At 73.0% G+C, this 56,750-nt stretch carries 51 protein-coding genes and 1 tRNA gene (1 of these 52 only partly in view); 23 read left to right on the top strand and 29 right to left on the bottom strand.

Annotated elements, in window-relative coordinates:
- From ACZ6N8_RS10500 to ACZ6N8_RS10490, 3 genes are all read right to left on the bottom strand, one after another.
- Positions 1-832: the 5' portion of a branched-chain amino acid ABC transporter substrate-binding protein gene (locus ACZ6N8_RS10500; RefSeq protein WP_364362683.1), read on the bottom strand. It extends 335 nt beyond the left edge of the window; 832 of the gene's 1,167 nt are visible here — the first part of the coding sequence; its start codon is at positions 830-832; its stop codon lies off the left edge, out of view.
- 208 nt (positions 833-1,040) lie between these two features.
- On the bottom strand, positions 1,041-2,225 hold the full coding sequence (locus tag ACZ6N8_RS10495; protein WP_466009069.1) for a hypothetical protein: 1,185 nt from the start codon (positions 2,223-2,225) through the stop codon (positions 1,041-1,043).
- Positions 2,226-2,276: 51 nt separating this feature from the next.
- Entirely contained in the window at positions 2,277-2,900 is a 624-nt protein-coding gene (locus ACZ6N8_RS10490) for an ANTAR domain-containing response regulator (RefSeq protein ID WP_466009182.1), read from the bottom strand.
- A 97-nt stretch (positions 2,901-2,997) separates the two neighbouring features.
- On the opposite strand from ACZ6N8_RS10490, the gene ACZ6N8_RS10485 reads away from it, so the two are divergent.
- From ACZ6N8_RS10485 to ACZ6N8_RS10475, 3 genes are all read left to right on the top strand, one after another.
- Positions 2,998-3,075, top strand: a tRNA-Leu gene (locus ACZ6N8_RS10485).
- 15 nt (positions 3,076-3,090) lie between these two features.
- Entirely contained in the window at positions 3,091-3,858 is a 768-nt protein-coding gene (locus tag ACZ6N8_RS10480; RefSeq protein WP_466009067.1) for a transcriptional regulator, read from the top strand.
- Positions 3,859-3,950: 92 nt separating this feature from the next.
- Positions 3,951-4,601, top strand: coding sequence for an NAD-dependent epimerase/dehydratase family protein (locus tag ACZ6N8_RS10475; RefSeq protein WP_400313159.1), 651 nt, complete (start codon positions 3,951-3,953; stop codon positions 4,599-4,601).
- On the opposite strand, the gene ACZ6N8_RS10470 is transcribed toward ACZ6N8_RS10475, so the two are convergent.
- Entirely contained in the window at positions 4,602-5,783 is a 1,182-nt protein-coding gene (locus tag ACZ6N8_RS10470) for a trans-sulfuration enzyme family protein (RefSeq protein WP_466009065.1), read from the bottom strand. It abuts the gene before it with no gap.
- Between the two features lie 83 nt (positions 5,784-5,866).
- On the opposite strand from ACZ6N8_RS10470, the gene ACZ6N8_RS10465 reads away from it, so the two are divergent.
- Positions 5,867-6,346, top strand: coding sequence for an Lrp/AsnC family transcriptional regulator (locus ACZ6N8_RS10465; protein ID WP_088949299.1), 480 nt, complete (start codon positions 5,867-5,869; stop codon positions 6,344-6,346).
- 14 nt (positions 6,347-6,360) lie between these two features.
- Positions 6,361-7,404, top strand: coding sequence for an LLM class flavin-dependent oxidoreductase (locus ACZ6N8_RS10460; protein ID WP_466009062.1), 1,044 nt, complete (start codon positions 6,361-6,363; stop codon positions 7,402-7,404).
- 200 nt (positions 7,405-7,604) lie between these two features.
- Here the strand turns inward: ACZ6N8_RS10460 and ACZ6N8_RS10455 are convergent, their stop codons facing one another.
- Entirely contained in the window at positions 7,605-9,869 is a 2,265-nt protein-coding gene (locus ACZ6N8_RS10455) for a rhamnogalacturonan lyase family protein (protein ID WP_466009060.1), read from the bottom strand.
- Between the two features lie 241 nt (positions 9,870-10,110).
- Here ACZ6N8_RS10455 and ACZ6N8_RS10450 point away from each other — a divergent pair, with 241 nt between their 5' ends.
- Entirely contained in the window at positions 10,111-11,550 is a 1,440-nt protein-coding gene (locus ACZ6N8_RS10450) for a pyridoxal-dependent decarboxylase (RefSeq protein WP_466009058.1), read from the top strand.
- A 207-nt stretch (positions 11,551-11,757) separates the two neighbouring features.
- Here the strand turns inward: ACZ6N8_RS10450 and ACZ6N8_RS10445 are convergent, their stop codons facing one another.
- Entirely contained in the window at positions 11,758-12,744 is a 987-nt protein-coding gene (locus tag ACZ6N8_RS10445; protein WP_466009057.1) for a sulfite exporter TauE/SafE family protein, read from the bottom strand.
- A gap of 195 nt (positions 12,745-12,939) precedes the next feature.
- Positions 12,940-13,404: an RrF2 family transcriptional regulator gene (locus tag ACZ6N8_RS10440; RefSeq protein ID WP_007462839.1), complete on the bottom strand. Its 465-nt coding sequence runs from the start codon at positions 13,402-13,404 to the stop codon at positions 12,940-12,942.
- 221 nt (positions 13,405-13,625) lie between these two features.
- Between ACZ6N8_RS10440 and ACZ6N8_RS10435 the strand changes: the two genes are divergently transcribed.
- The gene (locus ACZ6N8_RS10435; RefSeq protein ID WP_466009055.1) at positions 13,626-14,294 is read left to right on the top strand and encodes a YceI family protein; all 669 of its coding nucleotides are present in this window, start codon (positions 13,626-13,628) and stop codon (positions 14,292-14,294) included.
- A 55-nt stretch (positions 14,295-14,349) separates the two neighbouring features.
- Here ACZ6N8_RS10435 and ACZ6N8_RS10430 read toward each other — a convergent pair whose 3' ends face one another.
- The 4 genes from ACZ6N8_RS10430 to ACZ6N8_RS10415 form a co-directional block, all read right to left on the bottom strand.
- On the bottom strand, positions 14,350-15,234 hold the full coding sequence (locus ACZ6N8_RS10430; RefSeq protein WP_364362672.1) for an acyl-CoA thioesterase: 885 nt from the start codon (positions 15,232-15,234) through the stop codon (positions 14,350-14,352).
- The gene (gene pyk / locus ACZ6N8_RS10425; protein ID WP_466009054.1) at positions 15,231-16,679 is read right to left on the bottom strand and encodes a pyruvate kinase; all 1,449 of its coding nucleotides are present in this window, start codon (positions 16,677-16,679) and stop codon (positions 15,231-15,233) included. Before pyk ends, ACZ6N8_RS10430 begins: the two co-directional genes overlap by 4 nt.
- Positions 16,680-16,878: 199 nt before the next feature.
- Positions 16,879-18,258: an FAD-binding oxidoreductase gene (locus ACZ6N8_RS10420; RefSeq protein WP_466009052.1), complete on the bottom strand. Its 1,380-nt coding sequence runs from the start codon at positions 18,256-18,258 to the stop codon at positions 16,879-16,881.
- A gap of 129 nt (positions 18,259-18,387) precedes the next feature.
- A complete protein-coding gene (locus ACZ6N8_RS10415; protein WP_364362669.1) occupies positions 18,388-18,753 on the bottom strand; it encodes a YciI family protein in 366 nt (121 codons plus the stop codon).
- A gap of 209 nt (positions 18,754-18,962) precedes the next feature.
- Here ACZ6N8_RS10415 and ACZ6N8_RS10410 point away from each other — a divergent pair, with 209 nt between their 5' ends.
- Positions 18,963-19,283 (top strand): hypothetical protein, encoded by a 321-nt coding sequence (locus tag ACZ6N8_RS10410; protein ID WP_466009050.1) that lies wholly within the window; start codon positions 18,963-18,965, stop codon positions 19,281-19,283.
- Positions 19,280-19,738 (top strand): hypothetical protein, encoded by a 459-nt coding sequence (locus tag ACZ6N8_RS10405; RefSeq protein ID WP_466009048.1) that lies wholly within the window; start codon positions 19,280-19,282, stop codon positions 19,736-19,738. Before ACZ6N8_RS10410 ends, ACZ6N8_RS10405 begins: the two co-directional genes overlap by 4 nt.
- Before the next feature lie 9 nt (positions 19,739-19,747).
- Here the strand turns inward: ACZ6N8_RS10405 and ACZ6N8_RS10400 are convergent, their stop codons facing one another.
- Positions 19,748-23,668: a CHAT domain-containing protein gene (locus tag ACZ6N8_RS10400; RefSeq protein ID WP_466009046.1), complete on the bottom strand. Its 3,921-nt coding sequence runs from the start codon at positions 23,666-23,668 to the stop codon at positions 19,748-19,750.
- A 201-nt stretch (positions 23,669-23,869) separates the two neighbouring features.
- Here ACZ6N8_RS10400 and ACZ6N8_RS10395 point away from each other — a divergent pair, with 201 nt between their 5' ends.
- On the top strand, positions 23,870-24,742 hold the full coding sequence (locus ACZ6N8_RS10395) for an aldo/keto reductase (RefSeq protein WP_466009044.1): 873 nt from the start codon (positions 23,870-23,872) through the stop codon (positions 24,740-24,742).
- A 223-nt stretch (positions 24,743-24,965) separates the two neighbouring features.
- Here the strand turns inward: ACZ6N8_RS10395 and ACZ6N8_RS10390 are convergent, their stop codons facing one another.
- Entirely contained in the window at positions 24,966-25,739 is a 774-nt protein-coding gene (locus ACZ6N8_RS10390) for a lipase family alpha/beta hydrolase (protein ID WP_466009042.1), read from the bottom strand.
- Positions 25,740-25,944: 205 nt separating this feature from the next.
- Here ACZ6N8_RS10390 and ACZ6N8_RS10385 point away from each other — a divergent pair, with 205 nt between their 5' ends.
- The gene (locus ACZ6N8_RS10385) at positions 25,945-27,300 is read left to right on the top strand and encodes a pentapeptide repeat-containing protein (RefSeq protein WP_466009040.1); all 1,356 of its coding nucleotides are present in this window, start codon (positions 25,945-25,947) and stop codon (positions 27,298-27,300) included.
- Positions 27,301-27,304: 4 nt separating this feature from the next.
- Here ACZ6N8_RS10385 and ACZ6N8_RS10380 read toward each other — a convergent pair whose 3' ends face one another.
- Positions 27,305-27,886, bottom strand: a complete 582-nt coding sequence (locus ACZ6N8_RS10380; RefSeq protein ID WP_364362662.1) for a TetR/AcrR family transcriptional regulator — start codon at positions 27,884-27,886, stop codon at positions 27,305-27,307.
- A 218-nt stretch (positions 27,887-28,104) separates the two neighbouring features.
- On the opposite strand from ACZ6N8_RS10380, the gene ACZ6N8_RS10375 reads away from it, so the two are divergent.
- The 4 genes from ACZ6N8_RS10375 (at position 28,105) to ACZ6N8_RS10360 (ending at position 31,655) form a co-directional block, all read left to right on the top strand.
- Positions 28,105-29,571 carry an MFS transporter gene (locus ACZ6N8_RS10375; protein WP_466009038.1) on the top strand — a complete coding sequence of 489 codons (1,467 nt, stop codon included), beginning with the start codon at positions 28,105-28,107 and terminating at the stop codon, positions 29,569-29,571.
- A gap of 104 nt (positions 29,572-29,675) precedes the next feature.
- Positions 29,676-30,653, top strand: coding sequence for an SEC-C domain-containing protein (locus tag ACZ6N8_RS10370; protein ID WP_466009036.1), 978 nt, complete (start codon positions 29,676-29,678; stop codon positions 30,651-30,653).
- Between the two features lie 51 nt (positions 30,654-30,704).
- The gene (locus tag ACZ6N8_RS10365; RefSeq protein ID WP_466009034.1) at positions 30,705-31,172 is read left to right on the top strand and encodes a nitroreductase family deazaflavin-dependent oxidoreductase; all 468 of its coding nucleotides are present in this window, start codon (positions 30,705-30,707) and stop codon (positions 31,170-31,172) included.
- A 75-nt stretch (positions 31,173-31,247) separates the two neighbouring features.
- Positions 31,248-31,655, top strand: coding sequence for a hypothetical protein (locus ACZ6N8_RS10360; RefSeq protein ID WP_466009032.1), 408 nt, complete (start codon positions 31,248-31,250; stop codon positions 31,653-31,655).
- A gap of 18 nt (positions 31,656-31,673) precedes the next feature.
- Here the strand turns inward: ACZ6N8_RS10360 and ACZ6N8_RS10355 are convergent, their stop codons facing one another.
- Positions 31,674-31,937 carry a DUF6244 family protein gene (locus tag ACZ6N8_RS10355; RefSeq protein ID WP_203175910.1) on the bottom strand — a complete coding sequence of 88 codons (264 nt, stop codon included), beginning with the start codon at positions 31,935-31,937 and terminating at the stop codon, positions 31,674-31,676.
- Positions 31,938-32,137: 200 nt separating this feature from the next.
- Positions 32,138-32,383, bottom strand: a complete 246-nt coding sequence (locus ACZ6N8_RS10350; protein WP_088949319.1) for a winged helix-turn-helix domain-containing protein — start codon at positions 32,381-32,383, stop codon at positions 32,138-32,140.
- Between the two features lie 241 nt (positions 32,384-32,624).
- Here ACZ6N8_RS10350 and ACZ6N8_RS10345 point away from each other — a divergent pair, with 241 nt between their 5' ends.
- The 4 genes from ACZ6N8_RS10345 (at position 32,625) to ACZ6N8_RS10330 (ending at position 34,524) form a co-directional block, all read left to right on the top strand.
- A complete protein-coding gene (locus ACZ6N8_RS10345) occupies positions 32,625-32,840 on the top strand; it encodes a hypothetical protein (RefSeq protein WP_400313100.1) in 216 nt (71 codons plus the stop codon).
- Entirely contained in the window at positions 32,837-33,295 is a 459-nt protein-coding gene (locus ACZ6N8_RS10340) for a hypothetical protein (RefSeq protein ID WP_466009031.1), read from the top strand. The genes ACZ6N8_RS10345 and ACZ6N8_RS10340 overlap by 4 nt, the downstream gene beginning before the upstream one ends.
- 157 nt (positions 33,296-33,452) lie before the next feature.
- Positions 33,453-33,887 (top strand): hypothetical protein, encoded by a 435-nt coding sequence (locus ACZ6N8_RS10335; protein ID WP_466009030.1) that lies wholly within the window; start codon positions 33,453-33,455, stop codon positions 33,885-33,887.
- Between the two features lie 124 nt (positions 33,888-34,011).
- Positions 34,012-34,524, top strand: coding sequence for a hypothetical protein (locus ACZ6N8_RS10330; RefSeq protein WP_466009028.1), 513 nt, complete (start codon positions 34,012-34,014; stop codon positions 34,522-34,524).
- A gap of 25 nt (positions 34,525-34,549) precedes the next feature.
- Here the strand turns inward: ACZ6N8_RS10330 and ACZ6N8_RS10325 are convergent, their stop codons facing one another.
- From ACZ6N8_RS10325 to ACZ6N8_RS10310, 4 genes are all read right to left on the bottom strand, one after another.
- Complete coding sequence (locus tag ACZ6N8_RS10325; protein WP_466009026.1) at positions 34,550-35,107, bottom strand: RDD family protein; 558 nt, start codon at positions 35,105-35,107, stop codon at positions 34,550-34,552.
- A 76-nt stretch (positions 35,108-35,183) separates the two neighbouring features.
- On the bottom strand, positions 35,184-36,029 hold the full coding sequence (locus ACZ6N8_RS10320) for a hypothetical protein (protein ID WP_466009024.1): 846 nt from the start codon (positions 36,027-36,029) through the stop codon (positions 35,184-35,186).
- Positions 36,030-36,031: 2 nt separating this feature from the next.
- Complete coding sequence (locus ACZ6N8_RS10315) at positions 36,032-38,563, bottom strand: FtsK/SpoIIIE domain-containing protein (RefSeq protein ID WP_466009022.1); 2,532 nt, start codon at positions 38,561-38,563, stop codon at positions 36,032-36,034.
- Between the two features lie 146 nt (positions 38,564-38,709).
- Positions 38,710-39,507, bottom strand: coding sequence for an SGNH/GDSL hydrolase family protein (locus ACZ6N8_RS10310; RefSeq protein WP_466009020.1), 798 nt, complete (start codon positions 39,505-39,507; stop codon positions 38,710-38,712).
- A 194-nt stretch (positions 39,508-39,701) separates the two neighbouring features.
- On the opposite strand from ACZ6N8_RS10310, the gene ACZ6N8_RS10305 reads away from it, so the two are divergent.
- Positions 39,702-41,234: a M1 family metallopeptidase gene (locus tag ACZ6N8_RS10305; protein WP_466009018.1), complete on the top strand. Its 1,533-nt coding sequence runs from the start codon at positions 39,702-39,704 to the stop codon at positions 41,232-41,234.
- Between the two features lie 264 nt (positions 41,235-41,498).
- On the opposite strand, the gene ACZ6N8_RS10300 is transcribed toward ACZ6N8_RS10305, so the two are convergent.
- The 3 genes from ACZ6N8_RS10300 to gltB all read right to left on the bottom strand — a co-directional run bounded on the left by ACZ6N8_RS10300 (position 41,499) and on the right by gltB (position 48,373).
- On the bottom strand, positions 41,499-42,014 hold the full coding sequence (locus ACZ6N8_RS10300; protein ID WP_466009016.1) for a hypothetical protein: 516 nt from the start codon (positions 42,012-42,014) through the stop codon (positions 41,499-41,501).
- Between the two features lie 127 nt (positions 42,015-42,141).
- Positions 42,142-43,677, bottom strand: coding sequence for a glutamate synthase subunit beta (locus ACZ6N8_RS10295; RefSeq protein ID WP_466009014.1), 1,536 nt, complete (start codon positions 43,675-43,677; stop codon positions 42,142-42,144).
- The gene (gene gltB, locus ACZ6N8_RS10290; RefSeq protein ID WP_466009012.1) at positions 43,670-48,373 is read right to left on the bottom strand and encodes a glutamate synthase large subunit; all 4,704 of its coding nucleotides are present in this window, start codon (positions 48,371-48,373) and stop codon (positions 43,670-43,672) included. Before gltB ends, ACZ6N8_RS10295 begins: the two co-directional genes overlap by 8 nt.
- A 153-nt stretch (positions 48,374-48,526) precedes the next feature.
- Between gltB and ACZ6N8_RS10285 the strand changes: the two genes are divergently transcribed.
- On the top strand, positions 48,527-49,363 hold the full coding sequence (locus ACZ6N8_RS10285; protein ID WP_466009180.1) for a GNAT family N-acetyltransferase: 837 nt from the start codon (positions 48,527-48,529) through the stop codon (positions 49,361-49,363).
- A gap of 13 nt (positions 49,364-49,376) precedes the next feature.
- Here ACZ6N8_RS10285 and ACZ6N8_RS10280 read toward each other — a convergent pair whose 3' ends face one another.
- Both ACZ6N8_RS10280 and lgt read right to left on the bottom strand, forming a co-directional pair.
- Entirely contained in the window at positions 49,377-50,564 is a 1,188-nt protein-coding gene (locus ACZ6N8_RS10280; protein WP_466009011.1) for an FAD-dependent oxidoreductase, read from the bottom strand.
- Between the two features lie 15 nt (positions 50,565-50,579).
- Positions 50,580-51,755: a prolipoprotein diacylglyceryl transferase gene (gene lgt, locus ACZ6N8_RS10275; protein WP_466009009.1), complete on the bottom strand. Its 1,176-nt coding sequence runs from the start codon at positions 51,753-51,755 to the stop codon at positions 50,580-50,582.
- Positions 51,756-51,856: 101 nt separating this feature from the next.
- Here lgt and ACZ6N8_RS10270 point away from each other — a divergent pair, with 101 nt between their 5' ends.
- Positions 51,857-52,426 (top strand): NUDIX hydrolase, encoded by a 570-nt coding sequence (locus tag ACZ6N8_RS10270; protein ID WP_466009008.1) that lies wholly within the window; start codon positions 51,857-51,859, stop codon positions 52,424-52,426.
- A 26-nt stretch (positions 52,427-52,452) separates the two neighbouring features.
- Here ACZ6N8_RS10270 and trpA read toward each other — a convergent pair whose 3' ends face one another.
- From trpA to trpC, 3 genes are read right to left on the bottom strand one after another with little or no spacing between them, the layout of a single operon-like run.
- The gene (trpA, locus tag ACZ6N8_RS10265) at positions 52,453-53,256 is read right to left on the bottom strand and encodes a tryptophan synthase subunit alpha (protein WP_466009006.1); all 804 of its coding nucleotides are present in this window, start codon (positions 53,254-53,256) and stop codon (positions 52,453-52,455) included.
- A 1-nt stretch (position 53,257) separates the two neighbouring features.
- A complete protein-coding gene (gene trpB / locus ACZ6N8_RS10260; protein ID WP_139585700.1) occupies positions 53,258-54,496 on the bottom strand; it encodes a tryptophan synthase subunit beta in 1,239 nt (412 codons plus the stop codon).
- 37 nt (positions 54,497-54,533) lie between these two features.
- Positions 54,534-55,337, bottom strand: coding sequence for an indole-3-glycerol phosphate synthase TrpC (gene trpC, locus ACZ6N8_RS10255; RefSeq protein WP_334631255.1), 804 nt, complete (start codon positions 55,335-55,337; stop codon positions 54,534-54,536).
- 485 nt (positions 55,338-55,822) lie between these two features.
- Between trpC and ACZ6N8_RS10250 the strand changes: the two genes are divergently transcribed.
- Complete coding sequence (locus ACZ6N8_RS10250; RefSeq protein WP_364365977.1) at positions 55,823-56,092, top strand: hypothetical protein; 270 nt, start codon at positions 55,823-55,825, stop codon at positions 56,090-56,092.
- Between the two features lie 19 nt (positions 56,093-56,111).
- Here the strand turns inward: ACZ6N8_RS10250 and ACZ6N8_RS10245 are convergent, their stop codons facing one another.
- A complete protein-coding gene (locus ACZ6N8_RS10245; protein WP_466009178.1) occupies positions 56,112-56,720 on the bottom strand; it encodes a Trp biosynthesis-associated membrane protein in 609 nt (202 codons plus the stop codon).
- Positions 56,721-56,750 lie beyond the last annotated feature (30 nt).

Raw genomic sequence — 56,750 nt, 5'->3', positions numbered from 1 at the left:
CGACGTCCTTCTGACCAGCCACCGACAGCATGTTGGCGTCGTTGATGCCGTCGCCACCGATGAACGTGCCGGTCCAGCCAGCGGCGCGCAGCTGCTTGAGGAACGGCGCCGCCTCCTCGGTGTAGCCCGCGTAGAACAGCACGGTCGCGCCGCTGGTCTTCACCTTGGAGATCTGCGCGCCGAACTCCTGCGCGTTGTCGACGACCTTGTCGGTGCCGATGACCAGCGGGCCGAGGCCCTTCTTGGCCTCGTCGGCCAGACCCGCGCCGTACGCCGACTGGTCGTCGATGACGAACGCCTTCTGCGCCTTGAGCACGTTCTTGATGTAGCTGGCGATCGCCGGGCCCTGGGAGAAGTCGTTGCCGACGCCCCGGTGGAAGACCTTCCAGCCCTTCTCGGACAGGCTCGGCCGCGTGGCCGACGGGCTGATGCTCGGCAGGGTCGCGGTGTCGAAGATCGGCAGCGCGACCTCGCTCTCACCGGAGAACGCCGGGCCAACCATGCCGACGATCTTCGTGTCCGCCACGGCGCTGGTCGCCAGACCACCGGCCAGGTCGGCCTTGCCCTGCGAGTCGAACGCCTGAACGGTGACCTTGCAGTCCGCGTTCGCCGCGTTGTACTTCTCCACGGCCAGGTCGGCACCCTGCTTCATCGGGGTGACCAGGCCGGCGTCGGCGCCCGAGAGCGCCCCGAAGAAACCGATCTTGAGGTCGCACGCCTTGCTGGCGGAACCACCCGACGTGCCCTCGTCCTTCTTACATGCGCTGGCGCCGCCGGCAACGAGCGCCACGATGGCGACGCTGCCGAGGACGCGCACGAAGTTTTGCCTCAAGGCTGGAACCCTCCTCCGTCCAGAAGCCCGATGTCGTCTGGCAGAGCGCCTCGACGCCAACGGACCGGACCGTTCACCCGGTCTGGGGCGGGACGTTATCCCAGAAGCACTACTCACCGTAAGGTGTCGTAGGCGGCATTGACTCAACCGTTACCAGACGCGGAGAACCTCGCGTTTAGATGTCACATCGGCGGCTGTCGACAACCCGTCAGACGGCCCCGGAAGGCGCGAACCACACCCTCGCCGCGACTCCGTCATCGACTGTGACCACCACCCGGCCAGCCAGCACCGCGACCGCCGCCGCCGTGTCCCCACCAGCGGAAACGTCACTCGGAAGCACCACCGGCAGCCACGACTCGGCACCCGCCGCGGACCGCCACAGCCGATGCCCACCGGCCGCCACCGTCATCGCCACAAGCCCGTCCGCACCGCCGGCCGCCGACTCCACACCGGCCACCGCACCCGTGCCCGTGGCACCGAAACGACCCGCCGCCCGCCAGGTGGCGGCACCCGTGGCCCCACCCGCGGGCTCGCTCACCCACGCCTGGAACGCGCCGCCGCGCACCCCCACCGCGTACATGGTCGACCCGATCCGCACGAGACGCTGCACGATCTCGTCGTCCCCGGTCGCCGGCAACGCCACACGTGTCCACGACCGGCCGTCGCCGGAGAACCAGACGAACGGATCACGATCGGCCCGACCCGCGGGCCGCCCCCCACCGCCGACCAGCCAGCCGTCCGGCACCGCCACCGCGTCCGTGGCGAGCGTCGTCAGACCCGCGTCGCTGGCCAGCGCCGCGGCGCGGTCGACCAGTTGGAAGTCGGCAGCGTCCGGGGAGAGCCACACCGCGGCGCCACCCGTGCGCGCGCCCGCGATCAACCAACCGCCGGCACCACCGGCGATACGGCTCGCGCTCACCGCCTCCGGCCCGCCGTACACCTCGAACTCGGCAGGCACCTCGGTCAGACCGCCGTCCGGGTCCTGCCGCCACGTCCGCACCCGCGGATTGCCGTGCGCGCCGCCCGCCCGGGCCCCGATGACCGCGACCCGGCCCTCATGACAGCCGGCGGCATAGAGGATCGCCCGCTCACCGTAGTAACTGATCGGACGCAACGGCAGCGGCGTCCACGTGCGACCGTCCGGACTGCCCCACGCGGCCGGGCGGGTCGCGCCGTCGGGCCCACCCACCGCGCCGACCACGTACCACCGACCCGCGCAGGCCGTCACGTCGCGGACGATGAGCCGACCCGCGGAACCCGGCGGAACCGGCAGATCGGTGGCCTCCCACCGCGGCCGGACCGGCTCCGGCAGACCCTCGTCCCGGCCGGCCCGACAGCCGGCGAGCAGCGCGGCCACCACCCCGAACACCGCGATCACACGCCGGACCGACACGCATGTGATGCTATCGATCCGGCCGGCCGGACGCGGCCCCCGCCGCGACGGTCAGACCGTCGGCTGCTGCGCCATCTCGCCACCGGCGGTCTCGGCCAGGATCCGCTCGGCGACCTCCTTCATGGTCATCCGGTGGTCCATCGCCGTGCGCTGGATCCACTTGAACGCCTGCGGCTCGGTCATCCCGTACGTCGTCATCAGCGCGCCCTTGGCGCGCTCCACCGTCTTGCGGATCTCCAGCCGGTCGGTCAGGCTCGCGACCTCGGCCTCCAGGGCCGCGACCTCCGAGTAGCGCGACAACGCGATCTCCACAGCCGGGACCAGGTCACTCTTCTGGAAGGGCTTCACCAGGTACGCCATCGCGCCCGCGGCACGCGCCCGCTCCACCAGGTCACGCTGGCTGAACGCGGTCAGGATGATCACCGGTGCGATCCGCGCGCCGGCGATCCGCTCGGCGGCGGCCAGCCCGTCCATGATCGGCATCTTGATGTCGAGGATGACCAGGTCGGGCTTCAGTTCCTCGGCGAGGCGGACTGCGGTCTCGCCGTCGCCGGCCTCCCCCACCACCTCGTAACCCTCTTCGACGAGCATCTCGGCGAGGTCCAGCCGGATCAGCGCCTCGTCCTCGGCGATCAGCACGCGCCTGCGCTCGGCATCCGTCGGCATCTCAGCCACCAGCCCAACCCCCACCAGTTCGAACGCGTCACCCGCCCAGCCGGGTGTCACCGCCCTCAGCGTAGTGGGTATCCTGTCAGTGCTGAATCAGGGAAGCGCCCTCGTAGCCCAACTGGCAGCAGGCAATGGTCTCAAACTCCATACAGTGTGGGTTCGAATCCCACCGAGGGCACCAAAAATTGTCGTACGGGTGTTCGAGAATTTTCTCGTGCACCCACCCGAGATACGTGCCCGTGCGCGACAGCTCTTCCTCGCTGGTGGCACGGTTGCCGACACCGCTCGTGCGGTCAGCCTGCCCTATCGGACTGTCTGGCACTGGTGCAACGACCGACCAGAGACGAAGTTCCAGGGCACGCAACACCGGTGTTTTCGCTGCCGTGACGGTGTCGACAGTCCGACAGACCCGAAGGCCTACGCCTATCTGCTCGGCCTTTACCTGGGCGATGGCCACCTGGTGACGACTGCGCGCGTGCCGGTGTTGCGCATCTACTGCTCCAACGCATGGCCAGGGCTGATCGAGGCGTGCGACATGGCCATGCGGGCCGTACTCGCGTCGAAGGTGCAACGGGTCCAAAAACAGGGTTGCGTCGGGGTGCAGAGCTACGGCATGCACTGGCCGTGCCTGTTCCCGCAGCACGGCCCCGGCAAGAAGCACGATCGGCCCATCGTCCTGACCGACTGGCAGCGACCGATTCTCCAGAGCCACCCCGGCGACTTCCTGCGCGGCCTGTTCCACTCCGACGGCTGCCGGGTCGCCAACCGCGTGACCGTGCGCGGCAAGGCGTACGTCTATCCGCGATACATGTTCGTCAACGAGTCGACCGACATCATGGGGCTGTGCCAGTGGGGCCTCGACCTGCTGGGTATCGCCTGGCGGATGAACCGGCGCAACTCGCTCTCGGTGGCGCGGCGAGGCGCGGTCGCCGCGCTGGACCGGCACGTCGGCCCGAAGTCCTGACCGTCGCCGCCACGCGTCGTGCCGGTCGTGGGAGCCTGGCTGACGCGCGGGCGGATGGCCGGTGGCGGGGTCGACAACAGGGGTGGTAACTGATGCGGGTGGTCATCTTCGGTGCGACCGGCATGGTCGGCCAGGGAGTGTTGCGGGAGTGCCTGCTCGCCGAGGACGTGCGGGAGGTGCTGACGGTCGGTCGCCGGCCGACCGGTCGGCAGGACCCGAAGCTGCGCGAGCTAACGGTCGCCGACGTCGGTGAGTTGGATGCGGTGCGCGCCGAGTTGACAGGCGTGGACGCGTGCTTCTACTGCCTGGGTGCGTCCTCGTTGGGTCTGGACGAGGCCGCGTACACCCGGATCAGCTACGACTACCCGCTCGCCGCCGCGCGGTTGTTGGCGGAGGTGAGTCCGCAGGTCACGTTCATCTACGTCTCGGGCCAGGGGACCGATTCGTCGGGGCAGGGCCGCGTGATGTGGGCGCGGGTCAAGGGTCGTGCCGAGAACGCGATCATCGACCTGCTGCCCAACGGGTACGCGGCGCGGCCGGGATTCATCCAGCCGACGTACGGGGCGGTGTCGAAGACCCGGTGGTATCGCACCGGCTACGCGGTCACGCGTCCGTTGTTCCCGGTGCTGAGGCGACTCTTCCCCAACCAGGTCACCACCACCGACGGGATCGGTCGGGCGATGCTGCGGGTGGCCCGGGAGGGCTCACCGACCCGGGTGCTGGGAAACCGCGAGCTGCGCTGATCAGGCGATCGTGTCGAGGGCGTGGGCGAGGTCGGCGCGCAGGTCCTCGGGGTCTTCGAGGCCGACCGAGAGGCGCAGCAGGGCGGCGGCGGGTTTCGCGTCGCCGTCGACCGGCCGGTGGGTGAGTGACGCCGGGTGCTGGATGAGGGTGTCGACGCCGCCGAGGGACACCGCGTGGGTGATCAGGCGGCAGGCGCCGGCGACGGCGGCCGCGGCGGGTGCGCCGCCGCGTACCTCGAAGGCGAGCAGGCTGCCGGGGCCGGCCATCTGCCGGCCGACGAGCGCCGCCGGGTCGTGCACCGAGGGGTGGTGCACCCGGTGTACGGCCGGATGGTCGGCGAGCCAGCCGGCCAGCTTCTCGGCGCTGGCCTGCTGGGCGCGGACCCGCAGCGGCAGGGTCTGCAGGCCGCGGTGCAGGAGGTACCCGCCGAGGGGGTGCAGGATCGCGCCGGTGACCGCGCGGACCTGGCGCAGTCGGGTGGCCCAGTCGGCGCCGCAGGCGACGGCGCCGGCGAGGACGTCGCCGTGACCGCCGATGCTCTTGGTGGCGCTGTGCAGGACGAGGGCGGCGCCGTGCCTGGCGGGTTGTTGCAGGACGGGGGTGGCGACGGTGTTGTCGACGAGCAGCGGGACGTCGCCGGCGGCGGTGGCGAGGGCGGCGATGTCGACGAGGTCGAGGGTCGGGTTGGCGGGTGTCTCGACGATGACCAGCGCGGTGTCGGGGCGGATGGCGTCGGCGACCTGGTCGGGGTTGGCCCAGGTGACTGTGGTGCCGAGCAGGCCGGTCGCGAGGACGTGGTCGGTGCCGCCGTACAGGGGTCGGACGGCGACGATGTGACGGTGGCCGTCGCGGGTGGCCGCCAGCAGGGTGGCGGTGAGGGCGGCCATGCCGCTGGCGAAGGCGACGGCCTGCTCGGTGCCCTCCAGGTCGGCCAGCGCGGTTTCGAAGCGGGCGACCGTCGGGTTCCAGAGCCGTTGGTAGACGGCGCTGCCGTCGGCGGGGAGGGTGCCGCCGGTGGCCAGCTGCTCGTAGGCGTCGCCGCCGCCGTCGACCGACGGCAGGGGGTTGGTGGTGGAGAAGTCGATCGGTGGCACGTGCACGCCGAGGGCGCGCAGGTCGTCGCGGCCGGCGTGTACGGCTCTGGTGTCCACCGTCGTCGTCATGCGCGTAGCGTCGAACATCTACCGGCTCAGGGGCAATGGTTTGGCAGATCATTCTGTTGAAGGGCCTTTTTTCGTCGCCGAGTTCGGGCGAGAATGGTGGAATGCCTCCTGAGCCGAATGATGTACGGCCGTATCCGGCCCTGGACGAGGTGGACCGGGCGATCCTGTCCGAGTTGGCTGCGGACGGCCGGTTGCCGAACAACGCCCTCGCCGAGCGGGTGGGGGTGGCGCCGTCGACCTGCCTGACCCGTACGCGGGCGTTGCGGGAGCGTGGCGCGATCCGCGGATTCCACGCCGAGGTGGACCCGGCTGCGCTGGGTCTGCCCCTGCAGGCGCTGGTGTCGGTGCGGCTGACCGCGCACGAGCGGGCGGCCGTGGACGCCTTCCGGGCCCGGTCGGTGCGGCTGCCGGGGGTGGTGTCGGTGTTCCACGTGGCCGGCGCGGAGGACTACGTGCTGCACGTGCGGGCGGCGTCCGGTGACGCGCTGCGCGACTTCGTGCTGGACCATCTGGCTGTCGATCCGGTGGTGCAGCACACCCAGACCAGCCTGATCTTCGAACAGGCGCGCGGGATGGGCTGAGCGGCCCGGATGGAATGAACGGGCAGGCCGGGGAGTTGGCACAACGTGTGATCACCGTACCCTTGTCTGTTCTTGATCTTGCCCCGGTCGCGAAGGGCGCCACCGCCGGCGCCGCGTTGCGGGCCACCACCGAGCTGGCCCGGCGCACCGAGGAGCTGGGCTACCGCCGCTTCTGGGTGGCCGAGCACCACAACATGCCGGCGATCGCCAGCTCCGCGCCCGCCGTGCTGCTGGCGCACCTGGCCGCGAACACCTCGACGATCCGCCTCGGGTCGGGCGGGGTGATGCTGCCCAACCACGCGCCGCTGGTGGTGGCCGAGCAGTTCGGCACCCTGGAGGCGCTGCACCCGGGTCGGATCGACCTGGGCATCGGTCGCGCGCCGGGCACCGACCAGATGACCGCGCTGGCGTTGCGCCGCACGATGGAAGGGCTGTCCGCCGAGGGCTTCCCGAACGAGCTGGCCGACCTGATGAACTACTTCAGCGGGGAGAAGCCGGGGCAGATCGTGGCGACCCCGGGTCGCGGCCAGCAGCCGGCCGTGTGGCTGCTCGGTTCCAGTGGCTTCAGCGCCCAGCTCGCCGGCCTGCTAGGCCTGCCGTTCTCCTTCGCCCACCACTTCAGCTCGGCGAACACCCTGCCGGCGCTGGCCCTGTACCGGCAGAACTTCCGGCCGTCGCAGTGGCTGAACAAGCCGTACGCGATGGTGGCCGTCAACGCCGTCTGCGCCGACACCGACGAGCGCGCCGAGTGGCTGGCCGGGCCGAGCGCCCTGTCGTTCCTGAAGCTGCGCTCCGGCCGGCCGGAGCCGCTGTCGACGCCCGACGAGGCGGCCGCTTACCCGTACACGGAGATCGAGCGGGAGTTTGTCCTGGCCCGCCGCGACGGTCAGGCGATGGGCTCGCCGGAGACGGTCCGTCGGCAGCTGACCGAGTTGCAGGAGCGCACCGGCGCGGACGAGCTGATGCTGACCACGCTCGTCTACGACGTGCAGGACCGGGTGCGCTCGTACGAGCTGATCGCCGAGCAGGTGGCGGGCGGCCTGCGCCAGGACGCGTGAAACACGATCTTCACGTCAGCGTCACCCCGGCGACCCGGACGGTGCCTAATGTTGGTGCCGGTGGTGGTACGGCATTCCCGGTCGGGACGGGTCGGGAATGCCGCGGTGTGGCGCACCGGGCCGGAGCTGAGCGGATTCCGCGGCTGCGGCCCGGTGCCTGCCACCCTAGGCGACCCCGGTCGGGACCGCCAGGGGTCGGATCACCGTAGGTAGATGTTCGGGGTCGGCGGGCCGGCCATCTGATCACCGATGAAGAAGCCCGGATGCGGCGGCTGGTTGTAGGCGGTGTTCTGCCAGGCGACCGCCACCCGGTACTGCGGGTCGTGCATCAGCGTGTGGATCCGGGTGCTGGTCGGGGTGGGTGTGCTGTAGATGCGCAACGCCCGACTGTCGGTGGTCCGCCAGATCACCTCCTCACGCCAGTCCCCCAGGATGTCGCCGGAGAGCGCCGGCGTGGACTTGGTGCCGTTGTTGGAGGCCACGTCGCTGCCGGTGAGCAGCCGGGTCTCGCCGCCGGTGCCGTACTTGTCGATCTTCGTTCCGTCGAGCAGCTCCCGCACCGGGTCGCCGTCCCACCAGGCGAGGAAGTTCGCCGACGACGGCTTGCGGCCGACGTTCTGGCCCCTGGTGTTGGCCAGCCCGGCGACCGCCGACGACCACGACTCCGCGCCGGGGCTGCCCGCCCAGATGTCCGCGGAGACACCCCTGCCGTTGTCGCCCGACGCCGGCGTGGACCAGAGGATCTGACCCGTACGGGCGTCGGCGAACCAGGAGCTGGGCTTGCTGGCGTCCTCGTCGACCTTGAACACCTCCAGGCCGGCGCGGCCCGGGTCCAGGTCCCCGACGTGCAGGGCGTCACCGTGCCCGTTGCCCGTCGAGTAGAGCAGCCGGCCGTTGTCGTCGATGGTGGCGGCGCCGTACACGATCTCCTGCCGGCCGTCACCGTCCACGTCGGCGACCGAGAGCTGGTGGTTGCCCTGGCCGGCGGCGGCGCCGTTGCCGGAGGAGTTCGAGTCGAACGTCCAGCGCCTGGTCAGCGTGCCGTTGCGGAAGTCCCAGGCCGCGATCACCGCGCGGGTGTAGTAGCCCCGGGCCATGATCAGCGAGGGGCGCTGCCCGTCCAGGTACGCGGTGCCGGCGAGGAACCGGTCGACCCGGTTGCCGTACGAGTCACCCCAGGACGACACGGTGCCGCGCGGCGGGTCGTAGTTGACTGTGGACAGGATCGCGCCGTTGCGTCCGTCGAACATGGTCAGGTACTCCGGACCGGTGAGCACGTAGCCGCTGGAGTTGCGGTAGTCCGCCGACGACGAGCCGATGAGCTGGCCGGTGCCGGAGCGGGTGCCGTCGGCGGTCTTCATGGCCACCTCGGCGCGGCCGTCGCCGTCGTAGTCGTACACCTGGAACTGGGTGTAGTGCGCGCCGGCGCGGATGTTGCGGCCCAGGTCGACGCGCCACAACCGGGTGCCGGTGAGGGTGTACGCGTCCACGTAGACGTTGCCGGTGTAGCCGGACTGGGAGTTGTCCTTGGCGTTCGACGGGTCCCACTTGAGCACGATCTCGTAGCTGCCGTCGCCGTTGAGGTCACCCACCGAGGCGTCGTTGGCGCTGTAGGTGTAGCTCTCGCCGCTCGGGGTGCTGCCGCCGGCCGGGACCTGCAACGGCACGTCCAGGTAGCCGTTGCCGAACTGCAGGGCCGGTGCCGACGCCGCCTGCTCGGCGCCGCCCACCACGGCCCGCACGGTGTACGCCGAGCCGGCCGCCGCGCCGCTGTCGAGATAGTTGGTCGCCCCGGTGATGGGGCTGGAGTTGACCCTGGTCGAGCCCCGGTACAGGTTGAACGCCACCCCTGAGGTCTCGGTGCCGAGCAGCCGCCAGGAGACCAGGTTGCCGCCGCCGGAGCGGACGCTGACGAGCCCCCGGTCGAGGTTCTCCATCTGCATCCCGCTGCCGGTCGGCGGTGGCGTGGTCGGCGGTGGCGTGGTGGGTGGTGGCGTGGTGGGTGGTGGCGTGGTCGGCGGCGGCGGGGTCGTCGGCTCGCCGGTGGGCGGGGCGCCGGTGCAGGTGACGCCGTTGAGCGCGAAGCTGGCCGGCGCCGGGTTGCTGCCGTTCCACGAGGCGTTGAAGCCGAACGCGGCGGTGCCGTTCGTCGCGATTGCCGCGTTGTAGTCGACGTTGCGCGCGGTGACCTGCGCGCCGGACTGGGTCACTGTCGCGTTCCACGCCTGCGCCACCTGCTGACCGCCGGCGTACGACCAGGTCAGCGACCAGCCGTTGACCGGGTCGCCGAGGTTGGTGACTGTGACGTTGGCGCCGAAGCCGCCCTGCCACTGATTGGTGACCTGGTAGTCGACGCGACAGCCGACGGCGGCGGCCGAGGCGACGACCGTGCCGACGGTGCCGGCCACGACGGTTGCCGCCGTCGATGCGGCGAGCAGGATCAGCCGATGTCTGGACGGGTGCATGAACTGCCTCCGGGGATCCGGTGGTGACCGCTGCGGCCCACTGCCCCTGCCCGGGAAGCACAGTGGACCGGCTCTGCCGCGACTGCGGCGGACGGCGATCTGATCGGGGGTTGAACGCCCTGGAACTCACGGATCCGGCTCACCGCATCGTAAGGCAAGCGCTTTCCGGTACGCAATCGACGACTGCCGTTCATTTCTTGAGGTCTTGCCCCGACAAGCGCCAGATGATCGACTCGTGGGTGTGAGCGCCCCACACATGAGCCCTGACGAGTTCCGCCGCGCCGGCCACGCCGTCGTCGACTGGATCGCCGACTACTGGGCGACTGTCGAACAGCGACCGGTCGCCTCGTCGGACCCGCCGGGCACCGTCGCCGCCGCCATCCCCGCCACGCCACCCACCACCGGCGGCGAACCGGTCGAGGCGGTCCTCGCCGACCTGGACTCCGTCGTCGTACCGGGGCTGACCCACTGGCAGCACCCCGGCTTCTTCGGCTACTTCCCGGCCAACACCTCCGGCCCGAGCGTGCTCGGTGACCTGGTGAGCTCCGGGCTAGGCGTGCAGGGCATGCTCTGGTCCACCAGCCCCGCCTGCACGGAGCTGGAGACGGTGATGATGGACTGGCTGGCCCACCTGCTGGACCTGCCGCAGCGGTTCCGCTCGACCGGCAGCGGCGGCGGGGTCATCCAGGACTCCGCCTCCTCGGCGACGCTGGTGGCCACCCTGGCCGCACTGCACCGGGCCAGCGGAGGTCGCTGGCGCGACACCGGCATCGACAGGCGCTACCGCGCCTACACCTCCACCCACGGCCACTCCTCCATCGAGAAGGCCGTACGCATCGCCGGGCTGGGCGGCGACGGGGTCCGGTCCATCGAGGTGGACCCGGACACCCAGACCCTGCTGCCCGATGCGCTGCGCGCGGCGATCGAGGCCGACCTGGCCGCCGGTGACGTGCCCGCCATCGTGGTGGCGACCATCGGCACCACCTCCACCACGGCCATCGACCCACTGCCGGAGATCGGGGCGATCTGCGCGGAGTACGGGATCTGGCTGCACGTCGACGCCGCGTACGCGGGCTCCGCCGCCGTCTGCCCCGAGCTGCGGTGGTCGCACGCCGGCCTGGAGTACGCCGATTCGTACTGCTTCGACCCGCACAAGTGGCTGCTCACCGGCTTCGACTGCGACGCGTTCTGGGTGGCCGACCGCGCCGAGCTGATCGAGGCGCTGACCGTACTGCCGGAGTACCTGCGCAACGCCGCCTCCGACTCCGGCGCGGTCATCGACTACCGGGACTGGCAGGTGCCGTTGGGCCGGCGCTTCCGGGCGCTGAAACTGTGGTTCGTGCTGCGCTGGTACGGCGCCGAAGGGCTACGGGCCCACATCCGCTCCGGGGTCGCGCTCGCCGCCCAGTTCGCCGATTGGGTACGTGCGGACGACCGCTTCGAGTTGGCGGCGGCACACCCGTTCTCACTGGTCTGCTTCCGACTGCGCGCCGACGACGACGTCAACGCCGCACTGCTGGCCCGGGTGAACGGGACCGGGCGGGTGCACCTGACACACACCCGGGTCGCCGGCCGCTACACGCTGCGGCTGGCCATCGGCTCCCCGCAGACCACCGAAGCGCACGTCGACGAGGCCTGGACGCTGCTCTCCAACACGGCCAAAAACCTGCTCACCCCCTGACGCCCCTCCCCCGCACCGCACCCCGCACCCCGCACCCCGCACCAAGATCCGCGCATCCTCCTGTGCGATTTCCCCCGCGCGGCATGATCGCGCTCGATCCTGGATGTAGTGGCATCCCGCCAGCCCCACACGCCTCGCCGTCAGTCCGACGGCGGGCTCGCCACCAACCCCCGACGGGCTCGCCGTCGGGCGGGTGCGGAGGGCGGTTCAGCGCGGGTTGGGCGTACCCGTTGCGGCCAACTCGCCCGCGACCACCACGGCCAGAGCGGCGGGGGCAACAGGAAGGGCGTCGGGGGAAGCAGCGGCGGCCTCGGCGGTCACTACCTCGGCGCGGGCCAGGCGGGTACGGCGTAGAGCCCGCACGGCCAACGCCAGGGCGGCCAACCAGCCGGCGGCCAACAGGGCGTACGTGATGGGGCGGACCGGGCCGTCCAGCTCCGCGGAGCGGAGCAGGGTGCGGGCGTTGGTCAGCACGATCACGCCGCCGACGGCCGCGCCGAGGAGTTGGGCGGGGACGATACGCACCAGCCAGGCGGCCAGCGGAGCGGCGATGAGCCCGCCGATCAGCAGCGCGGCGACGGTGGGCAGGAGGAATCCTTCGGTGCCGAGTCCGATCAGGAAGCCGACGCTTGCGGCGCCGGCGACCACGAACTCGGCGGTGTCCACCGAGCCGATCACCTTGCGCGGCTCCAGGCGGCCGGAGACGAGCAGCGCCGGGGTGGCGACCGGACCCCAACCCCCGCCGCCTGTGGCGTCGACGAACCCGGCGACCAGGCCCAGCGGGCTGAGGAATCGGCCGCGCAGCCGCCCGCCGACCCGGTCGGTACGCAGTGGACGGGCGAAGCGGACCAGCAGGTACGCGCCGAGGGTGAACAGGATGCCGGCCATCCACGGCGCGGCGGACTCGGTGGAGATCGAGCTGAGCACCGTGGCGCCGGCGAACGCGCCGATCGCGCCGGGGACCGCGATGCGGCTCACCACGCGCCAGTCGACGTTGCCGAAACGCCAGTGGGCCACACCGGCGGCGAGGGTGGTGCCGATTTCGGCCAGGTGCACCGAGGCCGAGGCGGCGGCCGGGGCGACGCCGGCGACCAGCAGCAGGGTGGACGAGGTCAGCCCGTACGCCATGCCGAGCGAACCGTCGATCAGTTGCGCGACGAGCCCGACCAGCGCGAGAACCAGCAGCTTGCGCACGAGCGCCCCCTGACTTTTCGGTATCTCCTATCGACTTGGTCGACAATGCGGCACGGGGCTGCCAGGGTCAAGCCCCTGATCGGTGGATGGGACGCCAGCCGACGGCGGCGCAGGCTGGGACGCCGCGCAGGTCGGGACGCCGCGCAGGACAGGACGCCGCGCAGGACAGGATCAAAGAGCCTCGGCGAGGGGTCGTCAGATCCAGGCGCGGGGGTCGGCGGCCAGTTCGGTGACCCGGGCGGGCAGCGTGCCGGCGGCCACGTCGGCGACGCTCACCAGCTCCAGGATCTCCCGCTCGCTGGCGCGCAGGGCGATCCAGACCTCCTGGAGGGCGCGGGCCGGGCCGTGGTAGCCGAGCTGTTCCGGGCGCTGCCCGCGGACGTGGGCGAGGGGGCCGTCGATCACGCGGATCACCTCGGCGAGGGAGATCTCCTCGGCCGGGCGGGCGAGCCAGTAGCCGCCCTCCGGACCACGCTGGGCGTGCACGATGCCGCCCCGGCGCAGCTGGAGCAGGATGCTCTCCAGGAACTTCGGCGGGATCTCCTGGGCTCGGGCGATCTGGTCGGCCGTGACCGGCCGGCCGCGCCCGGGGCCGCTTGCCGTCGCGGCGAGTTCCGCGGCCGCGCGGAGGGCGTAGTCGACCCGGGCGGAAAGGCGCATGTCGGCAAGGTTAGCCCGGTGGCCGACCGGCCGGACGAGCGGCCCTCAACCGATCATCCGGCCAGCGGTCGGGTACGTCTCGATCCACCGTCAGGTGGGGCCCGAAAAGCCGCGACGAAGCGACCTTATGCTGGGCGGGGAGTGCGACTGACCAATCGTTAGGGCGGCCTCCGGAAGCATATTGATAAACACCTGGATCACGTCGGGGGGAAGGCAACACGATGACCGATGTCGCCACACGTACCTGGGATGGCATGACCATCCCGGCCGCCGGCACCTATCGTCTCGATCAGGCGCACAAGCGGATCGGTTTCCTGTCCCGACACATGATGGTGAGCCCGGTGCGTGGCGAGTTCGCCGAGGCGACCGCGCAGATATCGGTGGCGGAGGATCCGCTGCTCTCGTCCGTGACCGCGACCATCGAGGCGGCCAGCATCACCACCGGCAGCCTCGACCGGGACACGCATCTGAAGAGCGCCGACTTCCTCGATGTGGAACGCTTTCCGACGCTCGAATATCGAAGCACCGGTATCGAGTGGAAGCGCAACGAGGACCCCATCTTCCAATGGGCACGATTGCGGAGCAGCCGACTCGGCGGACGAGGCAGAAGTCACATTTCCCCGCCGCAGCCCGACTCGCCGTCCGGACGATTCGTCCTCACCGGCGAGCTGACTGTGAAGGGAATCACGCGGGCGGTCGAGCTTCAGGTGAATTACGGTGGCGCGCGCCAGGATCCGTACGGGCAGAACATCTTCGGATTCAGCGCGACGGCGGAAATCAACCGTGAGGACTACGGCCTGCTCTGGAATGTCGCGCTGGAAAGCGGTGGGGTGCTGGTCGGCAAGACCGTGCAGATCGAGATCGCCGGCGAGGCCATCCACCAGGCGTGAGACGCGAATCCCCGCCAGGAGCGCTGGTGTGCGCCTGGCGGGGACGACGGCGGTCTCAGGCGCCGACGCGGCGCAGCAGACCCTCCTGCACGGCGCTGGCGATCTGCCGGCCGTCGGTGGTGAACATCCGGCCGGTGGCCAGCCCTCGCGCCCCCGACGCCGACGGGCTCCAGCAGTCGTAGAGGAACCACTCGTCGGCGCGGAACGGACGGTGGAACCAGAGCGCGTGGTCGAGGCTCGCGCCGACGACCCCGCCCGGCCCCCACACCTCGCCGTGCACGGAGAGCACCGAGTCGAGCAGGGTGAGGTCCGACGCGTAGGTGAGGGCGCAGGCGTGCAGCAGCGGGTCGTCCGGCAGTTTGCCGTCGATGCGCATCCACACCCGCTGGTGCGGGTCGGCCGGCCGGTCCCCCGGGCGGACCCAGCCGGGTTCACCGACGTAGCGCACGTCGATCGGCCGGGGAATCTGGCCCCAGATGCCCAGGCGTTCCGGGTAGCGGGCCAGCCTGTCGCTCATCGTCGGCACGTCCTGCGGGGCGGGCACGTCGGGCGGCGCCGGCGCCTGGTGGTCCAGCCCCTCCTCGGCCCGCTGGAACGACGCCGACATGAAGAAGATCGGCTTGTCGTGCTGGAGGGCTACCGCGCGGCGCACCGAGAAGGAGCGGCCGTCGCGGATGTTCTCCACCTCGTAGGCGATGGGTTCGGCCGGGTCGCCGGGGCGGACGAAGTAGCCGTGCAGGGAGTGCACGAACCGCTCTGGATCGACCGTGCGGCCGGCGGCGACGAGGGCCTGACCGGCCACCTGGCCGCCGAACACCCGCTGCGGGCCGACCCGGGGGCTCATCCCCCGGAACGTCATCGCCCCGGTCGCCTCGAGGTCCAGCACCTCCAGGAGCTGGTCCACCGCCGCCTGGCCGACCGCGACCCGGCCGTCGCTCACTGCAGCGCCCGCGCCGACGCCGCGTCGACAAGCGAGCCCAACTGGTGTACGCGCAGCGTGTTGGTCGAGCCGGGGGTGCCGGGCGGGCTGCCCGCCACGATCACCACGTAGTCGCCCGGGTTGGCCCGGTTGAGGCCGAGCAGCGCCTGGTCGACCTGGCGGAACATGTCGTCGGTGTGCTGCACGAACGGCATCAGGAAGGTCTCCACGCCCCAGGTCAGGGCGAGCTGGTCACGCACCTCGGGGACCGGGGTGAAGGCCAGCAGCGGCAGGTCGCAGTGCAGCCGGGAGAGCCGCCGGACGGTGTCGCCGGTCTGCGAGAACGCGACGAGCGCCTTGGCGTTGATGGCCCGGGCGATCGACGAGGCGGCCACGGTGAGCGCGCCGCCGTGCGTACGCGGGTCGTGCTGCAACCGGGGCACGCCGATCGAGCCGGACTCGGTCGTCGTGATGATCCGGGCCATGGTGCTGACGGTCAGCACCGGATACTTGCCGACGCTGGTCTCGCCGGAGAGCATCACCGCGTCCGCGCCGTCGAGCACCGCGTTCGCCACGTCGGAGGCCTCCGCGCGGGTGGGGCGCGAGTTCTCGATCATGGAGTCGAGCATCTGGGTGGCCACGATGACGGGCTTGGCGTTCTCCCGGCACAGCTGCACGGCGCGCTTCTGCACCAGCGGGACCTGGTCCAGCGGCATCTCGACACCGAGGTCGCCGCGGGCGACCATGACGCCGTCGAAGGCCAGCACGATGGCCTCGAGGTGTTCCACCGCCTCCGGCTTCTCGACCTTGGCCAGCACCGGGCGGAACACGCCCTCCTCGGCCATGATGCCGTGCACGAGCTTGATGTCCTCGGCCGAGCGGACGAAGGACAGGGCGACCAGGTCGACGCCGAGCCCGAGGGAGAACCGCAGGTCCTCGGCGTCCTTGTCCGACATGGCGGGCACGCTGACGGCCACGTTGGGCAGCGAGACGCCCTTGTTGTTGGAGACCGGACCGCCCTCGGTGACCAGGCAGCGGATGTCGTTGCCGGTGACGTCGGTGACCTCGACGGCGACGCGGCCGTCGTCGATCAGCAGCCGGTCACCGGGCTTCACCTCCTGCGGCAACTTGCGGTACGTGCAGGAGACCCGCTCCTTGGTGCCGACGATGTCGTCGCCGGTGATCACGACCGAGTCGCCGGTACGCCACTCGTGCGGGCCGTCGGCGAACCGACCCAGCCGGATCTTGGGACCCTGCAGGTCGGCGAGGACGGCCACCGGCTTGCCAGCCGCCTCGGACGCCTCCCGGACCAGTCGGTAGACCGCCTCGTGGTCGGCGTGACTGCCGTGGCTGAAGTTGAGCCTCGCCACGTTCATGCCGGCCTCGACGAGACCCCGGATGCGCTCCGGGGACGAGGTGGCGGGACCAAGAGTGCAGACGATCTTCGCGCGGCGTGTCACGCCCATCAGGCTAGTCTCTCCTTCGGGTCGAACTCGTGGCCGACCCCTTGCAGGCAGCGGAACAGGTGTCCAACGACGCGCGGTGCGCGTCGGGCCGGCGGGCGGAACCGCACCGGGAACGTTGTGGCGACGGGCAACGGCGACCGCGCGCCGGGAATCGTACGCCTCTGTCGGCGCCGGCACTCGGGGTGCTCCCGAGGGCGGGTCACGTTTCGGGCCCCGGCGGGGGCAGCGTGGGCACCGCGGTGAGCAGGTCACGGCTGTCGTACCGCTTGGCGTGGCGCAGCCGCGCCCAGTTCGGGCCGTACGCCAGGCGGACCCGGTCGGTCTCGGTCGGGCCGAGCAGGTTGGGGTAGCCGCCGGGCAGGGCGAGCGGGGCGAGGGCCGCGGAGGTGCGCTCGGCCCAGGCCCGGTGCGGGTCGGCCTGCTCCCCCGGCGCCCAGACCGCGATGATCTCGGTCAGGATGTGCTCGGTGCGCAGGCCGAACGCGGTGTCGGTGAGCCCGACCTGGGTGGCCGCGCCGTGGAAGTGGTGCAGGGCCATTGCCGAGTACGGCGAGCTGACCCGCCGGGCCGCGTCGACGAGCGTGTCGACGGCGCCGTCGCTGAGCGCCGGCAGCCAGCGGGTCCGCAGCAGGTAGTGGTTGCCGTCGACCATCCCGCCGTCGAACATCCGTAGCGCGTCCGCGTACGGCATGGGGCTGATCTGGTCGACAAGCGGCGTGCCCAGGGCCCGCAGCCGGTCCATCCACGGCTGCCCGGCGGCCAGGTCCGGGCCGCTGTAGAACGGGCAGACGAAGATCACCGGCTCGCCGGCCGGGCCGGGCAGGAAGCCGGCCATCACGGTCAGCTCGTCGGGCGCCTCGGCGAGCAACGCGCCGTAGCCGCGCAGCACGGCGGGCCCCTCGGCCAACGGAAACATGATCATGCCGGCCAGCACGGCGGGCAGCCGGTGGGCGCGGAAGCGCAGCTCGGTGACCACCCCGACGTTGCCGCCGCCGCCGCGCAGCGCCCAGTACAGCTCGGCGTCGTGGTGGGGGTCGGCGGTGACCCGGCGGCCGTCGGCGAGCACGACCTCCGCGCCGAGCAGGCTGTCCAGGGAGAGGCCGAACCGGCCGCACAGCGGCCCGTACCCGCCGGCGAGGGCCAACCCGGCCATGCCCACGTTCCCGACCGTGCCGGTGGGCACCACCAGGTCGTACGGGCGGACGGCGGCGAGCAGCCCGGCGGCCGTGACCCCGCCGCCGACGGTCACCGTGGCCGTGTCCGCGTCGACGCGGACGGCCCGCAGACCTGTCACGTCGAGCACCACGCCGCCGTCGCGCAGCGCCCGACCGGCCCAGTCGTGGCCGCCGGAGCGGACCGACACCGGCAGGTGACACCGGGCGGCGACGCGGAGCACGCCGGCGACCTCGTCGGCGTCCAGGCATCGGGCGACAAGCGCGGGAGAGCGGTCCACGGCGCCGTTCCACAGTCGGGTGGTGGCGGCGAACGCGGGGTCGGCCGGCTCCTGCAGCCGGTCACCGAGCAGGGCGCGCAGCCGGGCGGTGGCCGACGCGACATCGGGGCGGGCGGCGGAGATCACGGCGACTCCTCGACCGGGGCCGACCGGTGGCGCCGGGTACGCCCCGGCGGCCCGCGCAGGGCGCGACCGTAGCACCGGCGGGCGGCCGGGCGCCGTCACCATCACGACAGCCATCGCTGGATCGCCAGGTCAGCTCTCGGTCTTGACCAGCGGGAACTCCAGCGAACCGGCCGGGCAGAGGAACGTCAGCACGTCCACCCGGTACAGCCCGGCCTGCACGGCGGGATCGGCTTCCAGGACGCTGCGGACGTCGTCGACGCTGCCGGTGCGGGCCAGCCCGAAGCCGATCGGCGGGTCCGGGTTGCGGGCCGGACCGTCCACGGAACCGGCGACCAGGATGATGCCGCGCCGCTGCAACGCCTGCATGTGCTCGGTGTGCTCGGCCTGCAACCGCTGCACGGTCTCCGCCGGCAGGGCCCGTCCGGCCGCGCCGGGATAGATCACGATGCACTCGTACGTGTCGAGCGCGAAGTTGAGTTGCGGCACTCCCGTCATGGGCGCTCCCTCCGCCGTCGCGTCGGCACGTACCGGCAGGTGTCGCCGGCACGCGCCAAGCGTCGCACGCCGGTGCGGGCCGTACCTGCCGCTCGGCGCAACTGGCCCCGGTCGGGCGGCGCCTCCCGGTGCCGGGGTTCGAGGCCGCCGGCCCGGTGCCCCGACCGGCTACGGTGGACGATCCGGGCGGCGCGCGCAGGGGAGGTCGGATGGGCGATGACGAGCCGGTGGTGGTCGCGCTGCCGTACGCCGAGGTGACCGACGAGGCGTACGCGGTGCGGGCGGCGGCCGACTTCACGGTGCGGCAGTTCGCGTTCGCGGTGCAGCTCAGCGGGCGGTGCCCCCGCTGCGACCACCCGACCACGAGCACGCTGGTGGACGCGTTGTACCGGCGCAACGCCCCGGCGACGGTCCCGGATGCCGACTACCGGGCGGTGCTCTGCGAGTGCGAGGCCGACCATCCGGCCCGGCCGGCCGGTTCGCGCGGGTGCGGCGCGTACTGGACGGTGCGGCTGGAGGCCGAGGCGTGATCCGGTTACGTCCGGGGCCGCCCGCGACGGTCGCCGACCTGCACCGCGCCCAGCAGCTGGCCGGCCTGCTGCGGGGCGAGCTGGAGCGGGTACGCGCGGCGGCGGTGGCCTGGCGCAACGGTCTCGGCGGGCTGCTGGTGGCGCTTGTCGGGTTCAGCCTGATCCGGGGTCGCACCGACGTCAGCACGCTCGCGTCGGGCTGGGGTGCGTTGGTCGGTGTCCTGCTGCTCGCCGCGCTGACCGCCGGCGTGGGCGGGGCGTTGGCGCTGCTGCGCGCGGCGCACGGCCCGTTGACGGTGATCGCGGTGGCGGACCTTCCGCCGGCTCCGCTCGGCGACCACCTGGAGGCCCTGGCGGCGGTCCGGTTCCTGCGGACCGGGGTGGGGTTGGTGCTGCTCTGCACCGCGCTGCTGGTCGCCGCCGTGGGCGTGACCTGGTACGCGCCCGGTTCCTGACAGGGGCCGTCACGGCCCGAGGTGCGCGTAGCCGGCCCACGTGTCGGGTAGTCCCGGCAGGGCGGCGCGGAGCCGGCGGACCGCCTGGTGCAGGGCCGCAGCCGCCCGGTCGGGCGCGATCCCGCCGGGCACCGCCAGGCCGTCGTACACGTCCGCGCAGAGCTGGGCCGTCAACGCGTCCGAGATGGACCAGAGCGCGCCGATGACGTGCCGGAACCCGGCGAGCTGGAACGCGGTGCCGAGGGTGAGCGCCTCGTCGGGCAGGGCCGCGCCGCCGCGTACCGTCTCGCAGGCGGACAGGACGGCGAGCGCTGCCGGATTGTGGGCGGGTCGCCACAGGTCCCGTACGTGCAGCGCGCCGCCGGCCAGCGCGAGGTGTCCCCAGGCCGGGGCGCGCAGGTCCTGGGTGCCGTGACAGGACAGGTGCGCGACCGGTTGCCCGGGGAGCGCGGCAAGCACCGCCGCCGGGGTGGCCGCCGGGCCGATCAGCGAACGGACCCGGGGCAGGTGCCGGCGGACGATCTCCTCCTCCCGGCCGACTCCGGGCAGGTCGGCCAGGCCCGGGGTCCGGGGCATGCCGACCACGAGCGCCGAGTCGACAGGTTCGGCTCGGGCGGGTACGCCACGGCGGGCGTGCGCGAGCGCGCGCAGCGAGGCCGTGTACGACGGCACCACCCGGTCCAGGACCCCGTCGCCGCCGTCGAGTGGGCCGGCCGCGTGCAACGGCAGCAGGGTGAGCAGCCCGGTGGGGCACCACCACAGCCGGGGCCAGTCCGGCTCGGACGGCGCGGGTGTGGGCAGGGCGGCGTCGAGCGCCGGTGCGGCGACGGTACGCCACAGCCAGTCCAGCGTGTCGGCGACCTCGCCACGGGCAGCAACCCGGCGGCGCTGCGTCTGCGGCTCCGCGGCGTCCGGCTGGGCCGGACCGGTGAGCACCGCGATCGCGGTGAGGAATCCGGCCGTCCGGCTGACCAGTTCGGCAAGGGTCAGGCCGGGCAGCGGCACCAGCCCGACCTGGCCGTCGGCGACGACCAGCGCGTCGCAGCGCCGGGCGGCCACGTTGACCAGCACCACGGGACCGCCGGCGGCGGCCCCGGCCAGCGCGGCGAACGGCGGCGGGCGCAGGAAGTCGGCGAACCCCTGCCGCTGGCGGATCTCGGCAAGCACCTCACGCCGGCGTACGGCGAGGTCGTAGCGCCGTTCCGGGGCCGGCCCGGGCGGACCGACGGGTGACATCGACACGGCCGGCGGCACGGCGAAGTCGTCGAGGGTGGCCTGGATCTCGGTGAGCCGGGCGGCCAGCCGGGGTGCCTGCGCGCGGAGCGCGGCCAGGTCGGCGCCCGCGTCGTGGGCCCGGGTGAGCAGGACGCCCCGGCCGTACTCCAGCAGCTCGACCGCGCGCTCCGGCCGGCCCAGGTCGACGGCGACGGCCGCCGCGTCGCTCGCCAGCCCGGAGAACAGCCCGAGCAGGCGAGCCTGGTCGTCGGGGTCCATGCCGTGCCAGGCCACCAGGTCGATCAGCTCGATCGCTGTGGCGTACCCGTCGAGCGCGGCATCCAGGTCGCCGGCCGCCTCGGCGTGCGCGGCGTACCGGCTGGCCGCCCTGGCGCGCAGCAGCGACGGCGCGGCCTCCACTCGCGCGGCGGCGCCCAGCGCCTCGGTTGCCTCGGTCGACTCCGCCGCCCCGGCGACCGCCTCCAGGGCGGTGGCGAGGTTGCTCAGGCACATGGCGCGGGCGGGATGGTCGGCGGCCAGCGCGTCGACAGCCCCCCGGTACGCGGCCAGCATGGCCTCGCCGTCGGCGCGTACCCCGTCGGCGTCGGCGCGTTGCGCCCGGAAGCGCAGCAGCAGGGCGTTGCCGAGGTTGGTGCGGATCCGATGCCGGTCCACGTCGGCCGACGGCAACCCGTCCAACCGCTGGAGCAGGCCGATCGCCTCGTCCAGTGCCGCCGGGTCGTCGCGCAGTCGGTGCCGCAGCAGGTGGGCCAGGGCGAGGGTGGCCAGCGTCTGGGCGTACTCGACCGGTTCGGCTTCCCGCTCGGCCAGGTCGGCGGCCTCGCGCAGGGCGGTGATCGCGGCGTCGGAGTCCCGGGCGACGCGGGCCGCGACCCGGTCCTGGGGTTCCCCGCCGGCGGGCAGCGCGCCCTCGACGGCGAGTTCGACACGGCGGTTCAGCGCGGAGCCGTAGTTGGTGAGCGCCAGCATCCGGTCCGGGTGCCCCGGTGGCGCGGCCTCGGTCGCCTGGGCCAGCACCCCGACGGCCTCGGTGAGGGTCGCCAGGTCCTGCGTGGAGGCGAACAGGGACTGCAACACCAGGCCCAGGTTCGAGCGGTAGCGGGGCAGCACTGCGGCGTCCGGGGCGGCGGCGGCCACCGCGTCCCGCAGCGCCACGGCGGCCGGCTCCAGCAGCTCCGGCTCCCCCGCGAGGTCACTGAGCTCCCGCAGCGTGTTGCCGAGGTTGTTGAGCACCTGGTGGCGCAGCGGGTCGGCGCGGGGCAGCAGCGAGCCGGCCTCGGTGAGCGCGTCGCGGGCCGCCCGCAGCGCGTCCACCCCACCCAGGTCGACCTGTCCCCTGGCGAGCGTGTAGCCGAGGTCGGCGAGCCGTCGGGCCCTCCCCGCCGGGTCCCGCTCGGTGGCGACGGCGTCGCGCACCAACCGCACCGCCTCGGTGATGTCATCGACGCGCCGCCGCTGCTCGTACCGGGTGACCAGCAGGCCGGCCAGGGCCTGCCGGGCGTCGGCGCGGTCCGGTCCGCCGTGGGTCGACCCGACAGACCCCACCACCCGGTACGCCTCGATGGCGGCGTCGAGGTCGCCCGGGGCGCCGTCGACCTCGTGCCGTACGGCGAGCAGGGAGGCGAGCCCGGCCTGGGCGGTGCCGGCCAGGTCCGGGGCGAGCCCTCCGAACCCGCTCAACGCCGACCGGTACGCGTCGATCGCGGCGTCCCGGTCCCGGTCGGCGCGGTCGCGCAGGAACCGTTCGGCAAGAGCCGTGCCGTGCAGCGCCGCCATCCGGGGATCACCACTGTCGCGGGCCGCGCCGAGGGCGTCGACCGCCTCGTCGAGGTCGCCGGGCCGCCTGAGCAGCCGCCACCTGTCGCGTAGGCGCTGCCCGAGGTTCGCGCGTGCCATGGCCGCCACCGGGGCGGCCGCGCCGGCGGTCCGGGATGCCTCGCGCAGCAGGGTGATCGCCTCGTCCAGGTCGGCCGGGTCGCTCCCGGTGTCGTACCTGTCGCCGAGGACGTTGCCGAGGTTGAACAGTCGCGCCGGCCGTTCCCGGTCCCCTGCTGGGGTGGACTCCAGGCTCTCCCGGTGCGCGTCGATCGCGGCCGGCAGGGCGCGCCCGCGTCCGAGGTGCTGGAACTGGTCGCGGTGCACCTTGCCGAGCGCGGACAGGTAGTGCGGGCGCTCCGGCGTGCCCGGCGGAGTGGCGGTGACCGCCTGGCGCAGCAGCGTCTCGGCCCGGTCGGCGGCCCGGTAGTCGTTGCTCGCCTCCGCCGCGCCCATCAGCATGACCGCCTCCACGTACCGGACACCGGCCGTGTCGTCCGCCTGCCGGGGGTTCGGGACGCGGGCGCCACCCGGGCGCGCGAGGCCCAGGACGGCCAGCAGCGACGGCGGCACCCGGTGCGGGGCGAAGCGCAGGAGGAACTCGGTGAGCTGGACGGCCCGCGCGAGGTCGTCGGCGTCCTCACCCGGGGGCAGCAGCTGGTAGCGGTACGAGTGCAGGCAGGCGAGCAGGACCATGCCCTCGGCCACCTGCTCCGGCAGCGGCCCGTCCGTCGGCGTGCCGGCGACCAGCTCCATGACCAGCTCGGCGTCGCGGATCGCGCCGGAGTCGAGCACCTCCCGGGGGCTCAGGGTGGCCGCGAAGCGGTCCAGCCGCTCCCGCAGCTGGCGTACCGGGTCGGACCTGAACCGTCGCCACATCGCGCCTCCCCCGACCGGCCTGGTTCAGGGGTAGCAGACCGGACAGGTCGCATACCAGTGGCAGGAAGATGCGAATTCCGGACAGCTGTCGTGTTCCCTCCCACAGGCTCCCCCGGGGTAGGGCGGCGTGATTCGGGGGATCATCACCTGGGCGGCGGGTGGCTGGCCTCCCGCCGCGACGACATGATTGGGGAACCGCGTATGGCGACCGACATCAGCAAGCAGCCCGCGAAGGCGTCCGGCACGTACTCGATCGGCGGCGACATCCAGGTCAACCGGCTCGGCTACGGCGCGATGCAGCTCACCGGCCCCGGTGTGTGGGGTGACCCGAAGGACCCGGCCGAGGCGCTGCGCGTGCTGCGCCGGGCTGTCGAGCTGGGCGTGACGTTCATCGACACCGCCGACTCGTACGGGCCGTTCGTCTCCGAGCTGCTGATCCGCGAGGCCCTGCACCCGTACGCCGACGACCTGGTCATCGCGACCAAGGCCGGGCTGAGCCGCTCCGGTCCGGGTGACTGGCGGCCCCTGGGCAGGCCGGAGTACCTGCGCCAGCAGTGTGAGCTGAGCCTGCGCCACCTGGGCCTGGACAGCATCCCGCTGTACCAGTTGCACCGGATCGACCCGCAGGTGCCGCTCGCCGACCAGCTCGGCGAGCTGGCCCTGCTGCGCGAGGAGGGCAAGATCCGGCACATCGGGCTGTCCGAGGTGAGCGCGGAGCAGATCGAAGAGGCCCGGGCGATCACCGAGATCGTCTCGGTGCAGAACCTGTACAACCTCGCCAACCGCAGCGCCGAGGACGTGCTGGAGTACTGCGAGCGCAACGACCTGGCGTTCATCCCGTGGTTCCCGATCGCGACGGGCGAGCTGGCCCGACCGGGTGGCCCGCTGGACGCGATCTCCACGGGCCACGGCGCCACACCCGCGCAGCTCGCGCTGGCCTGGCTGCTGCGCCGCTCGCCGGTGATGCTGCCGATTCCGGGTACGTCCTCGGTGGCGCACCTGGAGGAGAACGTGGCAGCCGCCGACGTGCGGCTCACCGACGACGAGTTCGAGGCGCTCGCCAAGGCGAGCTGACCCGCTGCCGGGTCGGACACCACCGTTCAGCCGGTGGTGTCCGACCCGGACTCGCGGGCGGCCCGCAGCGCCTCGGTGGCCTGGGCCAGCAGGCGGGCCGAGTCGGTGCGCCCGGTCACCTGGAGTTCCACCTCGGCGTCCCCGGCCTGGATCCGGATGCTGGCCCCGGATTCGTCGCGGCTCCGGTGCGGCGGCCCCCGCGGGCCCGCCGCACCGGAGCGGGTCAGAGCGCCACGCAGTTGGGTCGCACCGGACCGTCGACCAGGGCGCCGCGCACGATTGTGTACGCGGTGCCGTCGAGCACCAGACCGAGGTGCCCGACGACCCGCAGCGGGCAGTACGCCTGGATCAGCACGTTCGTCGCTCCGTCGTTCACGGCGGCGTTCCCGGTGGGGCGGACCAGTTCGTCCTGCAGGGTGCGGATGGTGGTGTACCGGACCGCGCCCGGTGTGTCGTCACCGGCGTTGAGGTCGGCGAGGAACGCCGAACCGATGGTCATCTGCTGGCAGGCCACGACCCCGGCGCAGCTGCCCAGGCCCAGGAACGCCACGATGTTCGCCACGTACGTGCCGTACTGCGGGGTGCCGAGGCTGACGTACCTGCCGATGGTGGCGGTGCCGCCGAGCCGTTTGAGGTAGTAGCGGCTGACCAGGCCGCCCTCGGAGTGGGCGACGACGTCCACCGTCGACGCTCCGGTGCTGGTCCGTACCTGCTCGACGAAGCCGGCGAACGCGCGGGCGGAGGCCGGGATGTCGCCGAGGCCGAGGCCGGGCAGTTGGTAGATGAAGGTGCGGTGGCCGTCGCCGCGCAGCCGGGCGGCGATCGGCTCGTACGCGACGGCGACGCCGCTGAGCCCGCCGACCACGATGACGGGGTTGGCGGCGGCTGCCGGTGCGGGGTTGGCGGCGGGGGTGGGGGCGGCCGCCGCGGGGGTGGTGGTCACGAGGACGGCGGCGGTGGCGAGGGCCAGGGCGAGGGCGGTCTTTCGGAGCAGCATGGCTGCACCTCCGGAGGGAGGCGCCCGGCGGACCGGGCAGGTGGGTGGGGGTGTCCGGTCGACCGTGCGCCGATGATGCCCGCAACAATTTGGAAACGTCAATGGCTTGTTACGCGCGGGTAACCCGTTGTTCCGCCGGGGGTGCAAACGGGCATACCGCCGGGCTCCATATCGGACGGAGCCCGGCGGCTGGCATGCTGTGGCAGTGGCCGCGGACGAACCCCCCGAACGCCAACTACGGGTGATGCCGTGGTGGCTGGTCCTGGTCGGTCTGCTGGTCGCCGTCGCCCTCGGCTGGCTGGTCCTGGACCTGCTGCTCACCGAGGCCGACCGGGCCGGGCAGCCGGACACCCGCGCCACTCTGCGCATCGACGCGATCCGCACCGGGTTGACAGTGGTAGCCGGCACCGGCGGCGGGCTGGCGCTGCTGCTGGCCGCCCGCCGCCAGTGGATCGCCGAACGCGCGCAGCGGCACCAGGAGAGCGTCGCCGCCCGCGACCAGGCCCACCGCGACCGGGTGCAGGCACACGCCGAGTCGGTGGCCGAGGCCGCGCAGCACCACCAGGATCGGCAGTCCCGGTCGGCCGAACACGACGCCGCCGAACGCCGGCTCACCGAGCTGTACACCCGCGCGGTCGAGCTGCTCGGCAACGACAGCGCGGCCGTACGCCTCGGCGGGCTGCACGCCCTGGAACGCCTCGGTCAGGACAATCCGGCGCAACGGCCGACGATCGTGGCGGTGCTCTGCGCGTACCTGCGGATGCCGGCGCCGAACGACGAGCCGCGCGAGACGGAGGTCCGGCGCACCGCGCAGCGGGTCCTGACCCGGCACCTGCGCGCGGACGACGCGGACCACTGGCCGGGCATCGTCCTGGACCTGACCGGCGCCACGCTCGTCGACTTCGACGCCGCCGGCTGCACGCTTGTCGACGCGGACTTCAGGCGTGCGGTGTTCACAGGCACGACCAGCTTCGCGGGGGCAACGGTGCGCGGGTCACTGCTGTTCGGGGCGGCGGCCGTCGGTGACGTGGTCTTCGACGGCCTCAACGCCGAGGCGGAGGTCGTGCTGGACGGCGTGCGGTTCGGCGGATCGGCCAGCTTCGAGGGGGCCGCGTTCGACGGCCTGTCCTGCCGGCGGTCCCGCTTCGCCGGCCCGACCTCGTTTCGTCGGGCGACCTTCGGCCAGCCGACCAGCTTCGACGCGACCCGCTTCGAGGACACCGCCTCGTTCCGGGAGGCCGAGTTCCTCAGCGCCCTGTCGATGGAGCACACCGAGTTCGGCGGGTCGGCCAGCTTCCGCTCGGTCCGCTTCACGAACATGGCGCTGTTCCGCTGGACGATCTTCGGTGCCGAGGCGCTGTTCGACGGTGCCCGCTTCACCGACGCCGCGAACTTCGGCAGAGCCCGCTTTCACAGCATGGCCAGCTTCCGCGACGTCCACTTCAGCCGGCCGCCGCAGGTCGAGCAGGCGCGGGCGGTGGTCGATCTCGGTCACCGCTGGCCGGCGGGCACCGTCGTGAAACGGCTCGACGACGAGTGGCTGCTGCTCGTCGACGGTTGAGCGGTCAGCGGGCGGCGGCCGTGGGGCGCAGCCCGTCGAGGGCCACGCCGAGCACCCGGTCGCGCTGCTCGGGCGAGGGGAACTGGGCCATGGTGAGGCCACTGATCAGCCGCACCACGTCGTCGAACACGATGTCGTCACGCACCACGCCGGCGGCCTGCGCACGGCGCATCAACGGGTCGCCGGCGGCGTAGATCTCCGTACGGCAGCTCTGGAAGATCTCCGAGTCGTGCAGCAGCTGCTCGGCGAGCGCCCTCTTGGTGGCGACGTACGCGACGAAGCGGTGCAGCCACGCGACAAGCGCGTCCCACGGGGGCAGCTCGGCCAGGTCGGCGGCCGAACTGCTCAGCGCCCGGACCTCCTCGACGTAGACGGCCTCGAAGAGGTGCCGCCGGGTCGGGAAGTTGCGGTAGAGCGTGCCGATGCCCACCCCGGCCCGGCGGGCCACGTCCTCCAGGGAGGCGGCGGCGCCGTTCTCGGCGAACGCGTCACGAGCCGCGATGACCAGGGCGTCGTAGTTGCGCCGCGCGTCGGCTCGTTTGGGCCGGCGCGCGAAGACCTCGGGCGTCTGCCCCCCGCTGGTCATGACGTGCGTCACCTCATCCTGGTTGCATCCGGAGGCACCCCTCCGCTAGCTTAGTGGAGGCACCCCTCCGGAAATGCCGGAGGGAACCCTCCGGTTAGCTTACCTCGGGACCCGCCCGATCCGCCTGGCCACCCGATCGCCCGGACCCCGACATCCCGCCCGCCGCAGACGGCAGGGCCACAAACCTCCTTCCGTACCATCATCAGGAGTTCTCTCTCGTGTCAGTGACCTCCCGACGCAGCTCGCGTCGGCTCACCTTCACCGTGCTCGCGGCCGGCGCCGGGTTCTTCGCGATGCTCCAGTCGTTGATCACTCCGGTGCTGCCGACCATCCAGCAGGACCTGCACACCTCCCAGAACACAGTGACCTGGGTGCTCACCGCCTACCTGCTCTCCGCGTCGATCTTCACGCCCATCCTCGGCCGCGTCGGCGACATGGTCGGCAAGGAGCGGATGCTCGTCGTCTCGCTCGCCGCGCTCGCCCTCGGCTGCCTGCTGGCCGCCGTCGCGCCGAACATCGGCGTCCTCATCGTCGCCCGGGTCGTGCAGGGCATCGGCGGCGCGGTGTTCCCGCTGTCGTTCGGCATCATCCGCGACGAGTTCCCCGCCGCGCGGGTCGGCTCCGCCGTCGCCGCCATCTCGGCGATCGTCGCCGCCGGCGGTGGCCTTGGTGTCGTGCTCGCCGGCCCGATCGTCACCGCGCTGGACTACAGGTGGCTGTTCTGGATCCCCATGGTCGTGGTCGGGCTGACCGCCGTCGCCGCGCACCTGTTCATCCCCGAGTCGCCGGTGCGCACGCCCGGCCGGATCGACTGGCGCGCCACAGTGCTGCTCTCCGGCTGGCTTGTCGCGCTGCTGCTCCCGATCAGCCAGGGCGCGTCCTGGGGCTGGACCTCCACCCGGGTGCTGGGCCTGCTGGCGCTCGCCGTGGTGCTGCTCGTCGGCTGGCTGGTCGCCGAGGTGCGCTCGGCCAACCCCCTTATCGACATGCGCATGATGCGCCTGCCCGGCGTCTGGACCACCAACCTGGTAGCCCTGCTCTACGGCGCGTCGATGTTCTCGGTGTACGCGTTCCTCCCGCAGTTCGTGCAGACCCCCACGTCCGCCGGCTACGGGTTCGGCGCCAGCATCAGCCAGGCCGGCCTGCTCATGCTGCCGATGCTCGTCGCGATGTTCGTCGCCGGCCTGGTCGCCGGGCGACTCCAGTCCGTCTTCAGCGCCAAGGCGCAGCTCGCCACCGGCGCCGCGTTCAACGTGGCCGCCTCCGCCATGCTCGCCGCCGCGCACGACACCCGCTGGGAGGTCGCCGTCGCCGGCGGCCTGGTCGGCCTCGGCATCGGCCTGGCCTTCGCGTCGATGGCCAACCTGATCGTCGGCAGTGTGCCGGCCAGCCAGACAGGCGTGGCGACAGGCATGAACGCCAACATCCGCACCATCGGTGGCGCGATCGGCGCCGCGGTGGTCAGCGGCGTGATCACCGCCCACCCGCAGGCCAGCGGCCTGCCCCGGGAGGCCGGCTTCACCACCGGGTTTCTCGTCCTCACCGCGATCGCCCTGGCGGCCGCCCTCGCGGCCCTCGCCGTCCCGTCCGCCCGGCGGGCGTCGGCCGGTCGCCGGCCGTCCACCTCGACGATCGTCGAATCCGAGCTAGCCGGCGAGTTCGCCACCATGCCCGCCACCCGCTGAGGTTCCGTGTCACAGCCCGGGCGGTTCGCCGCCCGGGCTGCGGCATCTCCGGGAGTACGCTGGCCGCTCCCCGTCCACAGTCGTCTCGTCTCCAGGATGTGCCCATGCCCGAGATGTTGACCACCGAGCGGATCGAGGAGATCGGCTCGGTGGGATCCGAGAGTCCGGACCCGGCCGCGCTCGTCGCCGAACTGGTGGGCGCCGTCGACGAGGGGCGTGTCGCCGACCCGGACGACACCGGGTACGCGCTGCTCGTCGCCGCGGACATCCTGGAGCAGGCCGGTGACCTGGCCGACGCGCTCGCCCTGGCCACCCGCGCCATCGCCGAACAACCCGACGAGAACGCGTACGCCCGGGCGGTGCGCGGCGGCCTGCTGCTGCGCCTGGGCCGCTCCGACGAGGGCATGCGCGAGCTGGCCGAGCTACGTCCGCTGCTGGAGACCAACCCCGACGCCACGTACCTGGTCGACGAGCTTGCCGAGTCCGGCCACACCGAGACGGCGCTGGAGTGGCTCACCGGCGCGCTGGACGCGATCCTGGAACGGACCCGGACCCAGCAGCACGAGTCCGAGGACGCGCAGGACGAGGCCGCCGCCATGATCTACGGGTTGGCCCAGCGGCGGCACGACCTGCGCGAGGAGTTGGGCCTCCCCCACGACGAGTACGACAACCTCGCCGACCGGCTGCGCGCCGCCAGCAACCACGCCCTCGACGCCATCGACGACGGCCCGGCGACGCTGCTGTACTGGCCGCGGGCCGAGTTCGACGCCCTGCTGGCGCGCTGGCCGGCGCTCGTCGACAGCTACCCGTCCACCTGGGACGAGCACCGTACCCAGATCGAACGCGCCCTCACCGAGGCCTCCGGCCTGGGCGGCGGTGAACTGGGCGTGGTGGCCGGCAGCGTCGAGGGCCTGGCCGCCTTCGCCGGCGACGACCCCATCGACGAGGAAACCCTCGACGAGTACGCCGACAGCCTCGACGAGACAGGCCTGACCGCCTGGCCACCCGGGCGCAACGACGCCTGCTGGTGCGGCTCGGGCACCAAGTACAAGAAGTGCTGCCTGCCCCGCTCGCGTGGCTGAGCGATCTCCTGCCGGACGGGCCCCGCGTCGTCACACCGTTAGGCTCGTCGCATGACGACTGCCGGACAGCACGAGACGGTCGAGAACAGCCCTGTCGGCTGGGTCGCCGAGCACATCCAGCGATACGTCGAGACCGATGGCGCGGACGGAGGCACCTTCCACGGCGTACCCTCGCTGCTGCTCACCACGCGCGGACGCCGATCGGGCACACTGCGCCGCACCGCGCTGATGTACGGCCGCGACGGCGACGACTTTCTGCTGGTGGCGTCCAACGGCGGCTCGGCGAAGCACCCGGCCTGGTATCTGAACCTCAGCGCCGACCCGACTGTCGAAATCCAGGTCGGCGCGGAACGGTTCACCGCTCGCGCCCGCACGGCGGACGCCGGAGAGCGGGCGCGACTGTGGCCGGCGATGACGAAGGTCTTCCCGACGTACGCCCGCTACCAGAAGGGCACCGACCGCGAGATCCCCCTGATCGTCGTCGAACGCGCAGCCGGGGACGTTTCCGCGATCGACTGATTCTCGCGCCCGTCGATGAGCGCTATGGTGACCGAAGGTAAGCGTCTCATTCGCACTCCGCAACGGAGGGTCGCCGTGCGCCGCATCGTCACCACCATCGCACTACTCGGGGCGTCGCTGTTCGTGATGCTGGCGCCGACGCCGGCAAGCGCGGCGAGCACCGTCGAGGTCACGTCCGCGACCCTTGTCGCGCGAGGCGTCGCCGTCGAGATCACCCTCACGGTGACCTGCCCCGCCGGCGTGACCGGCGGCACCGAACTGATCGTCAGGCAGCGGTCGGGCAACACGGTCGCGTACGCCTCCGGCTGGGCACCCGTCTCCTGCACCGGCGAGCCGCGCACGGCGACCGGCCGAGCGTGGGTGGCGGAGGGTGGGCGCGTCCTGCACAACGGCGAGGCGCTGATCAGCGGGAACGCGGAGCTGTGCGGTCCGGATGGCTGTGCCTACACGACCTTTGAGCAAACGGTTCGCATCACCCGCTGACCGAGGGCCCACCCGCGGTCAGTTTCCCAGCGCTCGCACCTTTGCGATCGTCTCCTGGACGTGCTGCTTGGCGGGCTCGCCACCCTGGGACGCCTGCGCGAGAGCCTGCCGGTACGCGTCGATCATGCCGATCAACGGGCCGGCGGCCACACCTTCCAGCGCCCCGGCGACGAGCGCCCGCGCCTCGGCCGCGTCCTGCGCTGCCGCTGCGGTCTTGGCCTTCGCCTCGTCGAGCTTCTGCGACGCCGCCGCCAACCTCGCGATGATCTGTGCTGCGCTCACGCGCACCCTCCCCGTGGTCGACCATCGCCTCCACCACCGCACCGGCGGAGACCACATCGGAGCGTACGAGATCCGCGCACCCAGCGCGACCGCGTGATCGCCCGGCCGTCACCCCGACGGCGGTGAATCTTGGACAGTTTCCGTTCACACGGGACGGAAACTGTCCAAGATCTCGTGCGTTCCAGCGCAACTCGCGACACTCAGCGCTCGGCGACGAACACTCCCACCCCACCGACTCCCTCAACCAGGCCCTCGATCTTGAGCGCGTTGATGGCCTGACGAACGACGATTGCCGAAACGTCGTGCTGACGGCACAACTCGGAAGTCGAGGGCAGCTTGTCGCCCGGCGCGAGTTCACCGGACTTGATCTGAGCGCGGATGCCGTCGGCGATCAGCGCCCACTTCGCTTTGGCGGGCATTGGTGTCTCCCAGGTCTGCCCCGCCATTCGATCACGAGCAACTTTGTATAGCAAGCAATGTGCGAAGAGTGCTTGCGCATACATGACCTGTTATATAAGCTCTCTCTCGCCGGCTCCCAGGTCTGCAAACCCGGAGTTGGTTCTTCCCCACCGCAGAGAGCGCCCGGCCGGTCGGTCCCCCCGTCCGGCCGGGCGTGCCGGGGCATGCCCGCACGCTGCCCCGACGCAAAGAACCTGAGCAAGGAGACGGACCCGACGGGAGCCCTCGATGCCCGATCGACCCGACGAACACCCGAGCGACCCCGTACCCGAACAACGCCACCGGCTCGTGTCCGATCAGGACGTCGAGGACGCCGACGACACCCTCTTCGCCCATCCACCCAGGGTGGTGCGTCGTTGGCTCTGCGGGTGCGGCGCTGACTACCCCTGCACGGAGGTGCGCTTCGCACTCCTGGTCAAGTCCACGGCGGAGGCGGGCGAATGACGGCCGACACCGTGGACGACCTACGCGCCGCCTGGTTGGCCACGATCGCCGCCGCCGACCGGGCCGGCGCGCACCTGCACGGGGCGGGGCCACCCGGCCGGCGGTTGCCCTGGCAGGACGCGGTCACCGAATGCTGGCGGGCGCTGAGCCTCGTCTACGCGGGCTTGGCCGCCGACCGGGGCACGACGGAGGGGTCGGTTGGCGAACTGCTCGCCGGCCTGCGGGCGGCACGCGTCGACGCGGACCGGGCCGCCGCACTGGCCGCCCGTGTCCGCTGGCGGTTGGGTGCGACCGAGGATCGGCTGCGGCGTACCGGAATCGTGGCGGAGGCGGTCGCGGCCCGGCATTTCGCCGCGGCCATCGCCCGGTTGGACCTGGTCGCCGCCCGGCTCGCGGTCGGCGGCTGCCGCATCGACCGCTCAGTGGCCGCGTTGACCGGCGAACCCACGCCGTGACCTGCAAGCCGGCGGCACCGCCCACACCGGACAGACCCGACAGCATCGGTGACGCGACCAGCACCAACGCCGGCACCGACGAGATCGCGCACGGCTGTCACGCGGCGAGCGCCCTGGTGATCAGGCGACGCCGACGAAAGATCATCAGGGGGACGCGATGGTGACCGATCCGCACGCGGCGCTGCGCAGCCTCCTGGCCGGACGGCTGCGCGGCCACGAGCGGCGTTTGCGCCGGTTCACCGAGGCGGACTGGCTGCGGTACGCCGATCTGCTCGCCGGGGCGCTGCTGGTGGCGGTGCGGCGGCGGTTCGTGGCCGGGCAGGATCGGGCGCCGGTGATCCGATTCGTGGCGTCCGCGCGGGAACGCTACGACGTCACCGGGCATGACGTCGACCCGGTGCTGGCCGAGGCGCTGGTCTGGGCGGCCCTCGGCGAGCGCCCACCCGTGCCGGACGGCGCGGCGGCGACGGTCGCGCGGACGGTGCTCCTGCTCGGCCTGCTCGAAGACGAGGGACTCACCGACAGCGAGCGTGACGGCGTGCTGGCTGCCGCCGCCAACGCCACGGCCCAGGGCGTGGTTCAGGAGCAGTGACGGTCGACAGGCGAAATCCGGGGACGATGCCACGGCGGAAAGCGCCGTAGACTCTGCCGTCAGCACTCGGACAGGGGGCTGACCACGTCGCCTGCCCGGCCGGTAGCTGAGGGAGCGACGGGACATGGCACCTGAGAAGACACGACGCCGGTGGGTGGTCATCGGGCTGTCCGGCGGTCTCGTCGTCATCGCCGCCCTCGTGGTCGTCGTCGCCGGCGACAGGTCGGGCCTGCGGTCCTCCTCCTCGGCGGCGCCTGCCCCCGGCCCGGCCTCCGCCTCCGCGGCACAGCTCGCCCGGGCCTGCATCGCGCGGACCAAGGGCGAGGAGGCGGTGGCGTACTTTCAACGCGACATCCCCCCGGGCCGGTGGGGCGACCGGGTACGCGGCACCGCCTCGACGACCAGCGAGCCGTACGTGCTGTGGCTCTTCGACGCCGACTGCACGGCGCACCGGGCGATGGAGGTGCCGCCGCGGACCAGCCGTACGTTCACGGCCCAGGTGGGTCAGGTCTGGTATTTCGCCGAGGCGTCCGCCAAGGAGCCCGGCGACGGCTGCGCCTGTCGCGTCTTCAGCCCGTCGAGCAGCGGCGAGCAGAGGTTCAGCGACGCCGGCAGCATCACCTACCACCTGGAGTAGGCGAGGCCGGTGGACGCCCGGAAGCTCAACGGATGCCGGCGGCGTGCAGCCGCCGGGTGGCAGTGGGATCGATGCAGACTCGCAGCTCTGAATCGGAACCCAGCGCCCCACCACCGGTGAACGCGTCCGCCAACGCTCCGACGACAAGCACCGGCACCAACAGTGTCCTGACCAGCATGACCCAGCTCGCCTTGAGACCGACCCGACCGCCGTCCTTGATCCGCACGAGCTGCGTGCCGGTGAGGACCCCGCCGAGCGCCCGGCCGTTGCCGAAGCACAGGCCGTACACCAGCGGCACCACGACGAACAACGAGAGCACGACCACGGCGAGAACATCATCGGAAAGGGGCATCGACCTGTGCACCAGGGCCACGGCGACGATCCCCACCCCGACCCCGAACAGGTAGACCGTGAAGTCGATGAGCCAGGCCAGGAACTGACGTCCCCCGCCCGCCCGTACGTAGAGGGCACCATTGTCGAACGTCGCGATCCGGCTGGCCTTTCGCGCGCCGAGCACCCCCTGCGCGTGTGCTGCGGCGGCCTCCACTCGGGTCGTTCGCTGGCTCGTCGCGTGCACTGCCACAGTTGTCTCCTGTCGTTCGCCGGCATCGTAATGGCCGCTGGCACATGGCCTGTCGACAGGCCGGACGGCGCCCAGCTCAGCGCAGGGTGCGGAACAGCAGCAGGTAGGCGCAGTAGCCCATCGGCACCAGCAGGAAACAGATCAGGAACCCCAGCGGCAGGTAGCGCGGCGGCGTGCCGGCGACCATGGCGGGCCTCCCCCACCGGCCCAGCACCAGGTAGCCGCCGAAGAACGCCAACGCCGGCAACCCCGCGCAGATCCACGCGCCGAGCGTGAACCCGTCGACCAGGCCGATCCCGGAGGCGACCACAAGCGTCAACATGAGCACCCCGGCCGCCGCCCCGCACCCGGCGTAGACGGCGACGGCCCGGGCCAGCGGCGACCACGTCGGCAGTAGCGCCGGTCGCTGGGCCAGCAGCTCCGCCTGGTGCCCGTGCCGGTCCGCCTCGTCGGCCATCCGCCGCGCCAGCTCCAGCTCGGTGGCCGGGTCGACAGTCGCCGCGCGCTGCGCCGGCACCCCGGCGCCCGCCGGGCTCACCGCGGTCGGTAGCGCCAGCCGCGCGTCGGCCGCCGGCAGCTGGGGGTACGCCTCGACACCCGCCCGCCCCGGCGCGCCGGCTGCGCCGTCGGGTCCGCCGTCCCCTGGTCCGGGTGCGTACGGCGGACCTGGTGCGGTGGCGGCACCGGCCGGGCTCCACGGGGTGCCCGCGGCTGCGGGCGGGCTGGACGGCGGCTGGTCGATGCCGATGGCGCGGCCGAGCTGGTCGAGGCGGTGCCCCTGGGCGGTCAGCCGGTGGTGCAGGGAGTCGACGGCGGCGTGCAGGTCACGGCGGCGTTCGGACTCGGCGGCGGCGTGCTGTTCGCCGGCTCGGCGCTGCTCGGCGAGCTGTCGGGCCAGCGCCGCGTACTCCTCGAAGGACACCGTCAACGCTCCCCGTCCGCTTCGTGCCCGTCGCCGGCGAACGGCACGATCAGTCTGGTGCGCTGGTCGTGCCGGTCGACAAGCAGCGCCCGGTCGGCGCGCGGCGTGTAGGCCAGGTCGTGGACCCCGAGGTGCAGGGCCAGTTCGGGGCCGGGCACGTTGAGCGCGACCAGGCACGCCACGTCGTCGCGGTTCTGGGTGCCGCCGAGGTCGTCGGCGAGCCGGCGCAGCCCGCGCCACCAGCCGAGCAGGTGCACCCCGTGGGCGGGGCCCTGGCGCAGCAGGGTGTGCAGGTCGTCCAGGCCGGAGCGGAAGCTGACCGGGTCGGCGGCCCCGAGCACCGGCGCGGCGGCGTCCATTCCGAACACCACCAGGTATTCGCGGCCGGCGGGCTCGGCGGCCAGCTCGGCGATCCGGTCGCGCAGCCCGGTCGCGTCGACGCGGCGGACCGGGTGGCCGGCGGCCCGCAGCGCGGCGTCGGTCTCGTCGGCGACCGGGTCGGCGGCGGTGACAAGCGACGCCAGCAGGAACCGGGCGTCGCCGGGGGTGTGCTGGCGGGCCAGGCTCAGCGTCGCGGCGCGCAGCACGTCCGCCCCGGTGGCGGCGGTGCCCACCACGGCGAGGTGCCGGCCGGGGGTGCTGTCCATCAGGAACAGCGCTGTGGTGCCGTGCACGTCGACGGTGCGGCCGACCAGGGCCATCGGGCGTCGGCCGCCGGGGCGCAGACCGGTGAAGGTGGGGTCGTCCTCGACCCGCGCGGCCTCGTACCCCTTGAAGACCGCCGGTGCCCGCGAGCCCGGCGGGCGGGCCTGCCACAGCTCGTGGCGCAGCGCGGCGAGGTCGGCCGCGGCGGCGTGCGCGTCGGGGAAGCGCAGCACGGTGTCCGCGCCTACCGCGCCGGCGGCGGTGTTGACGACGGCGGAGCCGATCGGCAGGGCCGCGGCGGCGTCGTTGAGCTGGTCGAGCACCCCACCCCCGCCGGGCAGCGCCACCCGCAGCGCGAACTGCCCGAAGATCGCCTCGGCGCGGCCGTAGAGCGCCTCGATGCCTGTCATGCTCTGGCTGGCCAGCACCAGGTGGACGCCGTAGGAGCGGCCCTTGCGGGCCAGCTCCTCAAGCAGGTCGACGGACTCGCGGGCAAGCGCGTCGTTGCCGGCGAGCAGCACGTGGAACTCGTCGATGACCGCCACGATGCGCGGCAACGGATTGTCCCGGGGCAGGTCGGCGAGCTTGGTGACGCCGTGCCGTTTGAGGGCGGTGGCCCGGCGTTGCGCCTCGCGGCGCAGCTCGCGCAGCACGGCCAGGCCGTACTCGCGGTCGGATTCGATGCCGACGGCGCGGGCGTGCGGCAGCCAGGACGGGTCGCGTGTGGTGGGCACGAACTCCGTGAAGCTCACGCCCTCCTTGAAGTCGAGCAGGTAGAGCTGCAACTCGGCAGGCGAGTACCGTGCGGCCAGCCCGTAGAGGACGTCGAGGAGGAAGACGGTCTTGCCGGCGCCGGTGCGCCCGCCGACCAGCCAGTGGGGGGTGGCGTCGTCGAAGGCCACGGTCAGCGGGGCGCGGCCGGCCCGGCCGACGACGGTTCGCAGACCGTTGCCGGCCGACTCGGCCCAGCGCCGCTCGGGCAGCAGCTCGGTGAACGGCAGCGCGTCGGTGCGGCGGGCGGCGGCGCCCAGGTGCTCGGCGAGGGCGCGTACGGATGCGGGCGGCGGGTCGCCGTCGAGCAGCACGGGTGCGGCGAGGCCACTGCCGTCGGCGCTGAACGGTGTGCCGGGCGGGTCGCCGACCTGCGCGTACCCCTCGACGAGTCGGATGGCGGTGGTGCCGCCCAGCGGCGGCGCGGTCTCGCCGGGCAGCCGGGACGGGTGGCCGGCGAGCAGTACGCAGACGGCGGCGGACGGGCCCGCGTGGGTGAGCGCCGCGAGGCGGGCAAGCTCGCGCGGCGCCGGTGAGGCGGTGGCGACGACCACCAGCAGGTGCCGGGCGGCGGGGTCGGCGTGCTGCGCGGCGCGGGCGTGCCGCTCGGCGGCGTCCAGCAGCACGGTCACCTCGGCCTCGCCGGTGGCCGGCGGGTCGAGCACCCCGGCGTCGAGCAGCGGGCGCAGCGGGCCGAACGTGGCGCCCAGCGCGGCGGTGTCGATGCCGGCGACGCGGACCTGCCCGGGCGGCGCGGTGGCGACCAGCCGCAGCACCAGCGCCCGCAGCAGCCCGGCGACCCGGGAGTCGCGGGCGTCGGTGTCCAGGGCGAGATGGTGGCCGCCGCCGAGCGGCACGAGCACGGGAAAGCCACCGTCGGGTGTGGACGCCTCGCCGATCCGGACGGCTGCCGGGGCGTCGGTGAGCCCGGTGGCGCCCGGGGTGGGGGTGGCCAGCGCGGCGCCGAGGCGGGCCAGCCGGTCGACCACGTCGCCGGCGCCGACGGGCGCGGCGGGTGCCGGGGCGGCGCCGAGCGCGCCACGGGCGGTGTCCAGGTGTGCGCGGGCCGCCCGGTGGGCGGTGACCGCCTGCCCGTACGCCGACGCGAGCCTGCCCACGCTGTGCCTCCCACGCCACGGCCGTCCGGTTCGCGGAAACCCTAACGGACAGCGGTGACGCCGGCACAGTACCGACCCGCGCGTTGTCCTCGCGGCGACCGACGGTCCGGCATGGACCGCCGGCCGCCGCGGGTGGTGTGGACGGGTCAGCCGGTGACGGCGTTCAGCGCCGGCAGGTAGCCGTAGCGGTAGCCGTCGGCGTCCGGGTGGTACGCCTCGATGATCCCGGAGATGTCGTTGATCCAGGGGTCACCGGCGCAGACGCCGTGCCCGGCGAAGGTGGACCGGGTGTCGGCGAAGGTGGCGCCGGCCGCCCTGGCCCGGGCGGAGGTCACCGAGGCGAGCACGTCGGCGGCCTCGTTGAGGATGGTGCGCTTGTAGGTGCTCATGGCCAGCCAGCCGCAGGACGTCGTCTCGAAGAGCCGCGGGTAGCCGAGCACGATCAGCCGGGCGTTCGGCGCCCGGTTGCGGATGGCGGCGTACGTGGCGTCGAGCCGGGCCGGCAGTGTCGAGGTGGCGAACGCCTTGGCGGTGTTGACGGCGTTGGTGCAGGACGAGGTGCTGCCGAACCGGCAACTGGTGATGACGTTGACGAAGCCGGCGTCGTTCCCGCCGATGGTGATGGTGACGAGTGTGGTGCTGGCGCTGAGGGCGTTGACCTGGTCGTTGAGAACGTCGGCGGTGACCGCGCCGCCGCAGGCCCGGAAGGTGAAGCTGGTGACGCCGTGGGCGGCCGCCCAGAGCGGGGCGTACGACTTCTGGCTGCGCAGGCAACCGGACGTGTCGTACGGGCCGGCGCCGACACCTGAGGAGTACGAGTCGCCGAGCGCGACGTAGGTGACGGCGGCGGCCTGGGCGGTGCCGGGGACGAGCACGGCGCCGAGGGCGGCGGTGAACGCGGCGACCAGCGCGGCCAGGGCGCGGGCCAGCGGGCGGTGGGGCATGACGGACCTCCACAGGACAGGGGGTGGTGGGATCCTGCGACCGCGCGCGTGGCCAGGGTTTGTTACTAGTCGGTAATGCTATCGAAACACGTAGATCAAGGGAATAGCGCGACACGATGCCCCGCGAGGCAGCGACGTTCACAGTTGTCGATTAGGTTGACGGGCGTACAACCCCGATGGAGGGAGTCCACCTCGTGCGACGAGTCCTCACGGCGGCCACCGCCGCCCTGACCCTCACCACCGCCGGCACCATGCTCGCCGGCACCCCCGGCCAGGCCGCCCCGACGGCCTGGGGCCGACCCACCGTCACCGCCGCGCCGCAACCCGGCGCGCCCGGCCTGGGCGACACCTACTTCCCCGACTACGGCAACGGCGGCTACGACGTCGAGCACTACGACGTCCGGCTGCGCTACGAACCGGCCACCGACCGGCTCACCGGCACCACCACCATCCTCGCCACCGCCACACAGGACCTCTCGTCGTTCAACCTGGACTTCCTGCTCGACGTCGAGTCGGTGCGGGTCAACGGCTGGGAGGCGAGCACCAGCACCGCCGGTGTGCACGAGCTGGTGGTCGTACCGGCCCGCACCATCACCCGCGGCCAGCAGCTCACCATCGTGGTGCGCTACGCCGGCGTCCCGTCGCAGACCCTTGTCGGCGGCTACACCGGCTGGACGCGCACCGCCGACGGTGCGCTCGCCGTCAACGAGCCCGAGTCGGCGTGGTGGTGGTTCCCGAGCAACGACCACCCACTGGACAAGGCCACCTTCGACATCTCCGTGTCGGTGCCCACCGGCGTCGAGGTGATCAGCAACGGCGTGCAGCCCCGGCAGCCGATCGCCGAGGCCGGCAACCGCACCCGGTGGATCTGGCGGACCACCTCCCCCACGGCCACCTACCTGGCCTTCATGGCCATCGGCCAGTACGACATCGTCACCGACACCACGCCCGGCGGCCAGCCGGTGATCAACGCGTACAGCACCTCGTTGGGCGCGCTGCGTCCGGCCGCGCGGGCCAGCATCGAGCGGACCGCCGAGATCATCGACTGGGAGAGCGGGATCTTCGGCCCGTACCCGTTCGAGGCGCAGGGCGGCGTGGCCGGGCCGGTCGACGGCATCGGGTTCGCGTTGGAGACCCAGACCCGACCGGTGTACGGCCCGGGCTTCTGGCGGCGCGGCGCCAACACGTACGTGGTGGTGCACGAGAACGCCCACCAGTGGTTCGGTGACTCCGTCTCGGTGGCCGAGTGGCGCAACGTCTGGCTCAACGAGGGCTTCGCCTCGTACGCCGAGTGGCTGTGGTCCGAGGAGCAGGGTGAGGGCACCGCCCAGGAGCTGTTCGACTTCACCTACGGCAGTTACCCGGCCGACGACGACTTCTGGCAGGTGCTGCCCGGTGACCCGGGTGCCGCCCAGGTCTTCGACGGCGCCGTCTACGACCGGGGGGCGATGGCCCTGCACCAGTTGCGACTGGCCGTCGGTGACGACGCGTTCTTCGAGATCCTCCCCGCCTGGACCACCGCGCACCGGTACGGCAACGGCACGATCGCGCAGTTCCAGGCCCTCGCCGAGGACATCTCCGGCCTGGACCTGGACGAGCTGTTCACCACCTGGCTGTTCACCGCCGGCCGGCCGGACGTGGCCACCGCCGCACGTAAGGCGGCCCCGCCAACGGAGCCGAAGTCCTGGGCCAAGATCCGCGAGTCGCACCACCGGCTGTCGCACTAGGCGTCCGGAGTGGACCGGAATAGCCCGCCGCCCTGCGGCGGGCCATTCCGGTGCGCCGGCGCCCCCGGCGTCCCGCGTTCTCGCGGTGCACGGACCTGCGACCGACCACTTCGGTGCTCGCCTGTCGAGCTGCCCCAGAAATGGGGCGATGACGGCGGCCCATATCTGGGGCAGCTCGACAGGGACCGTCGGAGGGCTGTTGCCCTCCCGCAGGTCGTCGCCGGCTGGTTTCACCCACCCGGCCGCGGGCCTGGAGAGGCCCGGTCACGGAGTCGCTGGGACGCCTGTCGCCGCGGCCGTGCTCGCTTCCACGACCCGGATGTGCCGGTAGGCGAACCAGAGCGGAGGGAACGCCCCGACCGCGAAGGACAGGTCGACGAGCGTCCAGAACCAGGGGATGTCCCGGATCGGGCCGCAGATCACCGCCAGCGGGACGATCCCCGCGCAGGCGATCATGCCGACCTGCACCACCCACACGTTGCGCACCGGGTCACGCAGCGGCCCCCAGAACGCCACCGCCAGCACGAGGTGGGCGAAGGCCAGCCAGTCGGTGCCGTAGAGCAGGAACGGGTAGTCCCTGCCCGCCGCCACCAGTCCGGTGTGGACCCGCTCGATCCAGTCGACGAGCGCCGGCAGCTGACCCGCGAGCGGGTCCACGGCGCGCAGCAGCCACCGCACCTCGATCTCCAGCGGGAACGCCGTCGCCCCGCTCAGGAAGAGCCCGATCAGCACGACCCACAGCCACCGACGGGTTCGCCGTAGCCGCTCCTCGATGTCCATGACCGCAGCGTAACGATGATCTTCGTGCTGGTTGGTCCGCCGACCGGTGACCGCTGTCTCAGTGACGCGGTGCCCGTCCGGCCGGCGGGGCGGGTGACCGCCACGCTGGCCGGACGGCCGGAATCCCTCAGCGCACGGCGAGCGGCTGCGCGGCCGGGCCGACCGGCGCCGGCAGCACCCCGGCGCCCCCGAGGTAGCCGTGGATCGCGGCGGCCGCCGCACGCCCCTCGGCGATGGCCCACACGATCAGCGAGGCGCCGCGGTGCATGTCACCCGCCACGAACACCCCGTCGGCGTCGGTCTGCCAGTCGTCGCGGGCGTCCACCGCGCCCCGAGGGTTGCGGGTCACCCCGAACTGCGCCAGCAGCGGCTGCTGCTCGGTGCCCTCGAAACCGATCGCCAGCAGCACCAGATCCGCCGGAAGCTCCCGCTCCGAGCCGGGCACGACTGTGACGATGCGCCTGCCGTCGCGCTTCTCGACTGTCACCTCGGCGATCCGCACCGCCCGCACCTGGCCGGTGCCGTCGTCCACGAACTCCTGCACCGCCACCGCGAAGACCCGCTCGCCGCCCTCCTCGTGCGCCGGGTAGCTGCGCAGAATCCATGGCCAGGTCGGCCACGGGTCCCGTGCCTCGTCGCGCTCGGTCGGCGGCTGCGGGTACAGGTCGAGCTGGTGCACGCCTGCGGCGCCCTGCCGGTGCGCGACGCCGAGGCAGTCCGCCGCGGTGTCCCCACCACCGATGATCACCACATGCTTGCCGGCCGCGTCGATGGGTGTGCCGTCCGGCAGCACCGCCCGCCCCGGCCGCCCCTCGCCTGTCACCGCGACGCCCGGCTCGTCGGTGGCCGACGTGGCCACCGCGCGGTTGGCCGCGACCAGATGCGCCATGGCCTGGTGTACGCCCCGCAGGGCCCGCCCCGGGGTCTCCGGAGTGTCCCGGCCCTGCAACGCCCCGCAGGCCAGCAGCACCGCGTCGTGCTCGGCGCGCAGCTGCTCGGCGGTCACGTCCACCCCGACGTTCACCCCGGTCCGGAAGCGCACCCCCTCGGCGGAGAGCTGGGCCAGCCGGGCGTCGATGTGCCGCTTCTCCAACTTGAAGTCGGGGATGCCGTACCGGAGCAGGCCACCTATCGCGTCGTCGCGCTCGTACACAGTCACCGCGTGACCGGCGCGGGCCAGTTGCTGGGCGGCGGCCAGGCCGGCGGGCCCGGAACCGACGACGGCGACCGACCGGCCCGACGGCGCAGGTACCTGACGCGGGGTGAACCCGCGCGCCGCCGCCGCGTCGGCGATCTCCACCTCGACCTGCTTGATGGTCACCGGCTGACCGCCGGCGATGCCCAGCACGCAGGCCGCCTCGCAGGGCGCCGGGCAGAGCCGGCCGGTGAACTCCGGGAAGTTGTTCGTGGCGTGCAGCGACTCCACCGCGGCGTCCCAGTTGCCGGTGCGGACCAGGTCGTTCCAGTCCGGGATGCGATTGCCCAGCGGGCAGCCGTCGTGGCAGAACGGGATGCCGCAGTCCATGCAGCGGGTGGCCTGCTCGCGGACGAGGTCCTCGCCGGCCGGCGGGTACACCTCGCGCCAGTCGCTGATCCGCACCGGCACCGGGCGGCGGGCCGGCAGCCGCCGGTCGTAGCGCAGGAAACCGTTCGGGTCAGGCACGAGCCACCTCCTGGGCCGCCACCCGCGGGGCGGGCGGCACGGGCGCGGCGGGCGCGCTGAGCGCGCCCATCACCGCGTCGTCGACGTCGTGGCCGGCGGCTTCGGCGGCCCTCATGATCTCCAGCACCCGGCGGTAGTCGCGGGGCACCACGGCGGTGAACTCGGCCACCGCCTCCGGCCACCGCTTGAGCAGCTCCTCGGCGACCGCCGAGCCGGTCTCGGCCACGTGCCGCTGGACCAACTCGTGCAGAAGCGTCTGCTCCTGCTCGCCCAGCGGCGCCAGGTCGACCAGCTCCCCGTTGACCCGGGAACGGTCCAGACGGTGCACGAACGCCATCCCGCCGGACATGCCGGCGGCGAAGTTGCGGCCGGTCGCGCCGAGCACCACCACCGTGCCGCCGGTCATGTACTCGCAGCCGTGGTCGCCGACACCCTCGACGACGGCGACCGCGCCGGAGTTGCGCACCGCGAACCGCTCCCCCACCCTGCCGCGCAGGAAGACCTCGCCCGCGGTGGCCCCGTACAGGATGGTGTTGCCGGCGATGATCTGATCCTCCGCGCGCCGGCCGGGCTCGGCGTCCGCGTCGAGGAACGGCGCTGCGGCGTCCGGACGGACGATCAGGCGGCCGCCGGAGAGGCCCTTGCCCACGTAGTCGTTGGCGTCGCCGTGCAGCCGCAGGGTCACCCCGCGCGGCAGGAACGCGCCGAACGACTGCCCGGCCGTGCCGTGCAGCACGAACTCGATGGTGTCCTCGGGCAGGCCGGCGCCCCCGAAGCGGCGGGTCACCTCCCCGCCCAGCATCGCGCCGACGCTGCGGTGCTCGTTGCGCACCGCCACCTCGACCCGCACCGGTGCGCCCTCGGAGAGCGCCGGACGCGCCAGCGCGATCAGCTCGTTGTCCAGGGCGTGCTCCAGGCCGTGGTCCTGCGCCCGTACCCCGCGCCGGACCGCGCCGGCCGGCAGTTCGGGCAGGTGCAGGACGGGCGCCAGGTCCAGGCCGTGCGCCTTCCAGTGCGCCACCGCCGGGGCGACGTCGAGCAACTCGGACTGCCCGATCGCCTCCTCGATGGACCGGAAGCCCAACTCGGCCAGGTAGCCCCGGACCTCCTCGGCGAGGAACAGGAAGAAGTTCTCCACGAACTCCGGCTTACCTGTGAACCGCTCCCGCAGCACCGGGTTCTGGGTGGCGATGCCGACCGGGCAGGTGTCCAGGTGACACACGCGCATCATCACGCAGCCCTCGACGATCAGCGGCGCGGTCGCGAAGCCGAACTCCTCCGCGCCGAGCAACGCCGCGATCAGCACGTCCCGGCCGGTCTTGAGCTGACCGTCGACCTGCACGGTGACCCGGTCGCGCAGCTTGTTGAGCAGCAGCGTCTGCTGGGCCTCGGCCAGCCCCAGCTCCCACGGGGTGCCGGCGTGCTTGAGCGAGTTCAGCGGGGACGCGCCGGTGCCGCCGTCGTGCCCGGAGATGAGGATGACGTCGGCCTTCAGCTTGGCCACGCCGGCCGCTACCGTGCCGACACCCACCTCGCTGACCAGCTTGACGTGCACCCGGGCGGCCGGGTTGACGCACTTCAGGTCGTGGACGAGCTGCGCCAGGTCCTCGATCGAGTAGATGTCGTGGTGCGGCGGCGGGGAGATCAGGCCCACGCCCGGCGTGGCGTGCCGGGTCCGCGCGATCCACGGCCACACCTTGTTGCCGGGCAGTTGGCCGCCCTCGCCGGGCTTCGCGCCCTGCGCCATCTTGATCTGCAGGTCGTCGGCGTTGACCAGGTATTCGCTCGTCACACCGAACCGGCCGCTGGCGATCTGCTTGACCGCCGAACGGCGGGCCGGGTCGTGCAGGCGCTCGACGTCCTCGCCGCCCTCACCGGTGTTGGACTTGCCGCCGAGGCGGTTCATGGCGATCGCCAGCGTCTCGTGCGCCTCGGCGGAGATCGACCCGTACGACATGGCGCCCGTGGCGAACCGCTTGACGATCTCGGAGGCCGGCTCGACCTCGTCCAGGGGCACCGCCGGGCGGACCCCGGTGCGCAGGGTGAACAGCCCGCGCAGCGAGCCGGCCTGCGCGGCGAGCGCGTCCACCTTGGACGTGTACTGCCGGAACACGTCGTACTGCCGGCTGCGGGTGGCGTGCTGGAGCAGGAAGACCGTCTCCGGGTTGAACAGGTGCAGCTCACCCTCGCGGCGCCACTGGTACTCGCCGCCGACCTCCAGCCGGTCCGAGGCCGCGGCGCCGGCCGGCGGCCAGGCCAGCGCGTGCCGGGCGGCCACCTCGGCGTGCACGCCGGCCAGCCCCACCCCGCCGATCCGGCTGGGCGTGCCCCGGAAGTAGCGGTCGATGAGCCGGCTGTCCAGCCCGACCGCCTCGAAGACCTGCGCGCCGCAGTACGACGAGACAGTCGAGATGCCCATCTTCGACATGATCTTCAGGACGCCCTTGCCGAGCGCCTTGGCGTAGTTGCGCACCGCACCGGCCGGCTCCACCCCGACGAGCGCGCCTGTGGAGATCATGTCCTCCACCGACTCGAACGCCAGGTACGGGTTGACAGCCGCCGCGCCGTACCCGATCAGGACCGCCGCGTGGTGCACCTCCCGGCAGTCGCCGGACTCCACGATGAGCGCCGCCTGGGTGCGGGTCTGCTCCCGCACCAGGTGCTGGTGCACGGCGGCGGTGAGCAGCAGCGACGGGATCGGCGCCAGGTCGGCGTTGGAGTCCCGGTCGGAGAGCACCAGGATGCGGACGCCGTCCTCGATCGCCTCGGAGACGTGCCGGCAGATCTCGGTCAGCCGGGCCTTGATGCCTGCGGCGCCCTCGCGGATGCGGTACAGGCCGGAGACCCGTACCGCCTTGAAGCCGGGCAGGTCACCGTCCTCGTCGATGGAGAGGATCTTCGCCAGCTCGTCGTTGTCGATGATCGGGTGCGGCAGCACGATCTGCCGACAGCTCGCCGCCCCCGGGTCGAGCAGGTTGCCCTCCGGCCCGATTGTCGACGCCAGGCTGGTCACCAGCTCCTCGCGGATGGCGTCCAACGGCGGGTTGGTGACCTGGGCGAAGAGCTGGTGGAAGTAGTCGTAGAGCAGCCGCGGCCGGGTGGACAGCGGCGCGATCGGGGTGTCCGTGCCCATCGAGCCCAGCGGCTCCGCGCCGGTACGCGCCATCGGCGCGAGCAGGATCTTCAGCTCCTCCTGCGTGTAGCCGAAGGTCTGCTGGCGGCGGCGTACCGAATCGTGGGTGTAGACGGTGTGCTCGCGGGCCGGCAGGTCGTCCAGCTCGATCAGCCCGGCGTGCAGCCACTCACCGTACGGCTGTGCGGCGGCCAACTCGGACTTGATCTCCTCGTCGTGCACGATCCGCCCTGCGACGGTGTCGACGAGGAACATCTTCCCCGGCTGGAGCCGCCCCTTGGCGACCACGTGGGCCGGGTCGAGGTCGAGAACGCCCGCCTCGGAGCCCAGCACGACCAGACCGTCGTCGGTCTGCCACCAGCGCCCCGGACGCAGCCCGTTGCGGTCCAGCACCGCGCCGACGATCTCGCCGTCGGTGAACGCCACCGACGCGGGGCCGTCCCACGGCTCCATGAGGCTCGCGTGGAAGCGGTAGAACGCCCGCTTGTCCGGCTGCATGCCGGGGTCGTTCTCCCACGCCTCGGGGATCATCATGAGCACCGCGTGCGGCAGGCTCCGCCCCGCCAGGTGCAGCAACTCCAGCACCTCGTCGAAGTTCGCCGAGTCGGAGGCGCCTGGCGTGCAGACCGGGAAGACCCGGCGGATGTTGCCTGGCACGTTCGGCGAGCGCAGCAGCGCCTCCCGAGCCTGCATCCAGTTGCGGTTGCCCCGGATCGTGTTGATCTCGCCGTTGTGGGCGATGAACCGGTACGGGTGCGCCAACGGCCAGGACGGGAACGTGTTCGTGGAGAAGCGGGAGTGCACGAGCGCGATGGCGCTGTCCACCCGCTCGTCGCGCAGATCCGGGTAGAACGCCGGCAGCTGGTCGGGGGTGAGCATCCCCTTGTAGACCATCGTGCGGCTGGACAGCGACGGGAAGTACGCAGGCACGCCCCGCTCGGCGGTCTCCCGCTCGGCCTGCTTGCGCAGGCAGAACGCCACCCGGTCCAGGTCGATGCCGCTCAGGGCGGAGCCGGCCCGACCGGCCGGCGAGTCGGTGAGCCGACGCGCGGCCACGAAGACCTGCCGGACCCGGGGCATCGCCGCCAGGGCGGTCTCGCCGAGCTCCTGCGGGTCGACCGGCACGTCCCGCCAGCCGAGGAGGTCGGCACCCTCGACAAGCGCGTACTTCTCGACGACGCGCCGGGCGCGGGCCTCGGCGGCGTCGTCGTCGGGGAGGAACACCAGACCGGTCGCGTACTCACCTGCCGGGGGCAGCGTGACACCGGCCACCGCGCGCAGGAACGCGTCCGGGACCTGGATCATGATGCCCGCGCCGTCGCCGGTGTTGGGCTCCGCGCCTCGGGCGCCCCGGTGGTCCAGCCGGCAGAGCGCGCCGAGCCCGTTGGCGACGACCGCGTGCGAACGCCGACCGTGCAGGTCCGCCACGAAGGCCACCCCGCAGGCGTCGTGCTCCTGCGCCGGGTCGTACAGGCCCTGGGCGGACGGGCGGGGGTCGGGCGTCGGGGACGCCTGCGGGCTGAGCGGGTACGGCTGTGACTTGTGCGGGTACGGCTGAGCCACCGGGCCTCCTGTCGTCACTCAGGTTGGATCATGATGGGGACGACGTCGGCCCGTGGGTCTATTGAGTCTACGTTAGGGCTGCGGCCGCAAGGCCAGTCAAGATTGATCACACCGTCCAGAGTCTGGGACGTGTAGTCTCGCGCGGTGGATCCGCTGCATCAGGACGTCTTCGACCGGTTGGAACGCTTCTACGACGCGGTGCCCCGCGACGTCGCCCTTGCGCAGGAGTACGGCGGGCTGGTGTTGTTCGTCCGCGAAGGCGCCGGTTGGCCGTTCTACGCCCGCCCCCGCCTGGACGCCACCGAACCGCCGTCGCTCGCCGACGTGACAGCCGTACGCGAACGGCAACGGGAACTGGGCCTCCCGGAGGCCTTCGAATGGGTGCACGAGACCACCCCGCAACTGCTCGCGGTGGCCCGCTCGGCGGGGCTGAACGTGCTGGAGGCGCCGCTGATGGTGCTCGACCCGGCAGCCCTGCCCGATCCGGCGACGCTCTCCGACGTACCGGTGCGGGTGCTGGCGGCGGACTCGCCCGACTTCGCCGCCGACGTGGCCGCCCGGCGGGCCGTCGCGGCCGTGGCGTTCGCCGCCGCCGGCACCGCGCGCGGCGAGGCCGGCCCGGCCGAGCGGGACGCCGCGGTCACCGGGCTGGAGTTGGCCGCGCTGGACGAGGAACGGGTCCGCATCGCCGACGGCCGACGGATCTCCGCGCTGGCCTGCACGGTCACCGAGGGCGCCCTGGCCAGCGGGATGGCGATGCGTGTCGACGACGTCGCGGAGATCGCCGGCGTGGCGACCCTGCCGGCCGCCCGGCGGCGTGGTCTGGGCGCCGCGCTGACCGCCACCCTGGCCCGGGAACTGCTCGCCGCCGGCACCGAACTGGTCTTCCTCTCCGCGGGCAGCGACGAGATCGCCCGCGTCTACCTGCGGGTCGGCTTCCGCCGCGTCGGCACCGCCTGCATCGCCGAGCCCACCGCCCTGATCGGCTGACCGGCGGCGCGGGTCACGCCGGGGGCCGCCACTGCGCGGCCGAGGCCGAGGCGCTGGAGAGCAGACGCGAGTTGATCGTGCCGAGGGCGGCGTCACGGGCCCGCAACGCCAACCGGCCCCGCGCCTGGAGCACCGCCGACATGCGTCGGGTCTGCCGGACCACTGTCGCCGCCCGTGGCCGACGCACCCGGTCGTACGCCTGCACGGCGTCGGGCAGCCGGGCCTCGCGCAGCAGGGAGGCGAGCGTGGCGGCGTCCTCGAAGGCGAGGCAGGCGCCCTGCCCGAGGTGCGGCGGCATGGCGTGCGCCGCGTCACCGAGCAGCACCACGCCACCGGGCCCGACCGGGAAGCCGTACGCGCGGGGCAGCGGACGCAGCTCGCGGACCTCCTGCTGGACCAGGTCACCGGGGTCGGTGGCCTCGAGCAGCGCGCCGATGGGCTCGGGCCAGCCCGCGTACCAGCGGCGCAGCAGCGCCAACTGCGTCTCGGGCGGTTCCGGGCGGGGCGCTCCGGCGGCGGTGGCCACCCAGTAGATGCCGCCCCTGCTGGAACCGCCGGACGAGCCGCGCTCGCCGAGCGAGGCGGCCACGAACCGGTAGCCCGCGCCGAGGACCTCACCGGCGACCGGCTGGTCGGCGGGCAGCCGGGGTGCCCGGTACCAGGGAATGACGGCCCGCCAGGCGGCGCAGCCGGAGCTGACCACCCCGGACTCGGGGGCGAGCTGGCGGCGGATGCCGCTGTCCGTGCCGTCGGCGGCTACCACCAGGTCGGCCTCGATGGTGTGCCGGCCGTCGCTGACCGCGGGTCGCTGGCCCGGCTCGACCCGGACGTGTCGCACTGTCACGCCGGTGCGCAGCTCCACTCGGTCGCCGAGCCCGGCGATCAGCGTGTCGTGCAGATCCTCGCGGTGCACCACCACCGGCATCCGGTCGGCCGGGACGGGGCGGGGCTGCACCAGCCAGTGCCCGTCCGGCCGGCGGACCCCGCCGTCAGGCAGCGGGGTGGCGATGGCGGCCAGGCCCGCGCCGAGGCCCAGCGCCTGAAGGGCGCGTACGCCGTTGGGCCACAGCACCACGGCGGTCGGCTCGGGGCGTACCCGCTCGGCCCGCTCCAACAGGGTGACCTGCCAGCCGGAACGCGCCAGCGCGCTGGTGACCGCGAGACCACCGACTCCGGCGCCGACCACCACCGCGCTTCGCATCGGTGCCGCCCCCGCTCAGCTGTCCCGGTCGGCGGGACGCGCGCCTGTGGCGTCGGCCCGGTCGTCGCGGGTCTGCGGCGTACCGTCCCCCGCCTGGTCCCCGGTCGAGGCGGCGTCGTCGGCCGCGTCGACCGACTCGTCGGCCGGGCGGTCGTCGTCACCGGCGGACCCGGCCGGCAGGACACCGCTGTCCCGCCAGGCGTGGTACTGCTCTTCGCTGACCACCTGGTACCCCTCGGGGGCGGCGGTGCGCGCCGAGGCCTCCCGCGCGGAGAGGTCGACCTGGGACAGGTCGGACGTGCCGGTAGGCGCGGGCGTCGCCGCCGCACCGAGCGGGATCAGGAACTCCTGGGGGCCGCGCACCCGGACGAAGTAGATCAACGCGCCGAGGAAGACCAGGGCCGCGGTCCAGACATTGAGGCGTACGCCGAGGATCCGGTTGGCCTCGTCGGCGCGCATCAGCTCGATCCAGAACCGGCCGGCGGTGTAGCCCATCACGTACAGGGCGAACGCCCGACCACGGCCGAGCTTCAGCCGACGGTCGAGGATCAGGACCAGTGCCACCACGCCGAGGTTCCACAGCGCCTCGTACAGGAAGGTCGGCTGGTAGAGGCCCGGTTCGAGGATCGGCTGACCGGCGTCGTCGCGCAGCGCGTGCCCGGGATTGTCCGGGTCCATCCGGTGGATCTCCAGACCCCACGGCAGGGTGGTCCGGCCACCGAACAGCTCGTTGTTGAACCAGTTGCCGACGCGACCGACCGCCTGCGCCAGCGGCAGACCGGGGGCCAGGGCGTCGGCCACCACACCGAACGGGATGCCGAGCTGCCGGGCCGCGATGAAGGCGCCCACCGCGCCGCCGGCGACCGCGCCCCAGATGCCGAGACCACCCTCCCAGATGGCGAACGCCTTCATCGGGTCGCCGCCCGCGCCGAAGTACTTCTCCGGGGAGGTGATCACGTGGTAGATCCGGGCGCCGATGATGCCTGCGGGCACCGCCCAGACGGCGATGTCGAGCACCGCGCCGGGGGCGACGCCGCGCTGACGCAGCCGACGCTCGGTCACCCAGCAGGCCAGCACGATGCCGGCGATGATGCACAGCGCGTACGCCCGGATCGGGACCGGCCCGAGCTGCCAGACAGCGGTGCTGGGACTGGGCAGGGCCGCCTGGGGGGACAGCGAGGCGTAGGTCACGGGTGCACACGCTACCGCTGTGCACCCCCGAAGCGGCACCCCGGGCCGCCCTACCGGCAACCCGGTGACTTCTGGTTTGCACCGCCGTAGGCTCTTTGTCCATGAGCGCGCTCACCTGGGCGGTCGCCGCGGTCGTCACCGACGACACCGGACGGGTGCTGCTCTGCCGCCAGGGTCGGGGCGAGCGACGGTACGCCCTGCCCGGTGGACGGCTGCGTCCGGCGGAGAGCCCGGTGCGGGCGGCCCTGCGGGACATCCGCGCCGAGACCGGCTGGGAGATCGAGCTGGTCGACCTGGTCGGCGTCTACCACCTGGCCGCGCCGGGCACGGGTACCGCGCCGGCGGGGCGGGCCGGGCCGCTGCCGGACGTCCTGGTGCACGTGTTCCGGGCGCGGGTGGCAGGTGTCCGACCCGCCGCCGACCCACCACCTGGTTGCCGGCTCTCCTGGCATCCGCCCGCCGCGCTGCCCGAGGCGGTCACCCCGCTCACCCGGGCAGCCGTCGACGACGCGTCGGCCGGCCGCTCCGGTGTCCTGCGTGATGTCCCCTGGGCACCCGGCCCCGTCGGCGTCGCGCCGCCAGCGGCCCGCGCCGCCGACGACGGGTGGTCCGGAGTCGGGCAGCCACCGGAGCAACGCGGCGAGACGGCGGATCCGTCCCTGCGACCCTGACAGCGCCGCGCTGGGCGGGAGACGGCTCAGCGGACCGGGTTGCGGACGCCCTCGGCAAGCTCGGCGCTGAGCGTACGCAGCGCGGCCAACCCCTCGGCCTCGGACGACGCGTCGAGCACGCACCGGACCAGGGCGCTGCCCACGATCACGCCGTCGGCGTACCCGGCCACCGTCCCGGCCTGCGCGCCGGTGCCCACACCCAGGCCGACGCCGACCGGCAGGTCGGTGACCGCGCGGGTCCGGGAGACAAGCGTCGGGGCGGCGTCGGAGGTGTTCGTCCGCGCGCCGGTCACGCCCATGACCGCCGTGGCGTAGACGAAGCCCCGGCAGTGCTTGACGGTCATCGCCAACCGGGCGTCGGTGGACGACGGGGAGACCAGGAACGTGCGGTCCAGCCCGTGCGCGTCCGAGGCGGCCAGCCACTCGGCCGCCTCGTCGGGGATGAGGTCAGGCGTGATCAGACCGGTGCCGCCGGCGGACGCGAGGTCACGTGCGAAGACGTCCACGCCGTACCGCTCGACCGGGTTCCAGTAGGTCATGGTGACCACCGGGGCGCCGGTGGCCGCCACCGCCTCGATGACGCGCATCGTGTCCGCGGTGCGTACGCCCCCGGCCAGCGCGATGTCACTGGCCTTCTGGATGACCGGCCCGTCCATCACCGGGTCCGAGTACGGGATCTCGACCTCGATGACGTCCACGCCTGCCTCGACCATCGCGGTCATCGCCGCGATGCTGCCCTCGACCGTCGGGAACCCGGCAGGCATGCAGCCGACCAGCAACGCGCGTCCGTCGGCCCGGGCCTTGTCGAAGGCCACCCCGATCCGGCTCATCTCACCGCTCCTTGTCGAGGATGCCGAAGTAGTCCCCGGCGGTGTGCACGTCCTTGTCGCCCCGCCCGGAGAGGTTGACCACGATGGTGGGCTCCCGGCCCAGCTCGGCGGCGAGCTTCGGTGCGAGGGCGACCGTGCCGGCGAGCGCGTGCGCGCTCTCGATCGCCGGGATGATGCCCTCGGTGCGGCAGAGCAGCTCGAACGCGGCCATCGCCTCGTCGTCGGTGACCGGCAGGTAGGTGGCCCGCCCGCTGTCGTGCAGCCAGGCGTGCTCGGGCCCGACGCCCGGGTAGTCCAGCCCCGCCGAGATCGAGTGCGACTCCAGCGTCTGCCCGTCGGCGTCCTGGAGCACGTACGTGCGGGTGCCGTGCAGCACCCCGGCCGACCCGCCGGTGATGCTGGCCGCGTGCCGGCCGGTCGCGACACCGTCGCCGCCCGCCTCGAAGCCGTACAGCCGCACCGCCTCGTCGGGAACGAACGCGTGGAAGATGCCGAGCGCGTTGGAGCCGCCGCCGACGCAGGCGGTGACCGCGTCCGGCAGCCCGCCGGTGAGGTCGAGGCACTGCTGCCGGGCCTCGTCACCGATGCCCCTGACGAAGTCACGGACCATCGCCGGGAACGGGTGCGGCCCCGCCGCGGTGCCGATCAGGTAGTGCGTCTCGTCGACGTTCGCCACCCAGTCGCGCATCGCCTCGTTCATCGCGTCCTTGAGGGTGCGCGACCCGTTGGTGACCGGGACGACAGTGGCGCCGAGCATCCGCATCCGGGCCACGTTGAGCGCCTGCCGCTCGGTGTCGACCTGGCCCATGTAGACCACGCACTCCAGGTCGAACAGGGCGGCGGCGGTCGCGGTGGCCACGCCGTGCTGGCCCGCGCCGGTCTCGGCGATCACCCGGGTCTTGCCCATCCGCTTGGTGAGCAGCGCCTGCCCCAGCACGTTGCGCACCTTGTGCGCGCCCGTGTGGTTGAGGTCCTCCCGCTTGAGCAGCACCCGGGCGCCGACCTTCGCGGAGAACCGCCGGGCCTCGTAGAGCAGCGACGGCGTGCCCGCGTAGTCACGCAGCAGCGCGCCGAACTCGGCCCGGAAGGACTCGTCCGCCATCGCCGTACGCCACGCCCCGTCGAGCTCGTCCAGCGCGGCCACCAGGGCCTCGGGAACGAACCGACCGCCGAAGCGGCCGAAGTGGCCGGCGGAGTCGGGCTGCGGGCCGGCCACCGGGGCCAGCGCGTCGGCGCTCATCGGAAATCCTCTCGGTGGGGCGTCACACCGGTGCGGCTCAGCGCACCGGCCGGGGCGTCGCCGGGTGGTTACCGGCGTTGACCAGTTCGGCGACCGCCTCGCGGGGGCTCTTCTGGGTGACCAGGCCCTCGCCGACGAGGACCGCGTCGGCGCCCGCCGAGGCGTACCGGATCAGGTCGTGCGGGCCGCGGACGCCGGACTCGGCGATCTTGACGACGCTGCTGGGCAGGCCCGGCGCGATCCGCTCGAACACCGACCGGTCGACCTCCAGGGTACGCAGGTCACGGGCGTTGACCCCGATCACCTGCGCGCCGGCCTCCAGGGCCCGGTCGGCCTCCTCCTCGTCGTGGACCTCGACCAGAGCGGTCATGCCCAGCGACTCGATCCGCTCGAGCAGGCCCATCAGGACGTTCTGCTCCAGGGCGGCGACGATCAGCAGCACCAGGTCGGCGCCGTGCGCGCGGGCCTCGTGGATCTGGTAGCTGGAGACCACGAAGTCCTTGCGCAGCACCGGCACGGTCACCGCGGCCCGCACGGCCGCCAGGTCGTCGAGCGAACCGCCGAACCAGCGCCCCTCGGTCAGCACGCTGATGGCGCGGGCGCCACCGGCCGCGTAGTCGACGGCGAGGTCGGCCGGATCGGCGATCTCGGCCAGCCGGCCCTTGGACGGCGACGAGCGCTTCACCTCGGCGATCACCGCGACGCCGGGCTTACGCAGGGCCGCGTACGCGTCGAGCGGCGGCGGCGCCGCAGCGGCCAGTTCACGGATCCGCTCCAGCGGAACCTGCTCCTGGCGCCGGGCGACGTCCTCGCGCACGCCTGCCAGAATCTCGTCGAGCACGCTTACGGACGCTGCCTGACCGGCGTCGTCCCCCTCCGCGTGCGCATGCTCAGCAGTCACCAACGGACTCCCCTCTCCGGGCGTCATGGGCCGATGCTAGGGGCAGGGGGCCGACCCCGGACGCCGGGGGTATGGCGCTGCTCACGAAAAGGGCTGCGGCATAATGGCCGACCTGCCGTGAACGGGATGTCACGCAGCGCCACCTCCGCCATCGATCGTGGTCACACGGTGGGAGCCCGGCGCTCCCGGCGAGTCAGCCGACCCCCCGATCATGCCACCGACCCCGGACCGGCGCTCAACTGCAGTTACGCCTGTCGATTCTGTGAGCAAGCTCAAGGCCTAACGGCCCATCCCTGGTCGGAGCCGGGACGGGACAGTTGACCGGGCGGTCACCACTGCGAAACGTCAGCCGGTCAGCATCGTCCTCGGGCAGACTCGATGGCGCGCCTGCCCCGACCGCCGTCAACTCCTCGTGCGAGGTGACCATGAACATTGCCGAGCCGACCCCCAGCATCGGGCTGACCACCATCTCGCGGACCGTGGCGTCGCTCGCCGTCGGTGTCGTGCACACGCTGGAACGGGCAGTGGTCGGTGAGGGCCGGATGCGCACCGCGCGCGGCAACGCCTGGGAGGCGGTCTGCGCCGACCGGGCCCGCGCCGACAAGCGTGCAGAACTGGACCGCCTGGTGGCCGAACTGACCGCCGCGCGAGCCGCCGCTCGCCGGACACAGCGGGACCGTCAGCCGGTCGGCTGACAGCGGCCGACGGCCGGCCTCAACCGGCCGTCGGATCCTCGCCACGGTCCAGCGCGTCCCAGGCCTCGGTGGTCCGACGACCGGCCATCGGCGTGGACGAACCCCCCGGACCGGGCGCCGCCGGCGCGCTGTCCGCGACAGTCCGTGACGGCCGCTCGTACCGCGCGCCCATCGCCGGCCAACCACCGCCACGCAGCGCCGTCCACCCCCCGCCCACGGCGGCGAGCAGGCCGCCGAGCAGGCAGAGGGCGGGCCACTGCCGGCTCACCACGCCGTCCAGGTCAGCGACCAGGCCGTACCCACCGCCGGCCGCCACGGCCAGGCCGAGCACACCGAGCAGCCCGCCGAGCAGCCGCCGCACCCGGCCCCGGGTCGCCAACAGCGCGCCACCGCCGGCAAGCGTGACCAGGGCCAACGCCGGAAGCCACGGCAGCAGCGCGGCGCCACTGCGGGTATCACGCACCGGCGGCAGCGGCGCCGGGCGCACGGTCAGCTCCAGCGACCAGCTCCGGGTCGCCGCCCACAGCGCCAGGCCCGCGCCCGCCACACAGAGCAGCACGGCGTACGTCAGCTCGCGCCTACCCACCCCGGACCGCCCGCCCTCCTCCGACCGTCCGTGGCCCGTCATCGGGCCGGCCTTTCGTTCGCGACTGCGGGG

Source organism: Micromonospora sp. NPDC047521, assembly GCF_055587305.1.
Note: the sequence above shows the minus strand (reverse complement) of the source record. Positions and strands in the feature narration are given on the sequence as shown.

Bases quoted from the DNA above. Each gene is read 5' to 3' on its own strand.
- ACZ6N8_RS10310 (WP_466009020.1), bottom strand. From the start codon at position 39,507: ATGCCCCACCGCCCGCTGGCCCGCGCCCTGGCCGCGCTGGTCGCCGCG.
- ACZ6N8_RS10475 (WP_400313159.1), top strand. From the start codon at position 3,951: ATGCGGGTGGTCATCTTCGGTGCGACCGGCATGGTCGGCCAGGGAGTG.
- ACZ6N8_RS10390 (WP_466009042.1), bottom strand. From the start codon at position 25,739: ATGCTGCTCCGAAAGACCGCCCTCGCCCTGGCCCTCGCCACCGCCGCC.
- ACZ6N8_RS10400 (WP_466009046.1), bottom strand. From the start codon at position 23,668: ATGTGGCGACGGTTCAGGTCCGACCCGGTACGCCAGCTGCGGGAGCGG.
- ACZ6N8_RS10250 (WP_364365977.1), top strand. From the start codon at position 55,823: ATGAACATTGCCGAGCCGACCCCCAGCATCGGGCTGACCACCATCTCG.
- ACZ6N8_RS10350 (WP_088949319.1), bottom strand. From the start codon at position 32,383: ATGGCGGGGCAGACCTGGGAGACACCAATGCCCGCCAAAGCGAAGTGG.
- ACZ6N8_RS10440 (WP_007462839.1), bottom strand. From the start codon at position 13,404: ATGCGCCTTTCCGCCCGGGTCGACTACGCCCTCCGCGCGGCCGCGGAA.
- ACZ6N8_RS10460 (WP_466009062.1), top strand. From the start codon at position 6,361: ATGAACGGGCAGGCCGGGGAGTTGGCACAACGTGTGATCACCGTACCC.
- ACZ6N8_RS10370 (WP_466009036.1), top strand. From the start codon at position 29,676: ATGCCCGAGATGTTGACCACCGAGCGGATCGAGGAGATCGGCTCGGTG.
- ACZ6N8_RS10340 (WP_466009031.1), top strand. From the start codon at position 32,837: ATGACGGCCGACACCGTGGACGACCTACGCGCCGCCTGGTTGGCCACG.
- pyk (WP_466009054.1), bottom strand. From the start codon at position 16,679: ATGGGCGTGACACGCCGCGCGAAGATCGTCTGCACTCTTGGTCCCGCC.
- ACZ6N8_RS10395 (WP_466009044.1), top strand. From the start codon at position 23,870: ATGGCGACCGACATCAGCAAGCAGCCCGCGAAGGCGTCCGGCACGTAC.
- trpB (WP_139585700.1), bottom strand. From the start codon at position 54,496: ATGAGCGCCGACGCGCTGGCCCCGGTGGCCGGCCCGCAGCCCGACTCC.
- ACZ6N8_RS10280 (WP_466009011.1), bottom strand. From the start codon at position 50,564: ATGCGAAGCGCGGTGGTGGTCGGCGCCGGAGTCGGTGGTCTCGCGGTC.
- ACZ6N8_RS10330 (WP_466009028.1), top strand. From the start codon at position 34,012: ATGGCACCTGAGAAGACACGACGCCGGTGGGTGGTCATCGGGCTGTCC.
- ACZ6N8_RS10300 (WP_466009016.1), bottom strand. From the start codon at position 42,014: ATGGACATCGAGGAGCGGCTACGGCGAACCCGTCGGTGGCTGTGGGTC.
- ACZ6N8_RS10345 (WP_400313100.1), top strand. From the start codon at position 32,625: ATGCCCGATCGACCCGACGAACACCCGAGCGACCCCGTACCCGAACAA.
- ACZ6N8_RS10335 (WP_466009030.1), top strand. From the start codon at position 33,453: ATGGTGACCGATCCGCACGCGGCGCTGCGCAGCCTCCTGGCCGGACGG.
- ACZ6N8_RS10410 (WP_466009050.1), top strand. From the start codon at position 18,963: ATGGGCGATGACGAGCCGGTGGTGGTCGCGCTGCCGTACGCCGAGGTG.
- ACZ6N8_RS10270 (WP_466009008.1), top strand. From the start codon at position 51,857: ATGAGCGCGCTCACCTGGGCGGTCGCCGCGGTCGTCACCGACGACACC.
- ACZ6N8_RS10470 (WP_466009065.1), bottom strand. From the start codon at position 5,783: ATGTTCGACGCTACGCGCATGACGACGACGGTGGACACCAGAGCCGTA.
- trpA (WP_466009006.1), bottom strand. From the start codon at position 53,256: ATGAGCCGGATCGGGGTGGCCTTCGACAAGGCCCGGGCCGACGGACGC.
- ACZ6N8_RS10245 (WP_466009178.1), bottom strand. From the start codon at position 56,720: ATGACGGGCCACGGACGGTCGGAGGAGGGCGGGCGGTCCGGGGTGGGT.
- ACZ6N8_RS10365 (WP_466009034.1), top strand. From the start codon at position 30,705: ATGACGACTGCCGGACAGCACGAGACGGTCGAGAACAGCCCTGTCGGC.
- ACZ6N8_RS10435 (WP_466009055.1), top strand. From the start codon at position 13,626: ATGACCGATGTCGCCACACGTACCTGGGATGGCATGACCATCCCGGCC.
- ACZ6N8_RS10455 (WP_466009060.1), bottom strand. From the start codon at position 9,869: ATGCACCCGTCCAGACATCGGCTGATCCTGCTCGCCGCATCGACGGCG.
- ACZ6N8_RS10380 (WP_364362662.1), bottom strand. From the start codon at position 27,886: ATGACCAGCGGGGGGCAGACGCCCGAGGTCTTCGCGCGCCGGCCCAAA.
- ACZ6N8_RS10465 (WP_088949299.1), top strand. From the start codon at position 5,867: ATGCCTCCTGAGCCGAATGATGTACGGCCGTATCCGGCCCTGGACGAG.
- ACZ6N8_RS10415 (WP_364362669.1), bottom strand. From the start codon at position 18,753: ATGACGGGAGTGCCGCAACTCAACTTCGCGCTCGACACGTACGAGTGC.